Genomic DNA, 56,534 nt, shown 5'->3' on the forward strand with positions numbered 1-56,534 from the left:
GTTTACGCACCCGCCGCCGCGCACATCTCTAAAACGGCTCGCCGGTCTCTCCGGTCTCGTCTGTCTCGTCCACCTCGCTTGTCTCGTCCGTTTTGTCTGCCTCACTGGTCCTGCCACTCGCACCCGTCTCGTCCATCCCGTCCCGCAACTCCGTGACCCGCTCCAGCAGGATCGCCTCCCAGGAGCGCAGCAACTGCGAGCGAAGCAGAGGCAGTGAGCTGTTGTCGTGCTTCCGGAGGCGGGCGGCGAGGCGGGTGAGGGTGTCGCAGCGGGCCAGCCACAGGCCGCGCAGGCAGGGGCGGGCGCCGTAGCCGGCCAGGGTGGCCGCGCGGACGGCCGCCGGAGCGCCGACGGCGAGGGCGAGGCCGGCGATGTCCTCCGCCGGGTCACCGACCACCGCGTCGGTCCAGTCGAGCACGCCGCGTACGCGCCCGTCGGCGCTGACCACCAGGTGCTCGCCCCGGAGGTCGTGGTGGACGAGAACGGGGGCGCCGGACTGAGCGGCGAGCTGGACGGCGGCGGGCCCGGTGAGCTGATGGAGCCGGGCGGGGTCGAACTCGTCGGCCGCGGCGAGCCGTTCGGCGGCGCGCGCGGCGGTGGCCCGGAGCCTTTCGAGGGACCGGGGAGCGACGCGGGGCACGCCGAGCGCCTCGGCCTGGCGTGCGGGCACCTCGCGCAGTCCCGTGAGCAGTCCCGCCAGATCGGCCTCGCCGACAGCGGAGATGTCCTGCCGGTCGCCGGAGGCGCCGGGGATCAGGGTGTCCAGCGTGTACGTGAGGCCGCTCGCCCACTCGCCGTGCGCGATGCTCACCGGGACGGCGACCCCGATGTGTGGACGCACCAGGTCACGCAGCCGCAGTTCGCGCCGCTGCCGCACCGAGGCCTCGCGGTCCGGGGCGAGCCGCAGCACATGGCGTGGGCCCACGAACCAGGTGGAGTGCTCGTCGCCCTCGGCGACAGGCCGGATCTCGGACCCGCCGCCGTCCGGGAGCAGGGAGCGGACGAGGCGTCGCACGGTGTCCGCGGTGGGTGTCGCTGCCTGGGTCATGGTCGCGCCGTCTGCCGTTCGGGGTCCGGGATCCGGGATCCGGGATCCGGGATCCGGGATCCAGGGTCTTCTGAAGGTGGTCAGTGGACGACGGCCATCTCCCGGGAGGTGTTGTTCAAGCGGCGTCCGCCGTCCTCCGTGACCGTCACGATGTCCTCGATGCGTACCCCGAAGCGGCCCGGCAGATAGATGCCGGGCTCCACGGAGAAGCACATGCCGGGTACGAGCGGCTGTTCCTCGCCCTCGATCATGTAGGGCGGTTCGTGGGTGGTGACGCCGATGCCGTGCCCGGTGCGGTGGATGAAGTAGTCGCCGTAACCGGCCTCGGTGATGTGCGTGCGGGCGACCCGGTCGACGTCCTGGCAGGCGATGCCGGGCCGCACGGCCCCGAACGCCGCCTCCTGGGCCTCGCGGACGACGTCGTGCACCCGCCGCTCTTCGGCGCTGGGCTCGCCGACGTGCACCGTACGGGAGGTGTCGGAGCCGTAACCGTGCTTCAGTCCGCCGAAGTCGAGGACGACCGTGTCGCCGCGTTCGATGACGCGTTCGCCCGCCTCGTGGTGCGGGTTGGCGCCGTTCGGGCCCGAGCCGACGACCGTGAAGTCCACCTGTGAGTGCCCGGACCGCCGCAGCAGATCGGCGAGATCGCCGGCGACGTCCGTCTCGCGGCGCCCGGCGAAGGCAACTTTCAGGATCTCCTCGTACGTTTCATCCGCGGCTGCGCCGGCAGCCGCCAAGCGGTCCAGTTCGGTGGCGTCCTTGACGGCTCGAAGCATCGGCAGCCCCTCGGTGAGGGAGACGTACGAGGTGCCGGGCAGCTCCTTCTGGAGGCCCAGCAGATGCATCGCCCAGGCGTTGTCGCTGACCCCGAAGCGACCCGAGGTGTCCAGGAGCGGGGCCGTCACCGCGTACGGGCTCTTGCCGTCGGTCCAGTCGCGCAGTGTCAGCGCGGGAGCGCCCGCGGCCTTCTCGGCGTCCGGGGCCTCCAGGGTGGGCACGACCAGCACGGGGTCCTGTGCGGCGGCGAGCACCAGCAGGGTGAGCCGCTCGGTGGCCGCGGGCGGCGCGTAGCCGGTCAGCCATACGAGGTCGGGTCCCGGCGCGACCAGCACCCCGGCGAGCCCCGCGTCGGCGGCGGCCCGCGCGGCGCGTTGCATCCGCGCCTTGTAGTCGTCGGCGGTGAAGGGCGCGGGCGTGCCGGTCATCCGGGCCTCCGTGGGTCAAAAGGAGCTACGGGCAGCATCCTCCCCGGACAGCGGGGGCGGCGCGAGCCGGTCACCGCTTCTTTCGGGAGGCCGACTTCTTTTACACATCCGGTTCTTGCACATCCGGTCACGGCATCAGCTCTCCAGGGCGAGGCGGGCGCCCAGGAGAAGCAGTACCCCTCCGGAGATCTGCTCCAGCCTGCGTCGTACGCCGGCCCGGGACAGCACCGTCTTCATACGGCCGACGAACCACACGTACAGGCTGTAATAGCCGACTTCGTAGACGGCCCAGAGAGCGGCGAGCCCCACCATGGCCGGCAGGTGCGGTGCGCCTTCCGGCACGAACTGCGGGAGGAAGGACATCGCGAAGATCGCCGCTTTGGGGTTGGCGAGATTCATCAGCAGCCCGCCCCGGTAGGAGGCCCAGCCGCTCTTCTCGCGGCCCTGCCCTCCGCCGTCGTCCGCCGCGCCCTTGGCCTGGCGTGCCTGCCACAGCATCTGCGCGCCGAAGACGACGAGTACGACGGCGCCTACGACACGCATCACGTCGTACGCCACTTCGGAGGCGGCGAGCAGCGCGGTCAGGCCGAACGCGGCGACGACCCCCCAGACGAAGACGCCGGTCTCGTTGCCCAGCACCGTGAGGATGCCGGAGCGCCTGCTGTGCAGTGACTGCTTGATGATCAGCACGGTGCTGGGCCCCGGGGAGGCGGCGATCAGGGTGCAGGCGCCGAGGAAGGCGAGAAGGGTGCTCAGCATGGGCCCATCGTGGCCCGCGGGCGGTGGCGTGGCCAGTACTTTTCCCACCTCAGCCCTAACGCCTGGGGATTGCCCAGGCGTTAGATCTAATGCTTAGATGCGTGTACGCCATTAAATGGCCACCTAGGGGGGCGGAAACCGATGCTCGTACTGGCGCATATCAGCGACCTGCATCTGGACGGGACCAAGCGGGCGACGGAGCGCGCCGAGCGGGTGCGGCACCTTCTGTGGGGGCTGCCGGGGCGCGTGGACGCCCTGCTGGTCACCGGGGACATCGCGGACCACGGGACGGAGACCGAGTACGAGGAGGCCGCGCGCATTCTGGGACTGCGCGACCCGGCCACCCCCTTCCCCGTACTGACCTGTCCGGGCAACCACGACTCCCGCGCCGCCTACCGCAAGGCGCTGCTCGGCGAACCGGTGGACGTCGGCCCGGTCAACAGCGTGCAGGTCTTCGACGGCGCGGCCGTCCTGATGTGCGACTCCAGCGTGCCGGGCAGCGACGAGGGAGAGCTGGCCGAGGAGACGTACGCCTGGATCGAGGCGACGCTCGACGAACTCGACGGCGCGGTACCGGCACTGCTCGCCCTTCACCACCCGCCTGTCGCGCTGCACCATCCGCTGCCCGACGCGTACCAGCTGCGTCGGCCTCAGGCGCTGGCCGCCTTGCTGAAGCGCAGGAGCGAGATCGCCGGCATCATCACAGGACACGCGCACACGCCGGCGGCGACGACGTTCGCCGGGCGGCCGCTGGTCGTCGGGCCCGGAGTGACCTGGACGCTGCGGCTGCCCTGGGAGGGCGAGGGGGCCGCGGACCGGGACGCGCCTCCCGGGTTCGCCTTTCATGTGCTGGACGACGAGGGGCGGTTGACGAGCCACTTCAGGGTGGCCATGTGACCGGCGGACGGTACCGACCGCAGTGTCAGGTGATGACGCCGGGAGTCGCGGTCAGCCGCTGGTAGCCGCCGCTCGCGTGCCGCACCGTGAGCGTGACCGCCTTTGAGTGAGGCGGAACTCCTTTTGTGCTCCCTTTCGATACCGCGCGCGGCGGGCCCAGCATCCGTACAAACAGCATTGCGGCACTGGCGGTACATGGTGCTGGGCCCGGGCGACAGATGGCTCTGGGGCCGGGCGACCGGGTCAGAAGGCCGCGATCGAGGCCTTCTGCCAGGTGGCGGGGAGCGGCAGTCCCGGGATCTGCCCCGGCACGAAGCCATGGGCGCGGCGGGACAGGTCGGTGGCTCCGTAACGGCGGCAGTCGCGATGCCAGTTCAGAATGCCGGCCATCCAGTTCTGCAACTCGACCACATAGCCCTGCATGATCCCGCGCGCCTCGTCGGAGAGCTGGAAGTCCTCGTACAGGACGGGGAATTCATGGGCGGCCACATGCTCGAACTGCTGCATGCGCTGGGTCATGAGGTCGTGGATGACGCCGAGGGCCGTCGGATAGTCGCAGCCGAAGAAGTTCTGCACGACCAGGATCCCGTTGTGCAGCTCGCCCTCGTACTCGATCTCCTTCTGGTACGAGAAGACGTCGTTGAGGAGACACGCGTAGTCGACCGCGGCGTTCTCCAACGACCGGACGGGACCGGTGCGGTAGATCTCCGGCGGTACCTTCGGGCCGTGCCCCAGGCGGCACAGGCTCATGGTGAGGTCGGCGCCGAAGGTGGCGCGACGCATCTCCAGGTAGTCGACGGGGTCGGGGATGCGGTTCTGCATCTGGTTGGCCAGTTCCCAGACCCAGCTCTCGGTCATCACCTCGATCGAGGCCCGCAAGGTGCGGCGCGCGTCGGGGGTCATCGCGACCGTCGTGAGCTGCCACAGGTCGGCGAGGGCACGCTCCATGGCGTTGGCCGGGGGCGGGATCTCCTCGCCCTCGACGGGCATGCAGGCGGAGAGCCGCGCGGTGCACAGCTTCGCGGCGGCCAGGTCGCGGCGGTGCCCGAACACCATCGGGTAGTAGTCGTCCCCGTACGTCCCCCACACGAGCCACCGCGAGCTGAGGTCCAGGGCATCCGGTGTGCCGTCCGGATCGAGGCCCGCCGAGCACAGCGGCAGATCGTAGGCGGCGAGCTTGTCCTCGTCCCAGACGCCCTCGCTAAGGATGCCCATGCGGTGTGCCCACGGAGTGATGCGCTGCCGCGCACCGTCCAGTCCGGTGTTCAGCCGGAGCTCGAACGGCATGTAGAAATCGGGGAGTTGGGAGGGTCCCACCTTCTGGTACGGCACATGCGTATACGCGCGCAGCCGCTCGGCACCGGCGGCGGCGAGCAGCGCCCCGACGTCGGCGGCGGAGGTGCCGGGACCGGTGAGCCCGTCCAGGGGAGAGGTCGGGCGAGCACCCTCGTTCATGTAGCGGCTCGACCGCATGTGCCACTCGTGGCCGCCCGACTGCCAGTCCTGCAACCCCTGCGTGTACGCGGCGACGGCGCCGACCTCGTCCGGGGTGAGGCCCTTCTCCAGGGCGAGCGCGGGCACTTCGGTGAGTGCCGTGTGCTCGAACTGGTGCAGCCGCGAGGTGAGGATGTCGTTGACGGTGTCGGCGGCCTCCTGTGTCGTACAGCCGAAGAAGGTCTCCAGGACGAGCACGCCGTTGCTGAGCTCGCCCTCGTCCTCGACCTCCCGCTGGTACGAGAACAGGTCGTTGCGCAGGTGCACGGCGTCGGAGAAGGTCTCCATCAGCACGCGCAACGGCCGGGTGCCGGCGACCTGTTCGGGTACCTCGGCGGTCGCGTACTCCACGAGTCCGGACGACCAGGGCGCGCCGCCCACCTTGCGGCGCATCTCGATGTACTCGACGGGGTTGGAGATACGCCCCTCGTTGATGTTGGAGAGCTCCCACATCGACTCGTTGAGCAGATGCTCGGTGGCCTCGGCGAACCTTCTGCGCCACCCCAGGGACATCGACGGCACCGTGCGCGCCCACAGGTCGGCGAGTCCGGCCTCGACGGGATTCTGCGGCTCCGGCACCGGAGTTGAGAGATCCAGCGGCATGAAGAGCGGGAGTCGGTCCAGGTAGGCCTTGCCGCCGGCGCGGTCCTGGCTGCGCTTGAAGGTTTCCAGGAAGTGGTCGTCGAAGAAGAAGACCCACACGTACCAGTCGGTGATGAGCGAGAGGGCCGGCCCGTCACATTCCGGATGCGTGTACCCGCACAACAGCCCGTAGTCGTGCGCGTCGAGGTCGGCCTGCTCCCAGATGCCGGAGCCCTCCAGCATGCCCATCCCCCGCGCCCACTCGGTCGAGTGGGCGCGCGCCTCGTCGACATGCGGGTTCAGCCGCGCGGGGTACGGCATGTAGAAGTGCGGCAGTTCGAACGGCTGAGTCATGGCCGGGCCCTACCCGCGGCTTCGCGCGGGCATCCGTACGGCGGCGCATGATCGCACCATCGCGTGAACTGATGAGTAGAGGGGCGGAGTTCGGGGAAAGGGGCGTCGCCTTCCGGGTGCGTACACCCTGGTTTCCGCAGGACGTACGCCGTGACTTCCGGGGTGCGTGGACCGTGGATTCTGTAGTGAGTACACCGCGGTTTCCGGGGTGCGTGGACCGCGGATTCCAAGCTGCGTACACCCCGGCTTCCGGGTGCGTGCACTGTGGTGTCGCCCGCCCGACAGCCCCGCTTCACCGCGCCCGGGAACCTTCGCGTCGACCACGTCATTCCGTCGCGTGGACTTGTCCCGGTCGCGAACGGCATCTTCTGGCCGACGTCCGACGACCCGCTGTACCGGCTCGTCGGCAACGGCATGGCTGTTCCGACCTCGGATCATCGGCTGGTGTGGCAGGACGTGCGTTTGGGCTGAGCACGGTTTCTCGCCCCCGCCGCCCCTACCCGTCCCATCACTGGGGGCTGCGCCCCCAGACCCCCGCTTTCGGCCTGGACGGCCTCGTCCTCAAACGCCGGACGGGCTGAAAATGCCAGCCCGGGCCGCGACATTTCAGCCTCTCCGGCGTTTGAGGAGCGGGGGTTCGGGGGCCGGCCCCCGACGGGGTCTGGGGCGGAGCCCCAGGGATGGGAATGGGTAGGGGCGGCGGGGGCGAGAAACCCACCCCTCACGCCCGCACCGCCCTCCCCACCTCCGCCCGCAACGCCACGAACTCCGGCAACCCCCGCGTCCCGATCTGATCCCGCTTCCCCGGCAGATCCACCGGCAGATCGAGCACGACGCGTGACCCCGGCCCCGCCGAAAGAACGACCACCCGATCGCCCACGTAAACGCTTTCGTCGATGTCGTGCGTGACGAACACGATCGTCGTCCCCTCCGTGCGGTGGACCTCGAGCAGCAGATCCTCGAGGTCCTCGCGGGTCTGCGCGTCGAGGGAACCGAAAGGTTCGTCCATCAACAGCAGCGAGGGCCGGCACACCAACGCCCGGGCGATGGCGACGCGTTGCTGCATACCGCCGGACAACTGCCAGGGATGCCGGCGCCCGGCTCCGCCAAGGCCCACCCGTTCCAGCATCCGCTCGGCCTCGTCCCGCCTCTCGGCACGCCCCATGCCCCGCCGTCGCAGAGGCAGCGCGACATTCTCGCGGACCGACAGCCAGGGAAAGAGAGACCGCCCGTAGTCCTGGAAGACGACGGCGAGGCGATCGGGGACCCCGGTGACGGGGTGCCCGTCGAGGATGACGGCCCCCTCCCGTGTGGGCAGCAGCCCGGCGATGGTCCGCAGCAGCGTCGACTTCCCGCAGCCGGACGGCCCTACGACACACACGAGTTGGCCGTCCGGCACGGTGAGACTGATGTCGCGCAGGACGGAATGTGCGGGATGGACCGCGTGGACGGGGTGATCGCCGTACCACTGGCCCAGCGAGTCGAGGCGGAGCATCAGGGCCGTTCACCTGTCCCGGGAGTCGGGAGCGTGCTCGCTGCCCGTGACGCGGACGTGGAGCAGAAAGGGCCCGTCTTCGTCGCCGTGGCCGGTGAGGGCCCGGTCGAGGGCAACGGGGAGTTCGGCGGGCCGTTCGACGTACGCGCCGGGGCAGCCGAAGCCCTCGGCGACCCGGACGAAATCGACGTCCCCGATGTCCGTCCCGGGCACGGAAGCGATGTCGATACGGCGGCCGAGTGCGCGTACGGCGGCGTATCCGCCGTTGTCGAGGAGGACGTATGTGACCGGCGCCCGGTGACGCGCGGCGGTCCACAGGGCCTGCACGGAGTAGAGGGCCGAGCCGTCGCCGACCACGCACACCACCCTGCGCCGGTCGGCCAGCGCGCGCCCTATGGCGAGCGGCAGGCCCCAACCGAGCGCCCCACTGCCGGTGGTGAGGAATCCACCCGCCCGATCGATCCGCACGCGCGCGTGGAGCACCTCTCGATGACTGGGAGCCTCCTCCACAAGGACACGCTCGCGCGGCAGCCGCTCCTGGATCAGATCCAGAACCAGCTCAGCCGTGATCGGGCTCGGGCTCGGGCTCGGGCTCGTGTGACTATTCCTGCTCGGGCTCGGGCTCGGGCTCGTGTGACTGTTCCTGCTCGGGCTCGGGCTCGGGCTCGGGCTGTCGTCGGGAGCGCGTGCGGGCACGGGCGCCTGACGAGAGGGCGGCGGTTTCCGGTCGGACTCCCCTACCAGGGCCGCGAGTTGCGCGACGGCGGGCTTCAGGGTCGTGACGATGCTCGTCCCGGTCGGCAGCCACGCCGCCTGCCCCGGGTCGCAGTCGAGGTGGAAGAGCTCCGTTCGGGCGGGCAGCGGCGGGCTCTCCGTGTGGAAGTGGTACGTGAACAGGGGTGCCCCCAGGGCCACCACCACGTCGTACACCTCCAGGCAGGCCACCAGCCGGTCGGCGGCCGGCGGCAGGAAGCCCTGGAAGAGCGGATGTGACTCGGGGAAGCCGGAGCGCCCGGACATCGGGCTGATCCAGACGGCGGCGCGGGTGCGTTCGGCGAGGGCGCGGACCTCGGCCGACGCGTACTCGTCGTCGACTCCGGGCCCGACGACCAGCGCGGGCCGCTCACAGGCGTCCAGGTGTGCCGCGAGCGCGGACAGAGCGCTCGCGTCGGCGGTGAACGCGCTGTGCACGGCGCGCGGTTCGACGAAGGCGGCCGGCTGGTCCCAGTCGTCCTCGGGGACGGAGACGAAGGCGGGCCCTCGGGGAGGCGACATGGCGATACGGTGCGCCTCGGCGAGTACGGCCGGCACGTCGGCGGCGCGGTCCGGCTGACGGCTGAACTTCACGTAGGGGCGCGGGAACTGGACGGGGTCGTCGGCGCCGAGGAACGGCCTCAGCTGGATCAGCGAGCGCGACTGCTGGCCGGCCATGACGACGAGGGGTATGCGGTCTCGGTACGCGTTGAAGACGGCGCCCAGGGCGTGGCCGACGCCGCCCGCCGAGTGGAGGCTGACGAGGGTGGCGCGGCCCGTGCCTAAGGCATGTCCTGCGGCCATGCCGACGGCCACGGATTCCTGTAGTCCCAAGACATACGTGAAGTCATCGGGCCAGTCACGGAACATCCGTAGCTCCGTGGAACCGGGGTTGCCGAAGACGGTGGTCATGCCGGCTTCGCGGCAGAAATGGACGACGGCTTCCAGGACGGTTCCTGAGGCACGGGCCGGTCCCGTCGCCCGAGCTGATGCCGCTTCCGTCATGTGGGCCTCCCTCTGCCGAGCAGTCGCTTCTCGACCGCCACCAGGGCTGTGTTGAGTACGTATCCGAGCGCGCCGAGCAGCAGCAGCGCGGCCCACACCGTGAGCAGATCGGAGCGCGACTGGGCGTCGGTGAGCGTGAAGCCGATGCCGTTCGCCGTGCCGGGCAGCAGCTCCGAGAAGACCATGAGGATGAGGGAGAGCGAAAGGCTCAGGCGCAGTCCCGCGAAGATGCGTGGCAGGGCGGAGGGCAGGAGCAGGAACCAGAGCCGTTCGGTCGTGGTCAGGCGTAGTACGGCGGCGACTTCGAGACGTAACGGGTCGGTGTTGCGGGCGCCTTCTGCCGTGTTGATCAGTACGGGCCAGATGGCGCTGAAGACGATCGACGCGAGCTGCATGGGAGTGCCGAAGTCGAAGACCACGACGAAGACGGGGACCAGGGCCGGGGGTGGGATGGCTCGGGCGAACTGCAGGACCGGGTTGCAGAGGGCGTAAACGCGACGGGAGCGGCCGATGGCGAGGCCCAACGCCGTACCCGCTGCCGCGGCGAGTACGAAGCCGGTGGCCATGCGGGCGAGGCTGGGGAGGATGTTGTCGGTGGCGGCGGTGGTGAGGAAGGCGTGGGTGGCCGGGCCCGAGAACCACAAGTCGTAGGTGTGGCTGGCGATTTCGTCGGGTGGCGGAAAGTAGACGCTGTCGTGGGTGCGGGTGGCCAGTTGCCAGGCGGCTACGGCTGCGGCGAGTACGGTCCAGCGGAGGAGGGCGCCGCGGGCCGCGGTGGCCCGGGTCACCGTTCGGCCTCGTCGCCGGTGGACCGGTCCGGCGTTTGAGAAGCGGGAGTTCCGGGGCCGGCCCCCGGGATGGGGTCCGGGGCGGAGCCCCACGGGATGGAGGCCACTCCCCGCTCCCGATGCTCCGGCGTCCACGGAAACAACCGCCGTTCGCCCCACACCAGCACGCTGTTGATCACCAACCCGAGCACGCCGGCCCACACCACGCCCGCCAACACGTCCCGCGTACCGTCCGTCGCCAGGCCCGACTGGGCGATGAAGATACCCAGGCCTTCGCCGAAGCCGGCCAGGATTTCGGTGGCGACGGCCAGGATGAGGGCGATCGACGCCGAGATGCGGATGCCGGCGGCGATGAAGGGGGCCGTGGCCGGCAGTTCGACGCGAAGCAGGACGGAGAGGCGGCCGAAGCCGAAGGCGCGCAGGGTGTCCTTCGCGAGAGGGTCGGTCTCGCCGAGGCCGTAGACGGTGTTGAAGAGGATCGGCCAGACGGAGGCGTATGTGATGAGCGCGACCTTCGTCTCCGTTCCGGAGCCGAGCAGCAGCGACACCAGCGGGATCAGGGCGACGGACGGCAGCGGTCGCAGGAACTCGACGATCGCGCGTACGGCTTCGTCGACCACCGGCACGCTGCCGAGCAGCAGCCCGAGGGGGACGGCGAGCGCGCAGGCCGAGCCGAGTCCGAGCACCCAGGCCCGCAGGGTGGCACCGATGCCGTCCAGGAAAACGGAGTCGCCCGCCAACTCGACCGCGCGGGCGAGGACTTCGGAGGCGGGCGGCAGATAGCTGCGGCGCACGAGCCCGGCCCGGCTGACCGCCTCGCACACCGCTAAGGCGAGCAGCACACCGAGCCCGCCGAGCAGCAGCTCCTGCCGGCGTCTCACCAGAGCCACCGCCTCACATACGCCCCGCCCACATACGCTCGGCTCGCATACGCCCGGCACAACCTCACTTGACCAGCAACGTCCCCGGATCGATCGTCTTCTTCAACAACCCCTGCTCCTTCATGAGTTCGGTCAGTCGGCTCAGTTGGGCCACGTCCGTCGTCGCGGGATAGGCCGGCAGCCGGATCGACTCGGCCTGGTCCGCGGTCACCTTCGCGTACTTGGGCAACTCCTCGCGGGCGGCCTCCTGGTCCTGCGTCGCGATCTTCGCGGCCGCGGCGATGGCCCTCTGGAAGGCGGCCGCGGTCTTCGGGTTCTCGTCGGCGTACTGCCCGGTCGTCACGTACCCGCTGATCGGGATGGACTCCACGGGCGCGGAGCCGCCATCGAGGAGCACCCGTGCGTTCAACTCGTCCTGGATCGCGCTGTTGAAGGGCTCGGCCGCGTGCACGGCGTCGACCTGCCCCTTCTCCAGTGCGGGCCCCATCTGCGGGAAGGCGATCTGCCGGTACTCGGGCCGGCCGGCACCCCGCTCGTCGAGGATCGCGTTCAGGGTCAGTGACTGGATGTTGTTGAGGATGTTGACGGCGACCTTCTTGCCCTTGAGGTCGGCGACGGTCTTGATGTCCGAGTCCTGGGGCACGAGTACGTCCATCATGTGCGGCGCGACCCTGGCTGCCTCGGAGAGGATGCGAAGATCGAGGGTGTCCTTCTCGTGGGCCTGGAGGAAGGTGACGTAGTTCGCACTCGCGATGACGTCGACCTGCCCCTTCGCCAGCGCGGGCAGCGCCTGGATGCTCTGCTGGACGGGCTGGATGCGCACGTCCAGGCCTTCCTTCTTGAACAGGCCCCGGTTCCGTGCGATGTAGAGGGTCGCGTCGTCCGCCAGCGGGAGCGCGGCGACGGTGATGCTCGACCTTTCCAGCCCGCCGCCTCCCGCGCCGCCGGAACCGGCGTCGTCCGAGTCACCACCGCAGGCCACCGCGGTCATCACCAGCGCAATCGTGAAGGCGATCAACTTCCCCGTACCAAGACGGACTTGACGCGTCAGCATGCGCGCATGATGACCGTCGTCCTGGCGTGATCACCACACACTTATGCGCCGTTCCCGTCCTGTTCGCCCGTGCCACCCGAATCGCCGCCGTCGGCGCCACCGCCGCCGCGCTGACGGTCGGGCTCGCCACCTCCGCCTCCGCCGCCACCGCCACGCGGTCGGTGACGGAGAGCGGGACGACGTACAACCTGTCTCTGACGGCTCCCGACCGCCTGTCGGCCGCCGGGAAGAACGTCACCGTCTCAGGCAGCGGCTACAACACCGAGCAGGGCGTCTACGTCAGCCTGTGTGTGATCCCCGACGGCGTCGAGCCCGGGAACCCCTCGACGCACACATCCCGGCCGACCCCATGCCTGGGCGGCGCGGACCAGACGGGCACGACCGGCGCCTCGCACTGGGTGTCGAACTCCGGCGGCGGCACGGTCGCGAACAGCTCCGCCTACGGTTCCGGCGGCTCCTTCAGCGTCAGCGTGCATGTGAACCCGACGATCGCCGCGGGCCAGGTCTGCGGGACGGACGTGGAGTGCGCCATCGTGACGCGCGCCGACCACACGGCGACCGGCACCCGCTCGTACGACGTCTACATCCCGGTCGACTTCTCCTGAACCGCGCCCTCGTTGGCCCCCTTGGAGGGGCAGGGGGCCAACGAGAGTCGTATCAGCGCTGTAGATCCTCAGTGCTGTTGATCCTCAGTGCTGTTGAACCTTCTGCGGTGTCGCCTCGCTCGGCCGTACGACCACGTACCCCTCCCCCTGGAGCATCAACTGCACCGCCTCACCCGAGCCGCCGCGGATCATCGAGCCGACGGACTGCGAACGGTGCAGTGAGGTCTGGAGGTTGGCCGTCCAGCCGACGACCGCGTCCGTGTCGACGTACACCGGCCACTGGGGCGAGACCGGGATGACCAGCGGATTGCCCTCGCAGACGAGACCGAGCCGGCCCTGCCCGGTGAAGACGCTGTTGAACAGGCCGCCGCCGGTGACGCCCGCGCCCTTCACGGTCTTGATCTCGTAGGAGAGCGAGGCATCGAAGCACAGGACGTTGCGGCCGTTGACGGTGAAGACGTCGCCGGGGTCGATGTCGATGATGAAGCAGTTCTGCGCCTCGTGCGCGAACCAGGCCTCCCCCTGCCCGCGCACCGTCATGAGCGGCAGCCCCTCGCCGGTCACGGCCCTCTTGAGCATGCCGCCGACTCCCTGGCTCTTGCGCTCGAACTGCAGGTTCCCGCGGTAGGCGATCATCGCCCCCTGCCGTGCGCGCATCTCGCCGTTGACGGCGTACCTGATCGACTTGGCGTTATGCACGCTCATGCCCACCGTGGTGGCCGGCTGCACCATGTACTCGCTGGAAAACAGATCACCCTTCATCCGGGCATCCTGTCCCGGATGCGCCGGTTCCACCATCCTGCGACGGAATGAAAGGCCGAGCGGAACGAAAGGCTGGACGGAACGAAAGGCGGGGCGGCCGACGCCCGCTCGCGTCGACCGCCCCTGTGGGGCCTTGCGGCCCACCCTGTGGGGGGTGGTCAGAAGGTCAGCTTCCAGCTGTTGATGCTGCCGGTGTCCGCGGAGGCCACGTCCTGGACGCGCAGCTTCCACGTGCCGTTGGCGGTCTCGCTGGAGGCGTTGACCGTGTAGGTGGTGTTGACGTTGTCGGCCGAGTCCGAGCCGCTGGAGGCCTTCAGGCGGTAGCTCGTACCATCGGGGGCGATCAGGTCGATCACCAGGTCACCGCGGTAGGTGTGGGTGATGTCGACGCCGACCTGGAGGGCCGAGGGAGCGCTGCCGGTACGGCCGCTGACGGCGATCGACGACTCGACGGCCGAGCCCGCGTCCGGGATGGAGACCCTGGTGGTGCTGGAGAAGGTCGTACCGGTGGAGCCGCCGGAGCCGCTCACGGCCTGCACGGTCTTGGTGGCGTCCGCGAGACCGGCACCGCAGCCGCCCGAGCAAGCACCGGGCAGGGCACGGGAGTTGGTCTTGATCGCCGACTCGATCTGGGCCGGGGTCAGCGAGGTGCTCGCCGACTTGGCGAGCGCGGCGAGGCCCGCGATGTGCGGGGCGGCCATGCTGGTGCCCTGGTAGTAGTCGTACGACTCCGAAGACGGTCCCTGAGTACCGGAGTTGAGCGTCGACAGGATGCCGTTGGCGGTGCCGGTGCTGGTCTGGCCGCCCGGCGCCGCGATGTCCACGGTCGAACCGAAGTTGGAGTACGAGGCCTTGGCACCGGTGCGGCTCAGCGCGGCGACGGAGATGACGTTGTTGCAGCTCGCCGGCGAGTAGTTGGCCGCGTTGGCGTTGCTGTTGCCCGCCGCGACGACGACCGTGGTGCCGCGGTTGACGGCCGCCGTGATGGCGCTCTGGGTCGCGGAGGTGCAGGCACCGGAGCCGCCGAGGCTCATGTTGATGACCTTGGCGACGTTGGCGTTGGCCGGGACGCCGGAGACCGTACCGCCGGACGCCCAGGTGATGGCGTCGATGATGTCGGAGTCGTAGCCGCCGCACTTGCCGAGAACACGCAGCGGGGAGATCTTCGCGTTGTACGCGATACCCGCGACGCCCTTGCTGTTGTTGGTGACGGCGGCGATGGTGCCCGCGACGTGCGTGCCGTGCCAGGAGGAGTCGCTGGCGCCGGTACCCGCGCCGCACGCGTCGTTCGCGTACCAGTCGCCCGGGTCGGCCGGGTTGCTGTCGCGCCCGTTGCCGTCGACCGAGACCTCGGTGTCGGAGATGAAGTCGTAGCCGGCGACGATGTTGGCGGCCAGGTCGGAGTGGGTGACGTAGCCGGTGTCGATGACGGCGACGGTCACGCCGGTGCCGGTCGCGGTGTCCCAGGCGCCGGGCACGCGCATGCCCGCGGTGGTCTCGAACAGGTCCCACTGCTTGCTGTACTCGGTGTCGTTCGGGTCCGCCAGCGGCTTGTTGAGGCGGTCCGGCACGACGTACGCGACCTGCGGGTCGGCCTGGTACTCGGCCACGACATCGGCGACATCGGCCTTGCTGAGCTTCTCGCCCAGGTCGACGAGTGCGGCACCGGTGCCGAGGCGGCGCTGGAAGTCGAGGGTCTCGCCCGCCTCCTTGCCCTTGGCCACGGCGTCGGCGGAGGCGGCCTTGTTGGACTTGGCCTCGGTGGCACCCGACTTGTAGCCGACGATCAGTCGCTCGGCCGGAGCGGCCACGGCGGCAGCGGCGGTCTTCGCGGTGCTCTCGGTGGGGACCGTGGCGGTAGCCGGGCCGGCCAGCGCGAGGGACGTGGCGGCCCCGGCCAACAGGGTCGCGGAGATCGCGGCGGCGGATATGAGCTTCCGTCTCGCGGGTCGTGAAGTGCGCAAGGGTGTGCCTTTCATGGCCGGCCCCGGGCAGCGTGGCGGGGCGTGCGGAGCAGCGGGGGGTCGCCCCTTGGTCAGAGGGGCGCGTTCGCTTCGCTTCGTCGTCGAAGCGGCGGGGGGTGCAGTCGAGAAGGCGCGGGACGGCCGGCCATGCGCGAGCGACCCGTCGGGGGTTACCAGTGGGTCAACTGTGGCTCGAACAATAGGGGGAGCCTTTATCCCGGGGATACGGGGAAAACCCTCGATCCATGGCCGAGAACCCCCTATGGGGACAGGCCAGTTGGCGGGATAGCACCCTTTGCTTCCGTTCGCCCTGTCTCGCCTGGAAGGAGCGCCGGGGGCCGAAAGTCGGGGCCGTGACCGCGTACGGAGCCCCGGGCGGACGTCAGCCGTCGCGGTCGGGGCCGTCGTCGGTGGCCGCGAGGAACTGCGTGGCGGCGAGTTCCGCGTACAGCGGGTCGGCGCCCACGAGTTCGCGGTGGGTGCCCACCGCGCGTACCCGCCCGGCGTCCATGACGACGATCCGGTCGGCCATGGTGACCGTGGACAGCCGGTGGGCGACGACCAGGACCGTGGTCGTACGGGAGACATCGGCCACGGTGTCGCGCAGCGCGGCCTCGTTGACCGCGTCGAGCTGGCTGGTGGCCTCGTCGAGCAGCAGGAGCCGGGGCCGCCGGAGCAGCGCGCGGGCGATGGCGACGCGCTGCCGCTCACCGCCGGAGAGCTTGGTGCCGCGGTGGCCGACGAGTGTGTCAAGACCCTTCGGCAGCCGGTCCACGAGCGAGTCGAGCCGCGTGGTCTTCAGCGCGTTGAGCAGATCGCCGTCGTCGGCGTCGGGATTGCCGAGCAGAAGGTTGTCGCGGAGGCTGCCGGAGAGGACGGGCGCGTCCTGCTCCACATAGCCGATGGCGGAACGGAGCCCTGACACGCCCCAGTCGGTGAGGTCGCGGCCGTCCAGCGTGATGGTCCCCTCGCCGGGGTCGTAGAACCGCTCGATGAGCGAGAACACGGTGGTCTTTCCGGCGCCGGACGGCCCGACGAACGCGGTCATGCCGCGCGGTGGGACGGCGAAGGTCACGCCGTGATGGATGTACGGCAGGTCGTCGGCGTACCGGAAACGGACGTTCTCGAATGCGATCGCGGCCGGTTCGGCGCCGGGCAGGGGGAGCGGCGCGGGCTCGGCCGCCGGTTCGGCGGGCAGCTGCCGGGCCTCCTCGATGCGGGCCAGCGCGGCCGACCCGCTCTGGTACTGGGCTACCGCTCCGACGACCTGCTGAATCGGCGCCATCAAGTAGAAGACGTACAGCAGGAAGGCGACCAGGGTGCCGATGTCGACGGCTCCGGTCGCGACCCGTGCCCCGCCCACGGCGAGCACCGTGATGAACGCGACCTGCATCGACAGACCGGCCGTGTTCCCCGCCAGCGCCGACCACTTGGCGGCCCGCACACTCTGCCGCCAGGACTCCTCGGCCGCCGCGTGCACGGTCCGCTCCTCGCGGTGCTCGGCACCCGACGCCTTGATGGTCCGCAACGCACCGAGCGTCCGCTCCAGCGAGGCTCCCATCGCCCCGACGGCGTCCTGCGCCTGCCTGCTGGCCCGGTTGATCCGCGGCACGATCACCCCGATCACCGTGCCCGCGACCAGGACCACCGCCATGGTGACGCCCAGCAGCACCGGATCGACGAACCCCATCATCACTAGCGTCGCCACCAGCGTGAGCCCGCCCGTGCCGAGGCCGACCAGCGAATCGGTGGTGACTTCCCGCAACAGCGTGGTGTCCGACGTGATCCGGGCCATCAGATCGCCGGGCTCACTGCGGTCGACGGCGGTGATCCGCAGCCTCAGCAGATGCGAGGCCAACGCACGCCGCGCCCCGAGCACGACGGACTCGGCGGTGTACCGCAGCACATACGAACCCAGCGCCCCGAGCCCGGCGTTGAGGATCACCAGCCCCGACATGGCCAGCAACGCGCCGGTTATCGCCCGGTCGTGCCCCAGATCGTCGATCAACGAACGAGCCACCAACGGCAGCGCGAGCCCGGCGGCCCCGGTGACCAGCGAGAGCACGGCTCCTGCGAGCAGCGCCCAGCGGTGGGGGCGTACGTACGCGAGCAGAAGCCGCCACGGCGGCACGGTCGGTGAGCCGGACGGCTCGGACGGCTCGGACTGCGGCACGGTGCTCCCCCTCGAACGTTCGGCTCCCCTCCGCTCCCGACCGGAGCGTCCAGATCGGAGCATCCAGATCGGAGCGTCCGACCGAAGCGTCTCGACCGGAGCGGGAGGGAGTCCATGAAGTATCGCCGATGCCACTGACAAGGGGCGCTCACCATGGGTCCAGGCTGAGGCACTGCGGATGGGGTCCCGATGGGCGAGGTCGGCTCCGTCATCACGGTCGAGGCCGACGGCGACGTACGCATCGTCACGCTGTACCAGCGGAGTGAGCCCCGCGCGCCGGTTTCGAACTCGCCACGGTGGTGCAACGGAGATCGAGGCCGCGCAGATGCTCGACCGTGCGGTCCGCGAGCTCGTCGGCGGCGAGCCGTCCGGTCCCGCCGACGCGGCGAAGGTCGAGCTGTGCTGCACGGAGACGCAGGCGCGGGCCGTCGATCGTTGCCTCCAACTGTTCGGCGGCTACGGCTACATGCTGGAATACCCCATCGCCCGGCTGTACGCGGACGCCCGCATCACCCGTATCTACGTCGGGACGAGTGAGGTCATGAAGGACATCATCGCCAAAACCCTTGGGACTGTGAGGTGAGCTGACGCCATGTCGGATTTCTCCGGTAGGGCGGGAGGCGCGTTCGTCGCCGGTGGCACCGGCGGTATCGGCGCGGCGATCGTGCGGATCCTGGCCGAGCGGGGCAGCGATGTGGCGTTCTCGTACCGCGCAAATCAGGCCGCCGCCGACTCTCTCGCCGCCGAGACCGGCAAGCTCGGGCGTCAAGTCCGTTCGATGCGGCTCGACTTGACCGACGAGTCGGCCACGGCGACGGCCGTGTCCGAGGCCGCGTCGGCGTTCGGCGGCATCCACACGCTCGTGTACGCGGCGGGCCCGCACGTGCCGATGGTGCATCTGAGCAAGGTGACGCCGAGCCAGTACCGTGCCCAACTCGCCGCGGACGCGGGGGCGTTCTTCAACCTGGTCCATTCCGCGTTGCCGAGGCTGCGCGAGACCCGCGGGAACATCGTCGCCGTCACCACCGTGGCCACCCGCCGCTACCCGGTCCGCGACGGGCTGTCCTCGGGTACGAAAGGGGCGGTCGAGGCGGTCGCCCGGGCGCTGGCCGCCGAGGAGGGGCGGTACGGCGTCCGTGTGAACTGCGTCGGCCCGGGCATGCTGACCGACGGCATCGCGGCACGCCTGATCAGTTCCGGTGAACTCGACGAGGCGGCGCTGGAGATCACCCGGCGCAACATCCCGCTGCGCCGGTTCGGCGACGCGGCGGACATCGCCGAGGCGGTCGCGTTCCTGGCCTCGGACCGAGCCGGTTTCATCACCGGCCAGGCGCTGGGGGTCGACGGCGGGTACAGCGTCTGAAGCACTGGATGGCGCGGCTCACTCGGGCGTGACGCGGCGCCCGCCGACGAACGCGGCGCGTACGGCGTCCGGGGACAGCGCGTCGAGGGCCGCGCGCAGGGGCACGTGGAGTGCGGCGGAAACTACATTCTCACTTTTCGCAAATCAACCATCCGGACAAGAGAATATGCTCGGCTTCACCTGGTTGACGCAACGCGTGAGTCATGCGTGCGAGGCCCTGATCTGCACGGGTTTTCCTGGCGAACCAGCTGCGCGAATACTCTTCTCGCATTTGTCTGCTCGCGGACCTGATCGCCTTGCCCGGCAACCCACTTGAGGACATGTCGGTGACGGCCGATGTCCGGTTCGTGATGAAGGGAGGGAAGGTCTTCCGTCACGAACGGCGCTGAGGGCGAGGGCGTGAGTGGCAATCGAGGCGCTGAAGAGGTCACCGTAGCCGCAGGTGACATACCAGGACAAACCAATAAGTTCTACCCTCAATAAATGAAGGCGGGCGGAGGCCGACCTCCCGACCGCTGCCCGCCTCGTTGAGAGGAGGCGGACATGAAAGCGTCGAAACGACGGTCCGCGGTCTTCGTGAGCGCGGCGGCCTTGCTGCTGACTGCCGTCGGCGCGACCGGCAGCGCCCAGGCCGGGCCACCGGCAGGTGAGGAAGACGGTGAGCTCAAGCTCGGCTATGTGCTGCCGGAGACCGGGCAGCTGGCCTACCTCGGCCCACCACAGATTGAGTCCCTGAATTACGCGATCAAGACGATCAACGACGCGGGCGGTGTCCTGGGCAAGCCGATACCGGCACCGGTCTCCAGCGACGAGTCCGGCCAGGAGGCCGTCGCGGCCCAGTCTGCCGAACGGGTCCTCGCCTCCGGCGTGGACGCGATCATCGGCGCGGCTGCCTCCGGTATGTCCCTGGCGTTCATCGACCGGGTGACCGGAGCCGGCATCGTCCAGTGCTCCGCGTCGAACACGGCACCCACGTTCACCGACTACGACGACGGCGGGTTCTACTTCCGCACCGCGCCCAGTGACAAGCTGCAGGGACCCGTCCTGGCGGACCTCGTAAGCGGTGACGGCCATGACCGGGTGGCTGTGGTCGGGCGGGCCGACGACTACGGTCGCGGCCTGTTGGAGTCCACCAAGGAGAGCCTGGAGAAGGATGGTGTGACCGTACCGGTCGCGGACACCTACGACCCGGAGGCCAGCAATTTCGACCAGGTCGTGCAGCAGGTGAAGGACTCGCGTCCTGACGCGGTCGTGGTGATCGCGTTCGAGGAGGGCGTCCAGATACTCCAGGGTCTGATCGAGGCCGGGCTCGGGCCCGACCAGATCGGCGTGTACGGCGCCGACGGCCTGCGCAGCGAGGAGTTGGCCTCCCTCGTCGCTCCCGGCAACCCGGAGCGGCTGGCCGGGATGAAGGGGACGGCTCCGTCGGCGGCGGCCAATGCGCAGTACGTGAAGGACCTCAAGAAGTTCGCACCCGATCTGAAGGAGCTGCAGTTCGCACCGCAGGCCTTCGACTGTGTGACGACCATCGGGCTCGCCGCGGAGCAGGCGGGGTCGGACGATCCGGAGAAGTTCTCGAAGGAAATGGTCGGGGTCACCAAGGACGGGGAGAAGTGCAACACGTTCGCCGCGTGCAAGAAGCTGATCGCGGCCGGCCGGGACATCGACTACGACGGCGTGAGCGGTCCGCTGGAATTCAGTGACGCCGGTGAACCGAATCGGGCCACGATCGAGGTGTACGCCTACGACGACAAGGGCGTGCTGAACACCCCCGTGCGTACCGAAGTGAGCACCGGCGAGTAGTCAGGACGAACGACACGGACGAGGACGAACGAAGGGGGTTCAACGGGCGCGGGCGAGGGTGCCGAGGTAGAGCTCGATCACCTTCTCGTCGTGCAACAGCCGCGAACCCGTGCCGGTGTAGGCGTTGCGGCCCTGGTCCAGAACGTAGCCGCGGTGGCAGATCTGCAGGCATCTGCGGGCGTTCTGCTCAACCATGAGCACGGCGACTCCCGCGCCGTTGATCCCCTTCACTCGCTCGAAGACGAGATCCTGATGGGCCGGGGACAGTCCGGCGGACGGCTCGTCGAGCAGCAGCAGCCGCGGCTCCATCATGAGCGCGCGGGCCATCGCGAGCACCTGCCGCTCGCCGCCCGACATCGACCCGGCCTTCTGCCTCCGACGGGTGGCCAGTACGGGGAAGAGTTCCTCCATCGCCGCGGCCCGCCGCGCGTGGTCCTTGGGCCGCAGATAGATCCCCATCCGCAGGTTCTCCTCGACGGTCAGCGCCGGGAAGACGTTCTGCAGCTGCGGTACGTACCCCACGCCCCGGCGGACCTGCTCGTGTGCCGGCCGGTTGGTGACGTCCTCGCCGAGCAGCCGTACCGTCCCGCCGCGCACGTGCAGCAGGCCGAAGACCGCCTTGATCAGGGTCGACTTGCCGGCGCCGTTGGGGCCGATCACGCCCACCAGCTCGCCGGGCTCCACCCGGACGCTGCATCCGCGCAGCACGTCGACTCCGGGGAGGTATCCGGCGACGACGTCCTCGGCCGTCAGCACCGGTACCTGGTCGTCGGTGGACATGAGAGTCACTCCTCGTTCCGGGGCGTTCCGGGTTCGTCGTGCCGCTGGCCCAGATAGGCGTCCACGACGGCGGGGTTCTGACCGATCGTGTGCGGTGGGCCCTCCGCCACCAGACGGCCGTCGGCCATGACGACCACCCAGTCACTGATGCCCATCACCACGTCCATGTCGTGTTCGACGAAGCAGACGGTCAGTCCCTCGTCCCGCAGCTCGGTGATGTGTCCGAGCAGGGACTGGGTCAGCACGGGGTTCACACCGGCCATCGGCTCGTCGAGCAGGACCATGACGGGCCGGACCATCAGCACGCGGGCCAGTTCCAGCAGTTTGCGCTGCCCTCCGGAGAGCGTGCCGGCGTGGTCGTCGCGGACGCCGCCGAGCCTGAACCGCTCCAGCAGCTCGTCCGCCCTGCGCCCGACCTCCCGCTCCTGCCCGTGCCACAACGGCCGCAGCAGAGCGGGCAGGAACCGCTCGCCGCGCTGCCCCGCGGCGGCCAGCATCATGTTCTCCCGTACGGTCAGCCGGGAGAGCGTCCGGGGCAGCTGGAACGTACGGACCAGGCCGTGCCGCGCCACCCGGTGCGCGCGGCAGCCCGTGAGCGGATGTCCGTCGAACGACCACCGGCCGCGGCCGGCCCTGTCGAATCCGCTCACGATGTTGAACAGCGTCGTCTTGCCGGCGCCGTTGGGACCGATGAGTGCGGTGATGACCCCGCGCTGCACCTCCAGATGGTCCACCCGCACGGCGACGAGTCCGCCGAAAGTGCGGGTCACCCCGTCGAGGACGAGCAGTGGATCGGGCTTGCGCACGCCCGGCTCGGGGGCGGTCCCGGCCAGCCGACCGGCTGCCGCGGCGGCGGAGTCGGAGGTAGTGGGGGCGGTGGACGCGGTGGCGCGCACGGCGGGGGCTGGGTCAGCGTTCACTGAGCAGCATCTCCTTCCGGCTGCCGAGGATGCCCTGCGGCCGGAACACGATCAGCAGGATCAGAGCGAGGCCGACCAGCGCGAAGCGCACGGCGCCGACCTCGGACGTACTGATCAGCTCCGGTGAGATGTACCCGGCTCCGATGGCCTGCCGCAGCGCGCTGTCCAGGAAGGAGAGCACGAACCAGAACAGGATCGAACCGACGACCGGCCCCAGGATCCGCCCGGCACCGCCCAGCACGAGCAGGGTGTACAGGAAGAAGGTGACGGCGGGGTCGTAGCTGTCGGGGTTCACCGACTGCACCTGGATCGCCTGCAGCATGCCGGCGACGGCTCCGATCACGCCCCCCAGCACCAGGCTCTGCATCTTGTACGCGTAGACGTTCTTGCCCAGGCTGCGGGCGGCGGTCTCGTCCTCACGGATGGAGCGGATGACACGGCCCCACGGGCTGTGCACCAGGAGGGCCAGCAGCACCCCCACCACGACCACCAGCCCCCATCCGACGATCAGCACCCACAGGTCCTGGGAGCTGAACTCCACCAACCACACCCCGTAGGTTCCTCGCGGAATCGGGCTGAGGTCGTAGAAGTCGACCGCGAACCTCTGCAGACCGAACACGCCGCCGGTGACCGGCTCGGCCCAGCTGGACCGGTAGAACAGCCGGAGCGTCTCCCCCGCGGCGATCGTCGTGATCGCGAGATAGTCGGCGCGCAGCCGCAGCGTGGGCGCACCGAGCAGGAGGGCCAGCACGATCGCGCAGGCGAGTCCGCCCAGGACTCCGAGCCACATGGCCCCGTCGTACGTCGCCACGGTGACCGCGAGCCCGTAGCCGCCGACGAGCATGAAACCGACCTGGCCGAAGTTGAGCAGGCCGGTGTAGCCGAAGTGCAGGTTCAGCCCCATGGCGGCGAGCGCGTAGATGGCGGCGATGGGACCGATGCCGGAGCGCAGCGCGTCGGAGACGATGACCGAGAAGTCCATGGGCCCGCCTCCTCATCCCACGCGTTCCCGGCGGCCGAGGATGCCCTGCGGCCTCACGAGCAGGACGCCGATGAGGACCAGCAGCGCCCAGGCGTACTGCAGGTCGACCGGGAACCACAGGGTGGACACCTGCGCGACGATGCCGATGACCAGGCTGCCCACCATCGCGCCATAGGCGGAGCCCAGTCCGCCCAGGATGATCCCGGCGAACATGAGCAGCAGTAGCTTGAAGCCCATGTCCCAGGTGATGATCTCCACCAGGCCGAAGAAGATCCCGCCGAGGGCGGCCAGGGCGCCGCCGAGCATCCACACGAAGAGCACCACCCGTTGCACATCGATGCCCGAGGCCTCCGCGAGGTCGCGGTTGACGGAGACGGCCCGGACGGCCGTACCGATCCGGGTCCTCTGCAGCAGAGCGGCGACGCCGAGCAGCACGAGTACCGAGAGCAGGGTGACCGTGAGATCCCGCGGGGTGAAGCCGACCGGCCCGAGATCGAACGTGTCCTGGATGTCGTACTGCGCGAAGGAGGCCGGCCGGGTCCCGTACAACACGAGAATGATGTGCCGCAGCAGCAGGGACAGCCCGATCGAGACGATGAACAAATTGATCAGCCCGGTGCCCCGCGCCCGCAAGGGGCGCCACATTCCGCGCTCCACGGCCCCGCCCAGCAGCGCCCCGAAGAGGACCGCGATGATCGCGGCCGGGATCAGATGCCATCCCGGACCCGCCGGGGAGACATTGAGGAAGAACGCGAACGTCGCGCCGATGGTGACGAACTCGCCGTGTGCGAAGTTGATCAAGTGGACGGTGCCGAAGACGAGCGACAGCCCGACCGCGGTGATGGCGATGATCACGCCGAACTGGACGCCGTCGAGCAGCGCCTGAAGCAGCCGCGTGCCGAACCCCCGGCCAGCCGGGACCTCCTCGCCCTGTCCCCGGGCGGAGGATGCGGACAGCATCACCAGTGCCAGGGCGAGTGCCGGAAGCAGAATCCGCAGACCGCGCATGATGTACCCGGTATGTCCCGAACGTCCAGTGTTACTCAGTGTAAGCGCAACTCATCGAGCACTCTGCCGCCCCGGAGGGCGAGAAGCGCCGACGCGCAGCCCCCGCTTTCACCACGCCTTGATGTGGTCCTTCATCTCCTCCGGCCGCGTGAGGCTCGGATAACCGCTCACGCCGAGCGCGTTCCCGCGCCCGGTCACAGCGCGAGAATAACATTCTCATTCGAAGCAAGTAAGAGTCCGAAAGTTGCTGTGCGGGGTTCTGTAGGGAGATCCGCCTCGTTACCGCTGAAGTGGAGTATCGTTCTACGGGTGACAGCCGTCCCCGAAGAACCAGCGTGGCGCCAGCGCGCCGTCGAGCGATCCACCCGTGCCGCCAAGCTCCGCGCGGAGCAACGCGTGCAGCGGTTCCTGGACTCGGCGCAAGAGCTCATCGCCGAAAAGGGCACGACGGACTTCACCGTCCAGGAGGTCGTCGACCGCTCCAAACAGTCGCTGCGCAGCTTCTACCAGCACTTCGACGGCAAACACGAGCTGATGCTGGCCCTGTTCGAGGACGCGCTCTCCAAGTCGGCGGTCGAGATCCGGGAGGCCGCCTCCCCCATGAGCGATCCGCTGACGGCCCTTCGGCGAGCCGTCGAGATGCTCTACCAGCAGTCGCACCCCAATCCCGGCGTACAGCGCCCGCTGTTCAGCGACTTCGCGCTGCAACTGCTGGTGAAACACCCCTCCCAGGTGGCGACCGCGCATCATCCGCTGCTCATGGTCTTCACGGAGCTCATCGAGCAGGCCTCCGACGCCGGCGTCATCCCTGCCGGGAAGCCGCGTCGCCAGGCCGCGCTCGTCATGCAGACCGTGATGTTCGCCGCGCAGGCCCACGGCGTCCCCGCCGACAGTCACGCCCACCCGGTCACCTCCGAGGAGATCTGGGAGTTCTGCCTCGGCGGTATCTCCGGGGTGCCGGCTGCGGCGGGCAGGTCCGCCACGGTTTAGCTGGACGGCGAAGGGGTGCCTTGGGAGGTGCGTTCACTGCGGGCCTGTGGGGGCTGGTCGCGCAGTTCCCCGCGCCCCTGACGGGGAGGGGCCGTAGCTCCAGCCCCCACTCGTCCGCACCCGGCCTCCGGCGTGAGGGGACGTGCCGGGATGTCCGAACGCCACGCTTCCCGGCCGACCCGACTACCTCAGAGTGGCGCTCGGATGTCCCGGTACGGCCCCGCCCCACAACCAACCCAGGGGCGCGGGGAACTGCGCGCCCAGCCCCCACCGCCCCGCACCCAAAAAACAAACCCAACCGCCCAACCGCCAGAGGCACCCCGCAGACAAACAACCACGTGAACGAGCAGGTCCGGAACGACAGAGAGGCGGCACAGCCATGGCTGAGCAAGCGGGGATAGCGACAGCGAAGGACGCGGCGGACCACGCCCAGATCGTGGCTTTCGGGCGCCTCCTGGGGGCGGCAAACCGCCTGGAGTACATCCTGGGGCGGGCGATCGAGGAGGAGTGCGGAATCAGCCACCTGATGTTCGAGGTGCTGCTGATCCTGGGCCGGACAGATGGCTCCGGACTGTCGATGAAGGCCATCGGACAGGAACAGGTACTCACCACGGGCGGGGTGACACGGCTGATCGACCGTATGGAGGCGGCCGGACTGGTGGAGCGCGCCGACGACCCCACAGACCGACGCGGACGGCTGGTCCTGCTCACACCTTTGGGCGAGGAAACAGCGATCCGCGCGTCCCAGGTGCACCTGGAGAACATCCGCCGCTACTTCCTCGCCCCCTTGCCCGCCTCCCACCGGGACCGCTTCGCGGAAGACCTGCGACTGCTCAGCCACGCGGCCAGGGACGCGCTGCCGCGCCTGCGCTAACCTCCACCGCGCCAAAGTCACCCAGTCCAGCCCACCCCGCCCCAGGTCAGCGAACCGGCGAAGGCTCGGACAACCGCAACACACTCCCCTCACCGTTCGCCGAGACGACGAGCGAGCCGTCCGGGCTCACGGCGAGACCGGCGAACGGGCGTGGCGAGCAGGGCATGCCCTGGGCGAACAGCTCGGGTTCGGTGCGGGTGATCCCCGGGGGCAGGCCGACCGGGAGGTCCTCGGCGTCGATCCGGCTCTCCCCCGTGATGAGGGAGACGGCGCGCAGGCACCGCTGCTCGGTGTCAACGGTGAACAGCTCGTCCCCGCGAACGGCCAGCCCCTGCGGCGCACCGAGGCCGTCCGCGACCGGCTCCGCCTTGCCGCCCTCGATCCGCAGCACCGCCCCGAGCCGGTCGTCGCTGACGTAGCAGCGCCCTTCGGCGTCGAAGGCCACGTCGACGGGATGTGGGAGCCCTTCGGCGAGCACGATGACGGTGTCCGTCCCCTCGGCGACGGCGGCGGCGTCGCTGTGGTCGCCGTCGCCGCCGCCGATCCGTACGACGCGGCCGGCACCCGTCTCGGCGACCACCAGCGACCCGTCGGGCGCCACCGCGATTCCGGTGGGCTCCTTCAGCCCCTTGGCCCGTACCCGCGTGGTCTTCCCGACGGGATCGAACGTACGGACGTCGCCGTACTCCGAGGCGAAATGCAGGAGCCCGTCGTCCGCGGTGCCGTCCGCGGTGATGCCGTGGATGAACGGCTGCAGCTCGTGGGTGACAACGCCGCTGGAGTCGTTCTCGCCGGAGTCGCCCGGGCCCGCCAGACGGTAGTGGTCCGCCGCGTACACCGTGCCCCGGAAGTCGACGGTCACCCCGAAGGGGCCGCTGAATCCCCGGGGAACGATCTCCCTGGTCCGGCCGTCCTCGTGCATCTCCGTGACCCCGCCGCTGCCGAAGCTGGAGACATACATCCGGTTCTCCTGGTCGAACGCCGCGTTGTCCAGACCCGGGACGCCGCTGACGACGACCGACCGCGCTCCGGTGGCCAGGTCGATGCGGGTCACGATGCCGGCCGGACCCCGGGAGAGGACCACGAGGACGCCGCCCTTGTCGAACCGGACCGCGACCGGGTCGTCCACCTCCTCGGCGAACAGCTCGGGCACACCTCCGTCGGGCGGTATCCGCCAGACCTGGTTGCCGATCATGTGCGGGTAGTACAGGTAGCCGTCCGGGCCGAGCTGCATCGCGTTGCCCAGGGCCAGCCCGTCGGTCAGCACGACCGGGTCGCCGCCGCCCGGGAACAGCTCAAGCAGGCGGCCGTTCATCTTCATCTCGTTGACGAAGAGCCGGTCCCCGACGCAGGTGATCCCGTTGGGCACCTTCACCTCGTCGGAGACCAGCGTGTACGCGCCCGAGGGGCTCCGGCGCCACACCCGGCCCGGAGTCAGGTCGGCGACGTACATCGAACCGTCCGCCCCGAAGGCGAGGTCGTCCGGTGCCTGGACCGGACCGTCCATCCCTACCACCACCTCAACGTCTCCGGAGGCGGGGTCCACGGCGCTGATCTGTCCGGCGAGGAACTGCGCCACGTACAGCCGCCCGTCGGGGCCGAAGGTGACGCCGTTCGAACCCCACAGACGGCTCGGGGGGTTCAGTCTCCTCGCATCCCAACGACTGCTCGTGGCCTGCCAATTGCCGGTGTCGTCGAATCGACTGGGGTGCATCCTCGCTCCCTTTCGCACTGATTCGCACTGCTTCGCACTGCCGACGGTTCTCGGTGGGCTCGGTCGGGTCGTGGGCTCAGTGGGCTCAGTCGGCTTGGCGGGGTCACTCGACGATGACGTCGTCCATGCCGCCGTCCGTGCGCCAGCGCCTGAGCAGCTCGTGGAACGCGACCGGCCCGTCGCCGTACGACTCGCTGCGCTTCCTGGGCATGCCCTCGTTGTTGTAGTAGCCGGGGGTGCACTCGGCCTGGAACTTGTGCAGGTCCGCGGCCTTCTCCCGGATCGTGGCGATCCAGGCGGCCTCGGCCTCGGCGCTCGGCTCCACACACCGGGCCTGGCGCTTGCCGGCCTCAGCGACCACTTCGGCGACGTGAGTGGCCTGCTCGTCGAGGATGTGAACGTAGTTGACGGAGCTGGCGTTCTGCAGCGGGCCGAGCTGGAAGAGGTTGGGGAAGCCGTGGCTGTAGAAGCCGTGAAGGGTCTTCGGGCCACCCCTCCAGTCCTGCGGCAGGGTCGCGCCTTCCCGGCCGTACACCGGGAGCTTTCCGGACAGGATCCCCGAGACACCGACCTCGAAGCCGGTCGCGAAGATGATGCAGTCGACCTCGTACTCGGCCCCGCCGACCACGACGGAATCCTCGGTGATGCGCTCGACCCCGCCCTGGTCGGCCGTGTCGACCAGCGTGACGTTGGGCCTGTTGAAGGTGTCCAGATAGTGGTCACTGAACGTGGGCCGCTTGCACATGTAGCGGTACCAGGGCTTGAGGGCCTCGGCCGTCGCCGGGTCCTCGACGACGGTCTCCACCCGGGCGCGGATCTCGTTCATCTTCTGGAAGTCGGCGATCTCGTACAGGCGTTCCTGCTCATCGGGCGGGAGGTCCGCGTAACTGTTGGTCGGGATGAGCTTCTGCTGCAGCCGGGCGCTGGTGGTCCAGCCGTCGTTCACCAGATCCTCGTCCGCGCGGACGCCCGTGACGACATCGAGGAAGTTGTCCCTGCGGCGCCGCTGCCAGCCCGGTTCCAGCGACTCGGCCCACTGCGGGTCCGTAGGGCGGTTGGCGCGTACGTCGACCGAGGAGGGCGTGCGCTGGAACACGTACAGGTGCTGGGCGTCGCGTCCCAGGTGCGGCACCACCTGGATGGCGGTCGCGCCCGTGCCGATGACGGCGACGTGCTTGTCCGTGAGTTTGTCCAGGTTCCCGTTCGCGTCGCCGCCGGTGTAGTCGTAGTCCCAGCGGCTCGTGTGGAAGGTGTGGCCGTTGAAGTTCTCGATGCCGGGGATGCCGGGGAGTTTCGCCTGGCTGAGCGTTCCGCTGGAGACCACCACGTAGCGGGCCCGCATCCGGTCGCCGCGGTCGGTGCTGATCACCCACTCCAAGTCGGTTTCGTCCCAGCGGAGTTCGGTCGCCCGGGTCTGGAAGCAGGCGTCGCGGTACAGGTCGAAGTGCCGCCCGATCGCCCGTGCGTGCTCCCAGATCTCCTCGCCCGGCGCGTACTTCCACTTCGGGACGTAGCCGACCTCTTCGAGCAGCGGCATGTAGATGTACGACTCGATGTCGCAGTGGATCCCGGGGTAACGGTTCCAGTACCAAGTCCCGCCGAAATCACCGGCCTTGTCGATGATCCGGATCGTCCGCACACCCGCCTGGCGCAGGCGCGCGCCGGCGAGCAGACCGCCGAAGCCACCGCCGACGACCACCACGTCGACGCGGTCGTGCAGCGGTTCCCGGGTGGCCCCCGGGTCTTCCACGTACGGGTCGTCGGCGTAGTAGCCGAACTCGCCCGCGATGCGCTGGTACTGCGCGCCGCCGTCGGGACGGATACGGCGGTCGCGCTCGGCACGGTATTTGGCGCGCAGGGCGTCCGGGTCGAATCCGAGCTCTTCCGAATCGAGTTGGGGGGCGTTGGACGACGCGTGGGGGCTCGACATGCCTGTTCCCTTTGCTGTTGCCGTTGATGTTGCTTCCTGCTGTTGCTTCCTGCTGTTGGGGATATGTGGCTTCGAAGGGGGAAATCCCGCTATGCCGTCAGACGGGAGCGGAGCCAGGCGGCCTGGCCGCCGTCGACCAGAAGGTCGGTGCCGGTTATGTACGACGACTCCGGGCCGGTCAGGAACGCCACGGCACTGGCGATCTCCCCGGGCGTCCCGGCGCGGCCCGTGCCGCTCGCGTCGAGCATGGCCATCATGTGCTCGCCGGTCGGCGACGCCTCCTCCGCCTTGGCCATCGCGGTGGAGATGACGCCCGGGCTGATGCTGTTCACCCGGGCGCCCCGCAGGTTCCAGGCCGGCGCGGCGGCCTGGACCCGCAGATGGTTGGCCCGCTTGGTCACGAGGTACGCGGTCGGCGCGTCGTCGCCGATCGCGGTGACGACATCGAGGCCGAGGAGGTCCGGGGTGGGGGTCGTCGCGAGGGCGGCCTCCTGTTCCCTGCTCAGGGACGCGACATGACCGGCCATGCTGGAGATGACCACCAGGGAGGTGCCGCGGGTGGCCACCGTCTCGAACACGTCGATCACATGGGCCGTGCCGAGCAGGTTGACGTCGATGATCGCCTTCGCCGTTCCGGTCGCGGGCGAGACTCCCGCGGTGTGCACGACGGCGGTCACCCGGCCCTCCCCGGACGCCGCCTTCGCGAGCTTCTCCACCGCCGCGCGGTCGGACACGTCCGTCACCATGGCCCGCACGGCGTAGCCCTCGTCGCTCAGTGCGTCGACGGCCTTGTCCAGCGCCTGACTCGACGCGTCGGCCAGGAACAGGGTCCGCCCGCTGCCCAGTCGGCGCGCGATCGCCTGGCCCATCCCACCCGCCCCCGTGACGACGACCACGTCCCGAGGCTCCTCGTCCGGACGGTCCACCATGAACAACCTCCCTGATCGGCTGAACTCCCGGCGCCATGAGCGCAGTTGACTTGAAGGATCTACGACACTCCGGTGGCTTGCCCAGTAGCCCCGACGGCATCGCGCCACGTGGAACGCACCGCGATGGCCTGCCGCCAGCCGCGGATCGTCTTCGGCGGCATGCCGACGGCGAGCACTCCGGTCAGCCGGTCACCGGTGCGGTACGCGACGACGAACCGGCGCTCCCCGAGATCCCCGTCCACGACGGCGGCCTCGTCGTGCCCGCGCAGATAGCCGAACGCCTGGACCCTCATGCCGTACTGGTCGGACCAGAAGTACGGCACCGGCGCGAACGGCTTGCGCCCGTCCGGGGCGAGGAGGTTGCGGGCGGCGGCCATGCCCTGCTCGGCGGCGTTCGTACGGTGCTCGATGCGCATCGACGTACCGAACAGCGGGTTGTGCCAGCGGGCCACGTCCCCCGCGCCGTACACACCAGGCGCGGCCGCGCTGTACTCGTCGCACACCAGCCCGTCGCTCACCTTCAGGCCGCTGCCCTCCAGCCACTCGGTGTTCGGCAGCGAACCGATGGCGACCAACACGTCGTCGGCCTCGACCAGTTCACCGTCCGCGAGTCGCACGCCGCCCTCGGTCACCTCGGCCACGCTGACGCCCGTGCGCAGATCGACACCGTGCTCCCGGTGGGCCGCCGACAGCACGCGTCCGACCTCCTCGCCGACCGCGTGGCCGAGCGGGACCGGCGCCGGTTCGAGGAGAGTGACCTCGGCGCCCAGGCCCCGGGCCACCACGGCGGCCTCGGCACCGAGGAACCCGGCACCGACCACCACCAGCCGTCGCCCCTCCGCCAGCCGGTCCCGCAGCGCGAGCGCGTCGTCCAGGGTGCGCAGCACATGCGCACCGCCCTCGCCGGGCAGCCGGCGCGGCCGCACCCCGGTCGCCACGATCAGACCGTCGTAGCCCACCCGCGTGCCGTCGGCCAGCGACACCGCACGCTCGGCGAGATCGAGGCCGGTCGCGGCGGCGCCCAGCCGCAGGTCCAGGCCGAGCCCTGCCAGGTCGCCCGACGAGCGCAGGGCCAGCCGGTCCGGCTCCCACTCGGAGGACAGGACCTGCTTGGACAACGGCGGCCGGTCGTACGGAGCATGCGACTCCTCACCCACCAGGGTCAGCGTGCCCTCGTACCCCTCCCGGCGCAGCGTCTCGACGGCCGCGAGCCCGGCCGCCGAGGCACCCACGACGAGAATTCGCCTCACTGCTCGACCAGCCGGATCGCCATGGCCGGGCAGATGGCCACGGCCTCGCGCACCCCATCGAGGAGTTCATCCCCGGGCTGCTCCTCCAGCAGGATCGCCACCCCGTCGTCGTCCCGCTGGTCGAACACCTCGGGAGAGGCCATGACGCACTGCCCCGACGCCACGCATTTCGGCTCGTCCAGTTCTACACGCATGATCTTTTCCTTGTTCTTTCAGTACGTTCGCCCGGTACGTTCGCTATGTACGTTGGCTCGGTACGTTCGCAGGTGGGGGCCGGTTACCAGGCGACGGGCAGCGAGGCGACGCCGTACGTCGTGCCGCTGTGGTCGAACTCGAGCTGGTCGACCGTGGTCGCCAGGCGCAGGGTCGGCACGCGCCGGTAGAGGGTGCTGTAGACGATCTGGAGCTCCAGGCGGGCCAGGGACTGGCCCAGGCACTGGTGGGGTCCGTAGCCGAACGCGTTGTGCTGGCGTGCCGGACGGGTGACGTCCACCTGCTCGGCGCCGGGGAATGCCTCCGGGTCCCAGTTGCCGGCATGCAGATCGATGACGAGGCCGTCGCCGGCGCGGATGACCTGGCCACCGATCTCGATGTCCTCGGTGGCGACCCGGCGCAGGCCGACCTGGACGATGCTCAGGTAGCGGAGCAGTTCCTCCACCGCGCCCGCGACGGCCTTCGGGTCCTCGGAGTCGCGTACGAGGGCGAGCTGTTCGGGGTTCTCCAGCAGGACCAGGGTGCCGAGGCTGATCATCGTGGCGGTGGTCTCGTGCCCGGCGATGAGCATCGCGACGCCCATGTGGACGGCCTCCGTCCGGGTCATGTCCCCGGCCGTGACCCGCCCCGCCAGCTCGGACAGCACACCCTCGCCGGGGTTGACGAGCTTCTCACCGATCAGCCTGTCCAGATAGTCGTGGAGCGCGGTGCTCGCCGCGCGTGACTCCTCCGGCGCCGCGGAACGGTCGAGCGCGAGGCTGCTGTTCTTCTGGAAGAACTCGTGGTCCTCGTACGGCACTCCCAGCAGCTCACTGATCACCAGCGAGGGCACGGGCAGCGCCAGCGCCGTCAGCAGGTCGGCCGGGTTCGGTCCGGCCAGCATGTCGTCGATCAGACCGTCGACGATCTTCTGGATCGGGGCCCGCATGGCCTCGATCCGCTTGATGACGAACGGCCCGTTGACCGTCCGGCGCAGCCGCGTGTGCACGGGGGCGTCCGTGTTGACGATGAGTTCAGGGGTGAACTCGGCGATCTGCCGCCGGTACTCGGTCACGAACGGGAAGTTGCCGGGGCTCTTGTCGTTGGCGCTGACACGGGGATCGGCGAGAAGAGCCCTCTGCAGGGCATGACCGGTGACGAGCCACGGCATGCTGCCGTCCCAGATACGGACCTTGCGGAGCGGATTCTCCGCACGCAGCTTCTCCACGTCCGGCGGCGGGGCGAACGGGCAGCCCGCCGCCCTCGGCATCGGGAACTCGGGCATCTTCTCGGCCGCTTCGGACGCGGCGGCCAGTGTCTCGGCCATGTCACTCCTCGGTGGGGGGCTCCGCCGAAACGGAGAACAGGGAAGGACGGGAAAGGTTGGAGGCCTCTGCGATCACATGCAAGCGGAACGGACTGACACCTTCCGGTCAGTTACCTGACGCGAAGCTGACGTGATTGGGATCACACTCTTGGGCCACGCATGTGGCTGGCCAATCGGCACGCGTTCGAGCCGGCCTCGGCCTCGCTGGATGTCCGGATGTGGCGAAGGGGTTTGGCGCCGGGGGCGTTGATGAGCGCGGTGCCGTGGTGACAGGGGAGGCGAGGGAGGAGGCGTCGATGAGGCGGCCGACGCAAGAGGCGTACGGCCGCCATGGGGCGCCAGGCTGCGGCGCCTTGGGAGGTGGAAGTGTGGGGGCGTGGAAGGTGCGGGGCGCACGGGTGCGGGATGCAGGGGTGCGGGATGCAGGGGTGCGGGATGAACGTGAACGTGGAGATTGGGAGAGGTCAACGGCCGAGCCGGTAGCCGAAGCCCCGGCGCGTGTGAATCAGTGGGGGTTGTTCCTGGTCCACCTTGTGGCGGAGGCGGGAGACGAGTTTCTCGATCGCGTTGCCGGCCCGGGCGTCGCCCCAGACGTGTCGGCAGATCTGTTCCTTCGACAGCACTCGTTCCGCGTTGACCAGCAGGTGACGCAGCAGCCGGTACTCCGCGGGGGTGAGGTCGAGTGCCCGTCGGCCGCGCCAGGCCTGACAGGTGGCGTCGTCGAGTACGAGATCGCCGTAGCAAGGTCCTTGACCCACCGAGCCGCGGCCGCGAAGTAACACGTGGGCCCTGGCGAGGACTTCGGAGATCCGGAACGGCATGGTGACGTAGTCCGCCTCCCCCAGTCCGAGTTCGGGGACGAGCAGGCCGAGCCTCTCGTATGCGGTCAGGAAGAGCACCGGAGGGCGGTCGGCCGGGCGGAAGCGGCGGCCTTTGCCCAGGTCGTCGATGTCCGGCAACGCGATGTCGAGGATGACCAGGTCGAAACGGTGCTCGGCGAGCCGTGTCATCCCCTGGATGCCGGTGCGGGCGGTGGCCACTCGATAGCCCGCCAAGTCCAGTGTTGTCGAGAGCAGTTCGAGGATGGCCGGGTCTTCGACGACGACCAGGACGTACTGACCGTTGCCGCGGGCGGGCACGGACGCCGCGGCGCTGCTCCCGGACACCCCGCCGACCCCCTCCATTCCATGCACACCGTCCACCTTGTCCATCCCGTGCATCGCATGCACCTCGTTCATGAATAGGCCTCTTCGTGTCATGCGGTCACACGTCATGCGGCCATGCGTCATGCAGTCACGTGTCATGCAGTCACGTGCCACGTGCGGACGGCGCCGGTGGGGCCCCTGGGGTTCCGGAGCCCCTCTCCGCTCAAGCAGTAAGCCGGGAGGGGACGCCCGCGGGCGGCGACGCTCGCGTGCCGTCAGGCAGGACGAGAGGCATCCGTGCTCTCGATGTCGGCTTCGGCGCGGTCGAGGAAGTCGTCGACCATGCGATGGAACAGCGTGGCGAGTTGCCGCAGTTCCTCCGGCGACCAGTCCGCCAGAGCGAACTCCATGCCCTGGCAGCTCGCGATACGGACGCGGTCGACCGCCTCCTGGCCGGCCGGGGTGAGCTGGATGCGCTGGGCACGACGGTCGTCCGGGTCCGGCACGCGGGTCACGTAACCGCCCTTCTCCAACTGCTGCACCTGCCGGGTGACATGAGAGGCCTCCACGCCCAGCCGGACCGCCAACTCGCCGGGGCGCAGGGGCTCGGAGTCGGTGATCTGCCGCAGCAGGGCCACGGCGGCGCGGTCCAGCGACACGCCCGCCAGGGCCATGAGGCGCTCGTGCTGCCGCACTCGGCCGGTCAGATAGACGATGCGGTTGAGGGCGCGCTCGATCTCGATCACGTCCCCCGAGACCGGGGCGGAGTCGAGCGGAGAACCGGGAACGGGGTTGCGCGCGGGTGATGTGGACATGTGGGCCAGTTTACCATCTGCTTGCCTAACTCAAGTAAATTCAATTAGATTGCTTGACTTAAGTAAAGCGTGCGGGTTTCACTGAGAGGCGCGCGGGTCCTGGTCGCCGATCTGAACCACCAAGGCGCCGAGAGACGACTTCACAGCGTCCGAGGCGAGCCTGCGCGGCAGCGCGGCCGGGCCGCCCACACCGCCGCCAAGGATGGTGTCCGGGCCTGATCCCCAGCCCCCTCGACCCCTACATCAGCCTGTCCGGCAAGGTGGCCGCCGACGAGGAACAGGCCGCCGGAGGAATGGTGACTGGCCTGCGGGCCGGTGAGGGCTGGTTACGAGTTCCCCGCCCCTCACGGGGCGCGGTACCGCACCGGAGTCGGCCAAGGCCGGGTAGCCAAGCGGGTGGCAAATCTTGTGTACTTTACACAGACTGTGTATCATGCACAATACATGCGTGGCGCACATTTGGTGTCCTGTCTCCTGCCCCGACCTCAGGCCCAGGCCAGGGCAGGAGACAGGATTTGGGGAAGGATCGGCGGCATGGACAAGCCCACGCACTTGATCGAGTTCGAGGCGATGCTGCTCGGGCGGCACCTCTACCTGAACTCACCCCGGGCCCGGGCAGGCGGCCGCCTCGAGCGCAGTGCCTACATCCTGCTCAGCCGCATCCGCATGGAAGGCCCGATGTCCATCGGGCAGCTCAGCGACGCCTTCGGCCTGGACGCCTCCACCCTCAACCGGCAGACCGCCGCCATGCTGCGCGGTGGGCTGGTCGAGCGCATTCCGGATCCCGACGGCGGCATGGCCCGTAAGTTCCGCATCACCACCGAGGGCGAGCGGCGTCTCGACGCACATCGTACGGAGAGCGTCCAGGCCCTGGAGAATGTGATGGCCGACTGGAATCCCGAGGACGTCGCCGCCTTCGCCGAGTACCTCCAGCGTTTCAACACCGACATCGAGAAGCTCGACGAGCGTCCATGGCCTCGTCCCTGACGGACGGATCCGTGGCCCCGGCCGTGAACAAGTGACAGGCATGTGCCCTGGGCTGCCCTCCTGGAGGATGATCCTCCGGGAGAATGGCGGCCTCAGTCGTTGGCGGAGTGGCGGAGTGGCTGTCGTGGAGGGTGGGCGCGCCGTTGAGCCGGCGAAGGCACGCGGGCCGTGTGCGAAGACAGCGGCCCGGCGGGCGCAGATCGTGCGGGCGGCGCGCGACAGCTTCACCGAGCGCGGTTACGCCGGAGCTTCGTTACGTGACATCGCGGAGCGGACAGGGATCACGCAAGCCGGGCTTCTGCACCACTTCCGCAGCAAGGACGACCTGCTCTGCGCCGTGCTGGCGCAGCGCGAAGCCGAGGAGTGGGAGCAGGGCGTGGCCATGGCCGCCGAGGGCAAGTCCAACGACGAGATCACCGTGGACCTCTTCGTCAGCCCGCTGACCGTACGCACCCACGTCCACCGCGCCATGACGAAGCTCAACGCCCGCGACCGAGCCCAACTCGTGGTCATCGCCTACCAGTCCGGGCTCGTACAGGCCACGCCGCCGCAGTCCTGAACTCGTCCGACTCATGAGATCGCTACGGCCCCTGAGTTCGTACGACCTGCACGGTCGCTCGTCATCCTGCACGCCCTGTCGTAGCCGCCGCGCCCTGTCGTAGCCGCATGGGTATACGTCCATGTCCGAGGTGGTGGGGCCGTGCACGGCCGGCGGAAACGCGCCTGCGCAGCAGCGCGGAAGGGCAGGAGGGCGGAAGGGAGGAAGCCGCTCAGCCCTCTCCACTCAGCCCTCTGCGCCCAGCGACCACCGCGGGACGCTGCCGGAAAGGCGGCACGTGAGGAAGTACAAGGGAATCGGCGGGGTGTACGGCGAGTCGCCCTCGGGGCTGTGGATCAGGCGGGGGCGGTCGGAGCGGGGACCACGAAGCACGCGCGTCCAGGACGGGTCGGCCAGATGGGCGGCGACGGCGTAGCTGGTCGAGGACGGCCAGGCGACGCCTATGTCGGATCCGGAGGGGACGATCCACCACCAGCGCTCGTCGTCGGCGAAGACACACCCCACGCGGGGCAGACAGTTCATGATCCGTTCGCCGTGTTCCCGGGACGTGCCCACGGCGTCGTATCCCGGGCCGCCCAGGCCGGTGCGCAGCTGCGCGGGGACGACCAGGCGAACCGGGTGCTCGTGCGGGAGCGTTACGGACGTACGCGACCGCAGGTCAAGGGCGTGCTGTCGTTCCATGAGGCAGGGACCCTTCGGCCGAGTGGGGGATGGGCCGGGAGAGGTGCGGGGTGGCCGTGAGCCCGTTCGCGGCGGGTTCTTGTGGTTCCGACGCCGGCTCCGACGGCAGTACGGCCCAGACGATGCGCCCGGGTCTGTGCGCGGTGTCTCTTGTCCCCCAGTCGCTGCTGAGCACGCCGACCAGCAGGAGACCGCGGCCTCCCTGGTCGTCGGGGGTCGGCCGGCGAGGGGCGGGGAGCGTCAGTCCGCGGTTCTGGTCCTCGACCTCGATGTGGAGCCGCTCTCCGGCGGTGCGAAGTCTGCACACGATCCACTCACTCTGTGTGTGCGTGAGGGCGTTGGTGACGAGTTCGGAGGTCACCAGGACAGCGCTGTCACATGTCTCGCGGCTCGTGCCCCACTCGCTGAGCAGCTCGCGCACGTTCCGGCGGGCCACACCCACCGACGCGGGGGTCGGGGGCAGGCCGAACACGCATGCCTTGTGGAGGTGTTCGTCCGCCCTGCGGAGGTGTTCGTCTGCGGGCAGTCGGCCCAATGGCTGGGGGAGGGAGGGCGGAGCCATCGCCGTTCGCCTTTCGTCTGCCTTCGCACCGGGAGTCATTCCGGTGCCGGTACCGCTCGGACGCCTCCGCCGCGAGACATACGCATCTCGCCGCGCGCAGCGCGGGGTTGCGGCCTGGTCTCCCCCAACTGGGCCGCATCGCCCCTTCATTCAACGGACCGGGACGATACGACCACTGTGACACCTGCCAACAACACCTCGCAAGCAACAAGTTGAAAATTGCAGAGTGCGAGGTGCATGCTGCCCTCGTCGACGATGATCGTGACAGACTGCGACCTCGAACACCCGCTGTGAGGGGGGTAAGGCGTGACCGCGGAAACCGACTGGGGCGGCGCGCCCTCCGTTCTGCGCATGATCCTCGGCAGACAGCTGGAGGAACTGCGGATCCGGGCCGGTCTGTCGTACGAGCAGGCGGGCGCCGCGATCGGGGTCAGCCACTCCACGATCCGCCGGATGGAAGCCGCCAAGGTGGCCCGCCTCAGGCTCGCGGACGCCGAGAAGCTGCTCCAGGTCTACGGCGTGACGGATCATCAGGAGATCGACGCCTTCCTGAGGTCGGTCCGCGAGGCCAACAAGCGCGGCTGGTGGCACACGTACCGTGACGTACTGCCGGACTGGTTCGCCGCGTATCTGAGCCTGGAGCAGGCTGCGCTCCAGATCCGTGCGTACGAGGCGGAGTTCGTGCACGGGCTGCTGCAGACCGAGGAGTACGCGCGTGCCCTGTTGAGCGCCGGCAATCCGCACGCGTCGGCCGAGGCGACGGACCGCAGGGTCGCGCTGCGGATGCGGCGCCAGGAACTGCTGTCCCGGCCCTCGCCGCCGCGCGTGTGGATCGTGATGGACGAGACGGTCCTGCGGTGGCCGGTCGGCGGCCCCGAGGTGATGCGGGCCCAGATCGACCACCTGATCGCGGTCAACGAACTCCCCCAGGTGACCCTGCAGATCATGCCGTTCCGTAACGGTCCGCATCCGGCCATGCGGGCCGGTGCGTTCCATCTCTTCCGGTTCAGGGCCCCCGAGCTGCCGGACATCGTCTACCTCAGCGGTCTGGTGGGCGCCGTGTATCTCGACAAGGACGACGACGTCGTCGTCTATCGCGAGGCTCTGGACCGGCTGGGCGCGCAGTCCGCGCCCGCCAGAAAGACCGAGGCTCTCCTCGGTGCGATTCGCAAGGAGCTCTGACATGCACCACCACATCCGCAACGGCATACCGTCCCGCGAACTCGGCGGGCAGGGCTGGTACAAGCCGTGGAGCGACGACGCGGGCGGCGCCTGCGTCGAGGCGAAGAAACTCGGCGACGGCCGGGTCGCGCTGCGCCAGTCCACCGATCCCGACGGCCCGGCCCTGGTTTTCACCCCTCACGAGATGACGAGCTTCCTGGCGGGCGTGAAAGCGGGTGATGCGGACTTCTTGCTCTGAGCCGGTCCCTGCTTCTCCGAACACCGCTGCTTCTCTGATCACCGTCTGCTTTCCTGAAAACGCCTGTTGCTCTCAACACCCCTGTTGCTCTCAACACCTCTGCTGCTACCGAGACCATCTGCCGCTCTCCACACAGCCCCGCAGTTCTCAACACCTCTGTTGCTCTCAACACCCCTGTTTTTCCTGAGCGTTCGCTCTGAACCGACGACTTGATGGGAGGGGCGGCTTTGCCCGACAACGGATGGCCGGCCGACCGAATCGACACCGAGAACGCGCACTCGGCGCGCATCTACGACTACATCCTCGGCGGAAAGGACTACTACCCCGCCGACAAAGAAGCGGGCGACGCCATGTCGCGGGAGTGGCCCGCCATGCCGATCCACATGAAGGCCAACCGTGACTGGATGAACCGCGCGGTGGCCTACCTGGCGAAGGAAGCGGGGATGCGCCAGTTCCTGGACATCGGCACGGGCATCCCCACCTCCCCGAACCTCCACGAGATCGCCCAGTCGGTGGCCCCCGAGTCCCGGGTCGTCTACGTCGACAACGACCCGATCGTCCTCACACTCTCCCAGGGCCTCCTGTCCAGCACGCCCGAGGGCAGGACCTCGTACGTCGAGGCGGACATGACCGACCCGGCGACCATCCTGGACGCGCCGGAGATCCGCGAGACCCTCGACCTCAGCAAGCCGGTCGCCCTCACGGTGATCGCGATCGTCCACTTCGTCCTGGACGAGGACGACGCGGTCGGCATCGTCCGCCGCCTCCTTGAGCCCCTCCCCTCGGGCAGCTACCTGGCGATGTCCATCGGCACCGCCGAGTTCGCGCCGGAGGAGGTGGGCAGGGTCGCCCGCGAGTACGCGGCTCGCAACATGCCCATGCGGCTGCGTACGTTCCCGGAGGCCGAGGAGTTCTTCGAGGGCCTCGAACTGGTCGAGCCCGGCATCGTCCAGGTGCACAAATGGCACCCGGACGGCTCGGAGACCGAGCCGATCCGGGACGAGGACATTGCTATGTACGGGGCGGTGGCCCGTAAGCCGTAGCGCTTCGCTGGGGGCCAGGTGATTGTCTGCGGCCCGGTGGGGGCTGGTCGCGCAGTTCCCCGCGCCCCTCGTGGGGGCGCGGGTTACTCGTCGTCTGCGGCTAGTGGTTCGTTCGACGGCGCGACGAGCCGGGCCGTGAGGTCCGGGTCGGCCATCTTCGGGTCGAACGGGAACATGGGGCGGCGGATGCGATGGTGGCCGAGTCTGGCGAGGTCCTGGTCCACGCCGCCCGGAGTGAGCGCCATCTTCCAGTCGGCCGCCATGGTGAAGAGTTCGGGCTCCAGGTAGCCGATCTTGACGATGACGACGTCGGCCGTGCGGGGCGACAACTCCAGGTCGGTGAAGTCGTGTTCGTAGTGGTACGGCTTGCGCAGGGCGGTGAGGATCACGTACACGCTGCCGACCCGCAGCACCGCCTCCGCCTCCGCGTGCGGGTCTCCGTGGCGGATCGCGTGGACCACGCCGGTCATGGTGAGAGGGCCGGCATGCCGGTCGTCGACCTCCGCCCCCGCCGTGACGGTGACGGTCGCTCCCACGCCCGCGCGCACCGCATCCACCACCGCGGCCGGGCCCGGGAGTGAGGCGTAGATGACGGTCGGGCCGGCCGGGTCCTTGAACTCCGGCTGGGACAGCACCCGTTCGAGTCCCCAGGTGACGTCGCCCGCGCCGCCCGCCGTCGGGTTGTCCCCGGTGTCGCTGATGAAGTACGGGCGCCTCTCCGAGGCGGAGGCCAGCGCCTCGTCCAGGCAGCCGTCCAGCGTGTCCGTCGGTGCGACGAACTCGAAGGCGTGCCGCGCCTCCCAGAAGCCCCGCGCCAGACGTTCGGCGCCGGCCACCACCGCCTCCCGCTCGGGGCCCGTGACCACGACCGCGGCCCGGTTGCGCGGCTCGTCCGCCCACGCGTACCCGACCCAGATCGCCGCGTCCGTGACGCCCTCCGTCGCCTCCACCTCCTCGACCGCCGCGTAGACGCTCTTCGCGGGTTCGATGCGGGTCGAGGTCTGCTCGCCGGCCAGGAGTACGGGCACGGGGATCCAGGCCTTGGCCGGGCGCGGTGCGCCGGTCGTCAGGAGGTCCACGAGGTTGCGGGCCGCCCGCTCCTTCGTCTCCATGGCGTCCTCGTGCGGGGCCATGCGGTAACACGTGATCAGGTCGCTCAGGTGAGCCAGTTCGCGCGAGACGTTGCCGTGCAGGTCCATGGAGGTGGACACGATCACGTCCGGGCCGACCGTCTCGCGGACACGGGCCAGCAGGACAGCCTCCGCGTCGTCGACGCCCTCCACCGTCATGGCGCCGTGGATGTCGAACCAGAGGCCGTCAAGGGGCCCCAACTCCGCGAGACGCGCGATGAGTTCATCGGAGAGTTCCGCGTACGCGGCTGCCGTCACCGTGCCGCCGGGCAGCGCCTTGCCGACCAGTGCGCCGTGCCAATCCGCGGCGGCTCTCAGCGGCGCCCCGGGCGCGAGGAAGGGATAGCGGGTCAGTACGTCCGCTCCGCGCTGCGGATGGAAGGCGGCGGCCTCGGTCCGGGCCGGCGAGAATGTCGACGACTCGATGCCGAGCCCGGCGATGGCGATGACGGGGTGCGCTACGGGGGTACGGGGTTGTGGATGTCGTTGGGCCATGACTCCTCGCCTCCTCCTGAGAGCTCGAGAACTATTGGGGCGTGACCGACTGAACCGACTGAAGGGCGTGTGCCAGAGCCCGCTGCAGCGCGAACTGCCCCGCGCCGACGAGCCCCGCGTCGGCGCCGAGGCTCGCCCGCTCGATCACGAGATGCTCGGTGACCAGCGGATGGCAGCCCTCGTACAGCTGGCTGCGGACGGCGGCGACGAACGGTTCGAGCGTGGACAGGAGGCCGCCGAGGTAGACGGCGTCGGGGTTGAAGAAGTTGACGTTCGCGGAGAGGACCATGCCGAGGTACCGGCCGGCCTGGCGCACGGCGCGCGTGGCCTCCGGGTCGGCGTCGGAGGCGAGGCGTACGACGTCCTCGATGGACGCGACGTCGAGGCCGCGCTCGCGCAGGATCCGTACCAGCGCGGCGCCCGAGGCGACCGTCTCCAGGCAGCCGGTGTTGCCGCAGGAGCACGGGATGTCGTGGCCGGCCTCGACGCGTGCGTGGGTGATCTCGCCCGCGGCGCCGGTCGCGCCCCGGTAGAGCCTCCCGTCGGCGATGACCCCGGCGCCGATCGCGGAGCCCATCTTCACCATGATCGACTGGCGGCGCTCGGCGGACTGGACGCTGTGCTCGCCCACGGCCATGCAGTTGGCGTCGTTCTCGATCGCGGCCGGCACACCGAACCGCTCCTCCAGCCAGTCCCTGACGGGGAACCTGTTCCAGCCGGGCATACGGGAGGGGAGCGTCACGACGCCGGGTCCGACGTCCACCGGGCCGGGGAGGCAGAGGCCGACGCCGCGCAGCAACTCCCGGCCGCGTCGCTCGGCAAGGGCCTCCAGGGTCTCGGCGAGCGAGGGCAGCGCCGCCTCGGGTCCCTCCGCCGTCGCGAACGGCACCGTCGAGACCTCGGTGAACCCTCCCCCGGGCAGCACGACACCCACGCGCGCGTGCCGTCCGCCGAGGTCGGCCGCGACGGCGAACCCGTCGCTCCCGCCGAGCCGAAGAACCTTGCGCGGGCGCCCGCCGGTGGAGGACCGGGTGCCCTGCTCGGCGACCAGCCCGTGCGCCACGAGCTGGCTGACCGTGAGCGAGATCGTCGAGGGGGCGGCACCGAGCAGGCCGGCGAGTTCGGTACGCGTGGTCGCCTGCCCGGAGGCGAGGAGTTCGAGGACACGCTCGGCCAGCGCGGAGACGCCGGTGGCACCCCTCCGGTGCGCCGCACTTTTTTCAGACATGGACGAAGTAACTTCCAAGATCGAGGAAAGACCGGGGACTTGAGGCAGGTCGAAAGGGTCGAGGCGACGAGCGTACGTCCGTGGACGCCTCTCTGTACTTTTTCCAGAACAGCAGAAACAGACTTTTTACAGCGACCCGACTGTTTCTTCGAACAGTCGGGTCGTTGACTGGCTCCGCCACGCGCCGTTGTCCATCAGAAGCCCCGTGGCCCTTGTTCACCCTTGAGGAGAGCCATGTCCCCTGCTCGTACGACGCTCGTCGCCGGTGCCGTCGTCTCGGTGGGCACACTGCTGCTCGCGGGCTGCTCCGGGACGAGCGACTCGTCGTCCGCGTCCCCCGACTCCATCAACTACGCACTGCCCGCGAACTTCACCCCGAACTGGATCCTGCCGATCGGCACCGCGGCGCACCTCAACACCAACAACAGGTCCATCGCCGACAGCCTTTGGGAACGGCTCGTCGCGTACGACGGCTCGACCGGCAAGATCGCCTGGAACAAGCAGGCGTCTCTCGCCACCGCCGCCGACTTCGCGTCCGACAGCAAGAGCGTCAACATCACGCTCGGCGACCGGACTTGGAGCGACGGCAAGCCGGTCACCTCACGGGACGTCGAGTTCTGGTTCAACCTCATCAAGGGGAACAAGGCGGAGTGGGCGGGCTACAACCCCGGCAAGGCGCCGGACAACTGGACCTCGTTCAAGACCGTCGACGAGCGCCACTTCACGATCACCTTCGACCAGGCCTACAACTCCGAGTGGATGCTGGCCAACCAGCTGAGCGAGATCACCCCACTGCCGCAGCACGTGTGGGACAAGACCGGCGCGTCCGCGAAGGTGTCCGACGCCGACCGGACCGCCGCCGGCGCCAAGCAGGTGTGGACCTACCTCAACACCGCCGCGAAGAACATCTCCGGCTACGACAAGGACGAGCTGTGGAAGACCATCAACGGCCCGTACTCGGTCACGTCGTTCTCGACGTCCGGCAAGGTCGTGCTCGCCGCCAACAAGAAGTACGACGGCGGTGAGAAGCCGGACATCGCGACCGTGAACCTCCTCCCCTTCACGACGGCGGACGCCCAGAAGAACGCCCTGCGCTCCGGGAGCGTCGACTACGGCTACATCGAGGCGACCGACCTCGACCAGAAGGACAGCTTCACCGCCCAGGGCTACACGGTGAAGCCGTGGTCCGGCTGGGCGATCACGTACATGCCGTACAACTTCAACAACCCCGCCATGGGTGCTGTGTTCAAGCAGCTGTACGCGCGTCAGGCGGTCCAGCGGTCGATCGACCAGACGAGCCTGGCGAAGGTCATCTTCAACGGCACGGCCGTGCCCGGCTACGGTCCCGTCCCGCAGGCGCAGGTCTCGGACTTCGTCTCGCCGACGCAGAAGGACAACCCGTATCCGTTCTCGACCACCGCCGCACGAGAGTTGCTGACCGGCCACGGCTGGACCGAGCAGGGCGGTGTCATGGTCTGCACCGAGCCGGGCAGCGGCGAATCGCAGTGCGGTGAAGGCGTCGCCAAGGGAACGAAGTTCCAGATGCAGGTGCTGTCGCAGTCCGGCTCGACCGTGACCGACAACATGATGAGCGCGATCCAGTCCTCGCTCGAGAAGACCGGCATCAAGTTCTCGATCAAGACCGCACCCGTCAACTCGGTCCTGTCGCAGACCCCGCAGTGCACGTCGGGACAGTCGATCTGCAAGTGGCAGCTCTCGTTCTTCGGAACCGCGGGCAGCTGGTACTTCAACGCCTTCCCGACCGGCGACTCGCTCTTCCAGACCAAGGGCGGCTCGAACTTCGGCAACTACTCCAACCCCGAGGTCGACAAGCTGATCACGGCGTCCACGACATCGACCTCCTCGCAGGCCGTCCAGGACTACAGCGCGGCCGTGGCGAAGGACCTGCCGGTCATCTGGCTCCCGGCACCCGACTACCAGATCTCGGTCGTCAAGAACGGCCTCGGCGGCTTCCCGCAGGACTCGCTCGCCAACTTCCACCCGGCGCAGTGGAAGTGGACCAAGTGAGGACCGGCTGAGACCCAACTCATGGACACCATCCTCTACTTGACCCGACGGGTCCTCCAGGCCCTCGTGGTGATCCTCATCGTCACGGTCGTGGTCTTCTGCCTGCTGCACGCGCTGCCCGGGGGTCCCGCACGCGGGATCCTCGGCCCGCAGGCGACGGCCGAGCAGATCGCGGCGTTCAACCACGAGCAGGGCCTGGACCGTTCGCTCCCCGTCCAGTACGTCTACTACCTGAACACCCTGCTGCACGGCGACCTCGGTACGTCGTACACGCTCAATGCCGCGGTCTCCGAGCTCATCGAGCAACGCCTGCCGAAGACGCTCGTCCTGACCGTGCTGTCCGCGCTCGTCGGGCTCCTGCTCGCGGTCCCGCTCGGCATGTGGCAGGCGGTCCGGCGCAACAAGCCGGTGGACTACGTCATCACGACGCTGAGCTTCGTCGCGTACTCGACTCCCGTGTACTTCCTCGGACTTGTCCTGGTTCTCGTGTTCACCCAGGTCCTGCGCTGGTTCCCCTCCCAGGCACCGCAGGGCGACACGCTCGGGGACGTGTTCGCGCAGCCCAACGCGCTGGTCCTGCCGGTCGTCGCGGGGGCCGCGTCGATGGTCGCCGTGTTCAGCCGGTACATGCGCGCGGCGACGCTGGAGAACCTCTCGGAGGACTACGTACGGACCGCGCGGGCCGGTGGCTCGCGGCAGAGCGCGATCCTGCGGCGGCACGTCTTCCGCAACTCCCTCACCCCCGTCGTCGCGATGCTCGGCTACTACGTGCCCGTGCTCTTCGGCGGCGCCCTCGTGGTCGAGCAGCTCTTCAACTACCCGGGAATGGGGCTGCTGTTCTGGAGCGCCGCGCAGTCCTCCGACTACCCGGTGCTGCTCGGCTGCGTGCTCGTCATCTCGGTCGCGACCGTCGTCGGCACGCTGCTGGCCGACGTCGTCCAGCGGCTCATCGACCCTCGTGTGAAGGCGGGCCGGACATGAGTGCCGTACTCCAGACCCAGGCGGTCAACGGGGAGTTGGTCACCGGCTACCGCCTCTCCGTGCGGCGGTTCGCGCGGAACCGGCTCGCGGTGGCCGGGCTGGCGGTCGTCGTCCTCTTCCTGCTCTTCTGCTTCGTGGGACCGCTGCTGTACTCGACCGACCAGACTCACACGGACCTCACCCAGGTGAACCTCGCGCCGAACGGAGCGCACTGGCTCGGCACCGACGCGGTCGGGCACGACGAGCTGGGGCGGCTGATGTTCGGCGGGAAGGTGTCGCTGCTCGTCGGTCTCGCGGCCGGGCTCCTCGCGACCGTCATCGGGACGCTGTGGGGCGCGGTCGCCGGGTACGCGGGCGGCTGGGTGGACGCGGTCATGATGCGCGTCGTGGACGCCGGGATCGCCATCCCCGCGCTGTTCATCCTGCTCGTCGTCTCGGCGATCACGTCCCCGGACGCGCTCGGGCTGATCGTCATCCTGGGCCTGGTGTCGTGGCTGGTGCCGTCGCGTCTCGTACGGGCGGAGACGCTCACCCTGAAGAGCCGCGACTACGTGCTGACGCTGCGCGCGATCGGCGGTACGCACAGCCGGGCGATCGGGCGGCACATCCTGCCGAACTCGGTCTCGACCATCGTCGTCGCGGCGACGTTCCAGGTGGCCGACGCGATCCTGCTGGTGGCGTACGTGTCCTATCTCGGCCTTGGTGTCCAGCCGCCCTCGACCGACTGGGGCGGGATGCTGTCGGCCGGGCTCACGGCCGCGTACTCGGGGCGCTGGTGGCTGATCGTTCCGCCGGGTCTCGCGATCATCCTCGTCGTGTGCGCGTTCAACGCGATCGGGGACGGGTTGCGGGACGCGTTCGATGTGAGGGGGCGCGGATGAGCACGAGCATCCTGGAGATCGAGGACCTGGGAGTGACCTTCTCCACGGAGACGGGCGACGTGCCCGCCGTACGCGGGGTCTCGCTCCACGTACGGCCCGGTGAGACGCTGGCGCTGGTCGGCGAGTCCGGGTCCGGGAAGTCGACCGTGGCGCTCGCCGCGATGGGGCTGCTGCCGGGGAACGCGCGTGCGTCCGGCCGTGCCTCGGTCGACGGCACGGACGTCATCGGCACCGCCGAGGCCGAGTTGGCGGGTTTGCGAGGGCGTACGGTCTCGATGGTGTTCCAGGAGCCCGCGACCGCGCTCGATCCGCTGACCCGGATCGGGGCGCAGATCGCGGAGGTCATACGCAACCACCGACCGGTCTCCGCGCGCGATGCCGCAAGGGAAGCGGTCGAACTGCTGGGCCGGGTCGGCATCCCCGAACCGGCGGCACGGGCGTCCGCGTATCCCTTCCAGCTGTCCGGCGGACAGCGGCAGCGTGTCGTCATCGCCATGGCGATCGCGAACGCCCCGAGCCTGCTCATCGCGGACGAGCCGACCACCGCACTCGATGTCACCGTGCAGGCCGAGATCCTCGACCTGCTGCGGGCACTCGCGGCCGATTCCGGGACAGGGGTTCTGCTGGTCACGCACAACATGGGCGTCGTGGCGGACTTCGCCGACCGGGTCGCGGTGATGCTGGAGGGGGAGATCGTGGAGACCGGGTCGGTGGAGGAGGTACTGCTGCGGCCGACGCACGAGTACACCAAGCGGCTGTTGGGGGCGGTGCCTCGGTTGGCTGTCGCGGGGGCGGGGGCGGGGCCGGCTGGAGGGTGCGGGCCGTCCGTGGCTGGTCGCGCAGTTCCCCGCGCCCCTAAGAGGGGCGCCCAGCCGCCCGGTGCCGGGGCCGTGCCGGAACCGGCCGACGCCAAGCCAGTCGGGAGCGGTGACGTCCCGGTCGTCGACCTGCGCGACGTCTCCGTGCGCTTCGGTCGCGGTCGCCGTGCCGTACGGGCCCTTCAGGACGTCTCGCTCACCGTCCGGCCCGGTGAAACCCTCGGCCTCGTGGGCGAGTCCGGGTCCGGCAAGTCGACCGCGGCCCGGGTCGCCCTCGGGCTCGTACCGCCCGCCTCCGGGTCGGTCTCACTGTTCGGCACCGACCTCGGGCGGGCCCGGGGGCACAGGCGTCGAGCCCTGCTGTCCGGCGTCGGCGTGGTCCTGCAGGACCCGGTGGCCTCCCTGGACGCCCGTATGAGCGTGGCGGAGTGCGTCGCCGAACCCCTGCGTGTCCACCGGCGGAGGATGACGGCGGCCGAGCGCCGGGCCCGCGTCGCGGAGGTCCTCGAACTGGTCCGGCTGCCAAGGGAGTTGGCGAACCGCGGGCCGCGTGAGCTGTCCGGCGGTCAGCGGCAGCGGGTGAGCCTCGCCCGGGCTCTGGTGCTGGAACCCCGGCTGCTGGTGGCCGACGAGCCGACCAGCGCCCTCGACGTCAGCGTGCAGCAGACGGTCCTGGAAGTGATCGCCGAGCTCCAGGACGAACTCGGTTTCGCGTGCCTGTTCGTCTCCCACGATCTCGCGGTCGTCCAGCGGTTCGCGGAACGTGTCGTGGTCATGCGGGCCGGACGCGTCGAGGAGGAGGGCACCACCGCGACGACACTCCTGCACCCCGAATCGGAGTACACCCGTCGGCTCATCGCCGCCGTGCCCGTACCCGACCCGGTCCTCCAACGCCTGCGCCGTACGGAACGCCTGGCCGCGCTCGCCGTCGCCGGAACGGAGGCCCGGTCGTGACCGCGACCGAGCCCGGCCCGCCCGCCCCCGAGGTGTTCGCCGGTGTCGACATCGGCGGCACGACCACACAGGCAGTGCTCTGCACGCCCGGACTCACCGTCCTGGACAGCCTGGAGGTGCCCACGCCGGCGGCGGAGGGCGGCGGGGCGATGGTCCGCGCCGCGGTCGACGCACTGGGTGTGCTGCTGGCGCGCGTATCCGTTCGCGGCCGCCCTCCCCGGCTGCTCGCGGCCGGAGTCGGCGCGGCGGGCGTCGTCGACTCCCGCGCCGGACGCATCCTCGTGGCGAGCGACTCCTTCACCGGCTGGGCCGGTTTCGAGGTGACGGCGACGATGGAGGCGGCCCTGGGCGTACCGGTCTTCCTCGACAACGACGTCAACGCGTTCCTCCGCGGCGAGGTGGCCAAAGGTGCCGTCGCGGACGAGCCGCACGTACTCGGGATGACCCTCGGCACCGGAGTCGGCGGCGCGCTGTGGCTGGACGGCGCGCTGTACGACGGCCCGCACGGCGCGGCGGGCGAGATCGGCCACGTCCCGGGCTTCGGGGACCTCCCGTGCACCTGCGGCGGCCGCGGCCATCTGGAGACGCTGGCCTCCGGCCGTTCGATCGGCGCGCGGTACGGCGAGCGGAGCACGGCTGAGCGGAACAGGGCTGAGCGGAGTGGGACGGCGCGAAGCCGTACCGCCGCTACCGCCCGAACCACCCATACCGCCGGCGCCGTCGCCGAGGCGGCCGAGGGGGGCGATCCGGACGCGCTCGCCGTGTTCGAGGCAGCCGGTGCGGCGGTGGCCCGCGCGATCCTGATCACCGCAGGCATGCTGGACGTCACCACCTGCGTGATCGGCGGCGGCGTCAGCCGTGCCTGGGCCCTCCTCGAACCCCCGATCCTGGCCGCGCTCGCCGCCGAGCCCCCCGTGAGCGGGCGCCCGGTCCGGGTCGTACCGACGCGGCTCGGCGGCGCCGCCGTCGCGATCGGCGCCGCGTCCCGCGCACGCACGGAGATCCGGGAGTCCCGGAAGCGCTTCGAGCAGCCCCGCCGACCGCTTCCGGATGGCAGCAACTCGGCCACGGCCAGGAGTGGTTGACCACCCGATCGTCACCTTTCGGCCCAGCCGCAAGATCAAATACGCAATTCCGGCTAAGCGGGTGCTCACTTGACTACCGGGTGTCACACACGATTGGCTCCGGCCAGCGATAGTCAGACAGTCGGTCCGCATCCTGCCGGCCGTCGCGCCGACTTGACGCTGCCCATCCGCTTGCCCGGCCGCACAGCGAGGTGCCGCTCCATCATGAACATTCGTTCCGCACGTCACCTTTCCGTCAGTTCCGCGCGCGGTACGGCCCTGGCCTCCGCCCTCGCCGCCGTCTGTCTGCTCGCGGCCGGCTGCTCCTCCTCGGGCGGGTCGGATTCCGGCAGCGACGCCGCCCCGGCCGGCCAGGCGGACACTCCCCGGCTCAAGGTCGCCCTGATCACCCACAGCGCCCCCGGTGACGCGTTCTGGGAGCTGGTGCAGAAGGGCGCGCAGGCAGCGGCCGCCAAGGACAACATCGAGCTGACGTACACGAACGACCCGACCGCCACGGGCCAGGCGGGCCTGGTGCGGGACGCGGTCGCCGACGGGGTCGACGGCATCGCGGTGACCCTGGCCAAGCCGGACGCGATGAAGAGCGCGATCGCCCAGGCGAGAACCGCGGGCATTCCCGTCGTCGGCCTAAACTCCGGTATCGACGCCTGGCAGTCGGCGGGCCTGCTGGAGTACTTCGGCCAGGACGAAAGCGTCGCGGGCCGGGCCGTCGGCGACAAACTGGACGACTACGACGCCAAGCACGCCCTGTGTGTCATCCACGAGCAGGGCAACGTCGGCCTGGAGGCGCGCTGCGCCGGCGTGAAGAAGACGTTCGGCGGCGACACCGAGAACCTCTACGTGAACGGCGCCGACATCGACGCGGCGACCAAGGCCATCACGGCCAAGGTGCGGCAGGACCCCACCATCGACGAAGTCGTCACGAACGGGGCGACGTTCGCGCTCGCGGCGGTGAAGTCGGTGAAGGAGGCGGGCGGCAAGGCCGAAGTAGCCACCTTCGACCTCAACAAGGACCTGGTCAAGGCCGTGCAGGGCGGAGACGTGCAGTTCGCGGTGGACCAACAGCCCTATCTGCAGGGCTACCTCGCAGTGGACTCGCTCTGGCTCTACAAGACCAACGGCAACCTCAGCGGCGGCGGAGAGGCTCCGGTGCTCACCGGTCCGGCGTTCGTCACCAAGGAGAACGTCGCCGCAGTCGCGAAGTTCGCGGCCAACGGGACGCGCTGATTCGCCGCCCCCAGGTAACGGCGTGACCAAGGTTTCGGGTACTCACTGTGTGTGCGGTCACTTGTACGGATAGCATCCTGCACACTCCTTTGTGCTGTACGGGACACACGGTCACCCGCCGCGCTCGTCCCGAAAACCCCGCCCTCCCCCGCTGACCATCCCCACTCCCTCCCCCTCCCCCCGCTGCCCACTTCCGCTCGCTGATCGCCCTAGGACGACCATGTCTCCATGGAGAGGTTCCCGGCGCCGTCTCGGTTCCATACGACTCTCGCTGATCCTGCTGGCTCTGGTTCCCAGCATCACCCTCGCCGCCATGTGGGGTGTGACGACGATCCAGATGTTCTCCGAGGGGCTGCGGCTGCGGGACCAGACCGAGCTGAGCAAGTCGACCGGAGCCATGGGCACCGACGCGACGCTCGAGCTGCAGCGGGAACGCAGCCTGTCGGCCGTGCTGATGGCCTCCCCCGGCAGCTCCCGGACCGCCCTGGACGAGCAGCGGAAACGTACCGACGAGGAGGTCGCCAAGCTGGTCGGTCAGTCCGACACGATCGAGAAGGCCCCCGAGCGGATCGGCGACCGGATGTACTCGGTCATCGCCGCGATGGGGAGCCTGGAGTACTACCGGGGCCAGGTGGACCACCGCACCAACATGACCGCCGACCAGGCACTGGCCCAGTACACCTCGATCATCGACAACCAGATCCAGGCCTTCCAGGAGCTCTCCCAGGTCGACGACGGGGACCTCACCTCGCAAGCGGGGCCGCTCGTCTTCCTTGAGCGCTCGGCGGAGCTGGTCTCCCAGGAGGACGCCCAGCTGCATCTGTCCTGGCCGTCGGGGCGGGTCGACGAGAAGTCGTGGGACCACTTCACGCAGCTGGTCAACGTACGGCGCTGGCTGGTCCAGGACCAGCTCCAGCCCTCGCTGCGCGGCACGTTGAAGACACAGACCGAGCGGATCCTCGAGGGCCCGGAGTGGAAGGCCGTGGAGACGGTCGAGGACCAGGTGCTCGCGGCCCGGGCCAAGGGCCTCACCGATGACCGGGAGATCGCTCTGCCGAACGCGGGGAAACGTTGGGGCACCGCGCTGGACAAGCTCTCGGACCAGTACACGACCCTGATCCGCCAGGAGACGGCGGCACTGCTCGAACGCACCGACGACAAGGCGCAGGGACTGCTGATCAAGGCGGCCTCGCTGAGCGCCGGCGGACTCGTCGCCCTGTTGGTGTGCGTCATCATGTCGTGGCGCATCACCCGCTCGCTCTCCCGGCGGCTGCGCGGACTGCGCCTCGCCACCCTCAGCCTCGCGGAGGAGCGGCTGCCCGATGTCGTGGCACGGCTCGACCGCGGCGAGACGGTCGACGTGGAGTCCGCCACACCCCCGCTGGACTACGGCCGGGACGAACTCGGCCAGGTGGCCCAGGCGTTCAACACCGCACAGCGCACGGCGGTCCACACGGCGGTGGAGCTCGCCGACACGAGACGCGGCTTCCAGAAGGTGATCCTGGGCATCGCCCGGCAGAGCCAGAACCTGGTCAACCTGCAGCTCAGCAAGCTCGACGCACTGGAACGCGAGCACCAGGACCCGCAGATCCTCAAGGGCCTGTACGAACTGGACTCCAACGCGAGCCAGTTGCGCCGGTACGAGGAGAACCTCGTCATCATCAGCGGCGAGCGGCCCGGGCGCAGCTGGACCAAACCGGTCGCGCTGATCGACATCCTGCGCAGTGCCATCGGCGAGATCGCCGAGTACCAGCGGGTGGAGGTGCAGACCGACGAGGAGGTGTTCCTCACCCCGCCCGCGGTGGCGGACGTCATCCATCTGCTGGCCGAACTCATAGACAACGCGACCGCGTACTCCCCCGCGCCCAGCCCGGTCGGGGTGCGGGCCGGGATGGTGGCCAAGGGTCTGGCCGTCGAGATCGAGGACCGCGGCCTGGGTATGTCCGAGGAGGACTACGCGGCGTTCAACGCCCAGTTGGCGGTGCCCCCGCAGTTCGACGTGGTGGCGCTCGCCGACGACCTGCGGCTCGGCATGTTCGTGATCGCCCGGCTCGCCACCCGGCACGGCATCGCGGTCACGCTGCGCCCCTCGCCGTACGGAGGGACCACCGCGATCGTGCTGCTCCCGCACGAGATCGTGGTGCGGGAGCCCCTCGAAATGCCTTCCGCCGAAACGGAGACGGCGGGTTCGGCGGACTCCGCGGACCAGGAGTCGGCCGGGTCCGCGAAGAACTCCGCCGCCGGTGCCCCCGACCCGGACCGGGGGACCCACGAGCGCTCGCGGGAGGCACAACCCGTCGCCCGGGCGCGGACGGCCGACGCCCTCTCGGCCGCTGTCGCGTCCCGGTCGGCCGCCGCCTCCGGCAAGCCCCACCCGGACCCGGGTGTGCGCGGAGGACTTACTCCGCTGCCCCGCCGCGTGCCGCAGACCAGCCTGGCCGCCGAGCTGCGGGAGGACTCCGAGCCCGCCGAGGCCGACGGCTCCCTGGAGGACTTCACCGCGGAGCGCGCGGCCTCCTCCCTCTCCGGTTTCCAGCGCGGAACGCTCCAGGCGCGTGATGACGCCACGGACGCGGCGGTCACGGACACGACGGTCACGGATACGACGGCCATGGATACGACGTACGACCAAGGGGAAGAAGCCGCACCGGAAGGCGCATCCATCACCTCGACTCCGCCCGCGGACCGCTCATGAAGGACAGAGAAATGACACGCCCCATCCCCGCCACGCACAGCCAGCTCGACCAGCTGCTCACCGGACTGGTGGAACGGGTCGCCGAGGTGAACCACGCCGTCGTGCTCTCCGAGGACGGACTGGTCGTCAGCAGGTCCACGGGCTTCCTGCGCGACGACGCCGAGCGGCTGGCGGCGACCGCGTCCGGCCTGATGAGCCTCAGCAAGGGCGTCAGCATGGACTTCCGCGGCGGCCCCGTGCGCCAGGCGCTCATCGAGATGGCCAACAGCTATCTGATACTCAGCACGGCAGGCCCTGGCGCCCACCTCGCCGTACTCACCAACCAGGGCGCGGACGTCGGCGTGGTCGCGTACCAGATGAACATGCTGGTGAAGAAGATCGGCGAGCACCTCAGCGCGGCACCCCGGGCCGGCATCGCCACCACGGACAACGGCGAGTGAGGTGAACGGAGGCGACGCGGCCGGCCGTCTCGTACGGCCGTTCACGCTGACCGGCGGCCGGACCCGGCCCAGCCGCGCCGACTTCACCCTCATCACGTCGGTCACCGCGGTGGACCCGCCGCCCGACCGGATCGGCCGGCCGCAGCCCGAACACGCGCGGATCCTGCGGTTGTGCGCGAAGCCGGTCGTGGTGGCGGAACTCGCCGCCCAGCTCGATCTGCCGGTGAGCGTGGTCTGCATCATGCTGTGCGACCTGCTGGAAGCGGGCTTGATCACCGCCCACGCCCCGCGCCAGATCTCCCGAACCTCGGACATGGACCTGCTGCAGAAAGTGAGGGACGGCCTTGGTCGGCTCTGACCCCGTCACCCAGGGGATTTCGGCACCCGACACGGTCAAGATCCTGATCGCCGGAGGGTTCGGCGTCGGCAAGACGACCATGGTCGGGTCGGTCAGTGAAATCGTTCCGCTGCGCACCGAGGAATCGCTGACCTCGGCCGGTCTGGGCGTCGACGACCTCCACGGCATACCGGAGAAGCACGCCACGACCGTGGCCCTGGACTTCGGCCGGATCACGCTCAGCCAGGAACTGATCCTCTACCTCTTCGGCACGCCCGGACAGCAGCGGTTCTGGTTCATGTGGAACGACCTCGCCATCGGCGCCCTGGGTGCCGTGGTCCTCATCGACGTACGCAGGCCTGAGTCCAGCTTCGCCGCCATCGACTTCTTCGAGCGGCGGGACATCCCGTTCGTCGTCGGCGTCAACGGCTTCCACGGCCAGCATCCGTACGACCCCGAGGAGATCCGCGACTCCCTGGCCCTGCCGGAAGGGACCCCCGTCCTCCTCTGCGACGCCCGGGACCGCGAGTCGTGCCGGGACGTACTGATCGCCCTGATCGACCAGTTGATCGCCACCTCCGCCCAGAGCAACGGAAGCGGCGGATCCAACGGGAGCCTGTGACGCTCACAACCGTTCGGGATCAGCGGCGAGTTCGGTAGGCCATTGGCTCGGGTCCGCGCTGTCAGTGCCGAGTGCTTGTATGCGCACCATGACTTCATCGACATCGTCGGTATTTCCCGCTCCGCCCAGGCGAGTTCAGCGGCCGGACGTCACCGTCATGCAGCGCACCACCGCCGATGAGCTGGCCGGCATCCAACGGCTCTGGCCGTCGTTCGAGCAGCTGGTCGGGGTACGCGGACGCAAGATTTACGCGCGGATCGACGAGCAGCGGAACACCTACACGGTCTGCACACCGATCAAGGAGAACGACAGCCCGGACAGCCTCGGCCTGAGCGTGGGCACCTTGGCCGGCGGCTGGTACCTGCGCGGGCTGCTCGTCGGCGAGCCTCCCCAGGTCTACGGGCTCATCGCCGACGGGATGGCCGAGCTGCAGTCGATGTCGCCGGCCGACGAGCTCCGCCCCCTGGTCGAGTTCTACCGCCGGCACGACCGGATCGAGCTGTGGCTGCCGATCCGGCCG

At 69.6% G+C, this 56,534-nt stretch carries 50 protein-coding genes and 1 pseudogene (1 of these 51 running past the window's edge); 23 read left to right on the forward strand and 28 right to left on the reverse strand.

Annotation, left to right across the window (positions count from 1 at the left end):
• Window positions 1-28: 28 nt before the first annotated feature.
• The 3 genes from ACTWQR_RS37775 to ACTWQR_RS37785 all read right to left on the reverse strand — a co-directional run bounded on the left by ACTWQR_RS37775 (window position 29) and on the right by ACTWQR_RS37785 (window position 3,012).
• Window positions 29-1,048, reverse strand: a complete 1,020-nt coding sequence (locus ACTWQR_RS37775; RefSeq protein ID WP_443231762.1) for an aminoglycoside phosphotransferase family protein — start codon at window positions 1,046-1,048, stop codon at window positions 29-31.
• Between the two features lie 80 nt (window positions 1,049-1,128).
• The gene (locus ACTWQR_RS37780; RefSeq protein ID WP_443231763.1) at window positions 1,129-2,253 is read right to left on the reverse strand and encodes an aminopeptidase P family protein; all 1,125 of its coding nucleotides are present in this window, start codon (window positions 2,251-2,253) and stop codon (window positions 1,129-1,131) included.
• A 135-nt stretch (window positions 2,254-2,388) separates the two neighbouring features.
• Complete coding sequence (locus tag ACTWQR_RS37785) at window positions 2,389-3,012, reverse strand: LysE family translocator (protein WP_443231764.1); 624 nt, start codon at window positions 3,010-3,012, stop codon at window positions 2,389-2,391.
• 141 nt (window positions 3,013-3,153) lie between these two features.
• Here ACTWQR_RS37785 and ACTWQR_RS37790 point away from each other — a divergent pair, with 141 nt between their 5' ends.
• The gene (locus ACTWQR_RS37790; RefSeq protein WP_443231765.1) at window positions 3,154-3,909 is read left to right on the forward strand and encodes a phosphodiesterase; all 756 of its coding nucleotides are present in this window, start codon (window positions 3,154-3,156) and stop codon (window positions 3,907-3,909) included.
• 243 nt (window positions 3,910-4,152) lie between these two features.
• On the opposite strand, the gene cyc2 is transcribed toward ACTWQR_RS37790, so the two are convergent.
• The 6 genes from cyc2 to ACTWQR_RS37820 all read right to left on the reverse strand — a co-directional run bounded on the left by cyc2 (window position 4,153) and on the right by ACTWQR_RS37820 (window position 12,315).
• Window positions 4,153-6,339, reverse strand: a complete 2,187-nt coding sequence (gene cyc2 / locus ACTWQR_RS37795) for a germacradienol/geosmin synthase Cyc2 (RefSeq protein ID WP_443231766.1) — start codon at window positions 6,337-6,339, stop codon at window positions 4,153-4,155.
• Between the two features lie 721 nt (window positions 6,340-7,060).
• Window positions 7,061-7,834: an ABC transporter ATP-binding protein gene (locus ACTWQR_RS37800; RefSeq protein WP_443231767.1), complete on the reverse strand. Its 774-nt coding sequence runs from the start codon at window positions 7,832-7,834 to the stop codon at window positions 7,061-7,063.
• A 9-nt stretch (window positions 7,835-7,843) separates the two neighbouring features.
• Complete coding sequence (gene mdlC / locus ACTWQR_RS37805) at window positions 7,844-9,592, reverse strand: benzoylformate decarboxylase (protein ID WP_443231768.1); 1,749 nt, start codon at window positions 9,590-9,592, stop codon at window positions 7,844-7,846.
• A complete protein-coding gene (locus ACTWQR_RS37810; RefSeq protein ID WP_443231769.1) occupies window positions 9,589-10,380 on the reverse strand; it encodes an ABC transporter permease in 792 nt (263 codons plus the stop codon). Before ACTWQR_RS37810 ends, mdlC begins: the two co-directional genes overlap by 4 nt.
• Window positions 10,377-11,261, reverse strand: coding sequence for an ABC transporter permease (locus ACTWQR_RS37815; protein WP_443231770.1), 885 nt, complete (start codon window positions 11,259-11,261; stop codon window positions 10,377-10,379). The genes ACTWQR_RS37810 and ACTWQR_RS37815 overlap by 4 nt, the downstream gene beginning before the upstream one ends.
• A gap of 64 nt (window positions 11,262-11,325) precedes the next feature.
• Entirely contained in the window at window positions 11,326-12,315 is a 990-nt protein-coding gene (locus ACTWQR_RS37820) for an ABC transporter substrate-binding protein (protein ID WP_443231771.1), read from the reverse strand.
• Between the two features lie 26 nt (window positions 12,316-12,341).
• On the opposite strand from ACTWQR_RS37820, the gene ACTWQR_RS37825 reads away from it, so the two are divergent.
• Complete coding sequence (locus ACTWQR_RS37825; RefSeq protein ID WP_443231772.1) at window positions 12,342-12,920, forward strand: hypothetical protein; 579 nt, start codon at window positions 12,342-12,344, stop codon at window positions 12,918-12,920.
• 84 nt (window positions 12,921-13,004) lie between these two features.
• Here ACTWQR_RS37825 and ACTWQR_RS37830 read toward each other — a convergent pair whose 3' ends face one another.
• The 3 genes from ACTWQR_RS37830 to ACTWQR_RS37840 all read right to left on the reverse strand — a co-directional run bounded on the left by ACTWQR_RS37830 (window position 13,005) and on the right by ACTWQR_RS37840 (window position 17,882).
• Window positions 13,005-13,682: an AIM24 family protein gene (locus ACTWQR_RS37830; RefSeq protein WP_443231773.1), complete on the reverse strand. Its 678-nt coding sequence runs from the start codon at window positions 13,680-13,682 to the stop codon at window positions 13,005-13,007.
• A gap of 158 nt (window positions 13,683-13,840) precedes the next feature.
• The gene (locus ACTWQR_RS37835; RefSeq protein ID WP_443231774.1) at window positions 13,841-15,646 is read right to left on the reverse strand and encodes a S8 family peptidase; all 1,806 of its coding nucleotides are present in this window, start codon (window positions 15,644-15,646) and stop codon (window positions 13,841-13,843) included.
• A 382-nt stretch (window positions 15,647-16,028) separates the two neighbouring features.
• Window positions 16,029-17,882 (reverse strand): ABC transporter ATP-binding protein, encoded by a 1,854-nt coding sequence (locus ACTWQR_RS37840; RefSeq protein WP_443231775.1) that lies wholly within the window; start codon window positions 17,880-17,882, stop codon window positions 16,029-16,031.
• 244 nt (window positions 17,883-18,126) lie between these two features.
• Here ACTWQR_RS37840 and ACTWQR_RS37845 point away from each other — a divergent pair.
• From ACTWQR_RS37845 to ACTWQR_RS37855, 3 genes and pseudogenes are all read left to right on the forward strand, one after another.
• Window positions 18,127-18,402: pseudogene (locus tag ACTWQR_RS37845) on the forward strand (acyl-CoA dehydrogenase family protein); the annotation flags it as partial.
• A gap of 9 nt (window positions 18,403-18,411) precedes the next feature.
• Window positions 18,412-19,182 (forward strand): SDR family NAD(P)-dependent oxidoreductase, encoded by a 771-nt coding sequence (locus ACTWQR_RS37850; protein ID WP_443231776.1) that lies wholly within the window; start codon window positions 18,412-18,414, stop codon window positions 19,180-19,182.
• Window positions 19,183-19,725: 543 nt separating this feature from the next.
• Window positions 19,726-20,985 carry an ABC transporter substrate-binding protein gene (locus ACTWQR_RS37855; RefSeq protein WP_443231777.1) on the forward strand — a complete coding sequence of 420 codons (1,260 nt, stop codon included), beginning with the start codon at window positions 19,726-19,728 and terminating at the stop codon, window positions 20,983-20,985.
• A gap of 39 nt (window positions 20,986-21,024) precedes the next feature.
• Here ACTWQR_RS37855 and ACTWQR_RS37860 read toward each other — a convergent pair whose 3' ends face one another.
• From ACTWQR_RS37860 to ACTWQR_RS37875, 4 genes are read right to left on the reverse strand one after another with little or no spacing between them, the layout of a single operon-like run.
• The gene (locus tag ACTWQR_RS37860) at window positions 21,025-21,765 is read right to left on the reverse strand and encodes an ABC transporter ATP-binding protein (RefSeq protein ID WP_443231778.1); all 741 of its coding nucleotides are present in this window, start codon (window positions 21,763-21,765) and stop codon (window positions 21,025-21,027) included.
• A gap of 5 nt (window positions 21,766-21,770) precedes the next feature.
• Entirely contained in the window at window positions 21,771-22,685 is a 915-nt protein-coding gene (locus ACTWQR_RS37865; RefSeq protein WP_443231779.1) for an ABC transporter ATP-binding protein, read from the reverse strand.
• On the reverse strand, window positions 22,675-23,667 hold the full coding sequence (locus ACTWQR_RS37870; RefSeq protein ID WP_443231780.1) for a branched-chain amino acid ABC transporter permease: 993 nt from the start codon (window positions 23,665-23,667) through the stop codon (window positions 22,675-22,677). The genes ACTWQR_RS37865 and ACTWQR_RS37870 overlap by 11 nt, the downstream gene beginning before the upstream one ends.
• A gap of 12 nt (window positions 23,668-23,679) precedes the next feature.
• Window positions 23,680-24,675, reverse strand: coding sequence for a branched-chain amino acid ABC transporter permease (locus ACTWQR_RS37875; protein ID WP_443231781.1), 996 nt, complete (start codon window positions 24,673-24,675; stop codon window positions 23,680-23,682).
• Between the two features lie 309 nt (window positions 24,676-24,984).
• On the opposite strand from ACTWQR_RS37875, the gene ACTWQR_RS37880 reads away from it, so the two are divergent.
• Together ACTWQR_RS37880 and ACTWQR_RS37885 are read left to right on the forward strand one after the other, a co-directional pair.
• Window positions 24,985-25,665, forward strand: a complete 681-nt coding sequence (locus ACTWQR_RS37880) for a TetR/AcrR family transcriptional regulator (protein WP_443231782.1) — start codon at window positions 24,985-24,987, stop codon at window positions 25,663-25,665.
• Between the two features lie 379 nt (window positions 25,666-26,044).
• The gene (locus ACTWQR_RS37885; RefSeq protein ID WP_443231783.1) at window positions 26,045-26,539 is read left to right on the forward strand and encodes a MarR family winged helix-turn-helix transcriptional regulator; all 495 of its coding nucleotides are present in this window, start codon (window positions 26,045-26,047) and stop codon (window positions 26,537-26,539) included.
• A gap of 46 nt (window positions 26,540-26,585) precedes the next feature.
• On the opposite strand, the gene ACTWQR_RS37890 is transcribed toward ACTWQR_RS37885, so the two are convergent.
• From ACTWQR_RS37890 to ACTWQR_RS37925, 8 genes are all read right to left on the reverse strand, one after another.
• The gene (locus ACTWQR_RS37890; protein ID WP_443231784.1) at window positions 26,586-28,253 is read right to left on the reverse strand and encodes a hypothetical protein; all 1,668 of its coding nucleotides are present in this window, start codon (window positions 28,251-28,253) and stop codon (window positions 26,586-26,588) included.
• Between the two features lie 103 nt (window positions 28,254-28,356).
• A complete protein-coding gene (locus ACTWQR_RS37895; protein ID WP_443231785.1) occupies window positions 28,357-30,183 on the reverse strand; it encodes a flavin-containing monooxygenase in 1,827 nt (608 codons plus the stop codon).
• An 89-nt stretch (window positions 30,184-30,272) separates the two neighbouring features.
• Window positions 30,273-31,112, reverse strand: coding sequence for an SDR family oxidoreductase (locus ACTWQR_RS37900; RefSeq protein ID WP_443231786.1), 840 nt, complete (start codon window positions 31,110-31,112; stop codon window positions 30,273-30,275).
• Between the two features lie 59 nt (window positions 31,113-31,171).
• On the reverse strand, window positions 31,172-32,362 hold the full coding sequence (locus ACTWQR_RS37905) for an NAD(P)/FAD-dependent oxidoreductase (RefSeq protein ID WP_443231787.1): 1,191 nt from the start codon (window positions 32,360-32,362) through the stop codon (window positions 31,172-31,174).
• Window positions 32,359-32,556, reverse strand: coding sequence for a ferredoxin (locus ACTWQR_RS37910; RefSeq protein WP_443231788.1), 198 nt, complete (start codon window positions 32,554-32,556; stop codon window positions 32,359-32,361). The genes ACTWQR_RS37905 and ACTWQR_RS37910 overlap by 4 nt, the downstream gene beginning before the upstream one ends.
• Window positions 32,557-32,639: 83 nt before the next feature.
• The gene (locus tag ACTWQR_RS37915; protein WP_443231789.1) at window positions 32,640-33,881 is read right to left on the reverse strand and encodes a cytochrome P450; all 1,242 of its coding nucleotides are present in this window, start codon (window positions 33,879-33,881) and stop codon (window positions 32,640-32,642) included.
• Between the two features lie 464 nt (window positions 33,882-34,345).
• Window positions 34,346-35,047 (reverse strand): response regulator transcription factor, encoded by a 702-nt coding sequence (locus ACTWQR_RS37920; RefSeq protein ID WP_443231824.1) that lies wholly within the window; start codon window positions 35,045-35,047, stop codon window positions 34,346-34,348.
• A gap of 254 nt (window positions 35,048-35,301) precedes the next feature.
• On the reverse strand, window positions 35,302-35,841 hold the full coding sequence (locus tag ACTWQR_RS37925; protein WP_443231790.1) for a MarR family winged helix-turn-helix transcriptional regulator: 540 nt from the start codon (window positions 35,839-35,841) through the stop codon (window positions 35,302-35,304).
• Window positions 35,842-36,375: 534 nt separating this feature from the next.
• On the opposite strand from ACTWQR_RS37925, the gene ACTWQR_RS37930 reads away from it, so the two are divergent.
• Together ACTWQR_RS37930 and ACTWQR_RS37935 are read left to right on the forward strand one after the other, a co-directional pair.
• The gene (locus tag ACTWQR_RS37930) at window positions 36,376-36,828 is read left to right on the forward strand and encodes a MarR family winged helix-turn-helix transcriptional regulator (protein ID WP_443231791.1); all 453 of its coding nucleotides are present in this window, start codon (window positions 36,376-36,378) and stop codon (window positions 36,826-36,828) included.
• Window positions 36,829-36,895: 67 nt separating this feature from the next.
• Complete coding sequence (locus ACTWQR_RS37935; protein ID WP_443231792.1) at window positions 36,896-37,387, forward strand: TetR family transcriptional regulator; 492 nt, start codon at window positions 36,896-36,898, stop codon at window positions 37,385-37,387.
• Window positions 37,388-37,612: 225 nt separating this feature from the next.
• Here ACTWQR_RS37935 and ACTWQR_RS37940 read toward each other — a convergent pair whose 3' ends face one another.
• Together ACTWQR_RS37940 and ACTWQR_RS37945 are read right to left on the reverse strand one after the other, a co-directional pair.
• The gene (locus tag ACTWQR_RS37940) at window positions 37,613-38,068 is read right to left on the reverse strand and encodes a hypothetical protein (protein ID WP_443231793.1); all 456 of its coding nucleotides are present in this window, start codon (window positions 38,066-38,068) and stop codon (window positions 37,613-37,615) included.
• A complete protein-coding gene (locus ACTWQR_RS37945; protein ID WP_443231794.1) occupies window positions 38,046-38,630 on the reverse strand; it encodes an ATP-binding protein in 585 nt (194 codons plus the stop codon). The genes ACTWQR_RS37940 and ACTWQR_RS37945 overlap by 23 nt, the downstream gene beginning before the upstream one ends.
• Before the next feature lie 306 nt (window positions 38,631-38,936).
• On the opposite strand from ACTWQR_RS37945, the gene ACTWQR_RS37950 reads away from it, so the two are divergent.
• From ACTWQR_RS37950 to ACTWQR_RS37960, 3 genes are all read left to right on the forward strand, one after another.
• Window positions 38,937-39,812 carry a helix-turn-helix domain-containing protein gene (locus tag ACTWQR_RS37950; RefSeq protein WP_443231795.1) on the forward strand — a complete coding sequence of 292 codons (876 nt, stop codon included), beginning with the start codon at window positions 38,937-38,939 and terminating at the stop codon, window positions 39,810-39,812.
• 1 nt (window position 39,813) lies between these two features.
• On the forward strand, window positions 39,814-40,050 hold the full coding sequence (locus ACTWQR_RS37955) for a DUF397 domain-containing protein (protein WP_443231796.1): 237 nt from the start codon (window positions 39,814-39,816) through the stop codon (window positions 40,048-40,050).
• Between the two features lie 227 nt (window positions 40,051-40,277).
• A complete protein-coding gene (locus ACTWQR_RS37960) occupies window positions 40,278-41,093 on the forward strand; it encodes an SAM-dependent methyltransferase (RefSeq protein ID WP_443231797.1) in 816 nt (271 codons plus the stop codon).
• Window positions 41,094-41,176: 83 nt separating this feature from the next.
• Here ACTWQR_RS37960 and ACTWQR_RS37965 read toward each other — a convergent pair whose 3' ends face one another.
• Window positions 41,177-42,718 (reverse strand): M81 family metallopeptidase, encoded by a 1,542-nt coding sequence (locus tag ACTWQR_RS37965; protein WP_443231798.1) that lies wholly within the window; start codon window positions 42,716-42,718, stop codon window positions 41,177-41,179.
• 31 nt (window positions 42,719-42,749) lie between these two features.
• A complete protein-coding gene (locus tag ACTWQR_RS37970) occupies window positions 42,750-43,946 on the reverse strand; it encodes an ROK family protein (protein WP_443231799.1) in 1,197 nt (398 codons plus the stop codon).
• A gap of 234 nt (window positions 43,947-44,180) precedes the next feature.
• Between ACTWQR_RS37970 and ACTWQR_RS37975 the strand changes: the two genes are divergently transcribed.
• The 11 genes from ACTWQR_RS37975 to ACTWQR_RS38025 form a co-directional block, all read left to right on the forward strand.
• Window positions 44,181-45,974, forward strand: coding sequence for a peptide ABC transporter substrate-binding protein (locus ACTWQR_RS37975; RefSeq protein WP_443231800.1), 1,794 nt, complete (start codon window positions 44,181-44,183; stop codon window positions 45,972-45,974).
• A 21-nt stretch (window positions 45,975-45,995) separates the two neighbouring features.
• Window positions 45,996-46,955: an ABC transporter permease gene (locus ACTWQR_RS37980; RefSeq protein WP_443231801.1), complete on the forward strand. Its 960-nt coding sequence runs from the start codon at window positions 45,996-45,998 to the stop codon at window positions 46,953-46,955.
• A complete protein-coding gene (locus ACTWQR_RS37985; RefSeq protein WP_443231802.1) occupies window positions 46,952-47,836 on the forward strand; it encodes an ABC transporter permease in 885 nt (294 codons plus the stop codon). Before ACTWQR_RS37980 ends, ACTWQR_RS37985 begins: the two co-directional genes overlap by 4 nt.
• A complete protein-coding gene (locus ACTWQR_RS37990) occupies window positions 47,833-49,608 on the forward strand; it encodes a dipeptide ABC transporter ATP-binding protein (RefSeq protein WP_443231803.1) in 1,776 nt (591 codons plus the stop codon). Before ACTWQR_RS37985 ends, ACTWQR_RS37990 begins: the two co-directional genes overlap by 4 nt.
• A 32-nt stretch (window positions 49,609-49,640) precedes the next feature.
• Complete coding sequence (locus tag ACTWQR_RS37995) at window positions 49,641-50,693, forward strand: ROK family protein (protein ID WP_443231825.1); 1,053 nt, start codon at window positions 49,641-49,643, stop codon at window positions 50,691-50,693.
• Between the two features lie 204 nt (window positions 50,694-50,897).
• The gene (locus ACTWQR_RS38000; protein WP_443231804.1) at window positions 50,898-51,920 is read left to right on the forward strand and encodes a substrate-binding domain-containing protein; all 1,023 of its coding nucleotides are present in this window, start codon (window positions 50,898-50,900) and stop codon (window positions 51,918-51,920) included.
• 220 nt (window positions 51,921-52,140) lie between these two features.
• A complete protein-coding gene (locus tag ACTWQR_RS38005; RefSeq protein ID WP_443231805.1) occupies window positions 52,141-54,615 on the forward strand; it encodes a sensor histidine kinase in 2,475 nt (824 codons plus the stop codon).
• Between the two features lie 11 nt (window positions 54,616-54,626).
• Window positions 54,627-55,055, forward strand: a complete 429-nt coding sequence (locus ACTWQR_RS38010; RefSeq protein WP_443231806.1) for a roadblock/LC7 domain-containing protein — start codon at window positions 54,627-54,629, stop codon at window positions 55,053-55,055.
• Window position 55,056: 1 nt separating this feature from the next.
• Window positions 55,057-55,413 carry a DUF742 domain-containing protein gene (locus ACTWQR_RS38015; protein WP_443231807.1) on the forward strand — a complete coding sequence of 119 codons (357 nt, stop codon included), beginning with the start codon at window positions 55,057-55,059 and terminating at the stop codon, window positions 55,411-55,413.
• A complete protein-coding gene (locus tag ACTWQR_RS38020; RefSeq protein WP_443231808.1) occupies window positions 55,400-56,014 on the forward strand; it encodes a GTP-binding protein in 615 nt (204 codons plus the stop codon). Before ACTWQR_RS38015 ends, ACTWQR_RS38020 begins: the two co-directional genes overlap by 14 nt.
• A 157-nt stretch (window positions 56,015-56,171) precedes the next feature.
• Window positions 56,172-56,534 carry the 5' portion of a hypothetical protein gene (locus tag ACTWQR_RS38025; protein WP_443231809.1) on the forward strand. 3 nt of this gene lie beyond the right edge of the window, so the window shows 363 of its 366 coding nt (coding positions 1-363); the start codon lies at window positions 56,172-56,174; its stop codon lies off the right edge, out of view.

The sequence above is a fragment of the Streptomyces sp. 2A115 genome (assembly GCF_052245575.1).
GTDB lineage: Bacteria > Actinomycetota > Actinomycetes > Streptomycetales > Streptomycetaceae > Streptomyces.

Coding starts and splice junctions, on each gene's coding strand:
- ACTWQR_RS37775 (WP_443231762.1), bottom strand. CDS start 1,048: ATGACCCAGGCAGCGACACCCACCGCGGACACCGTGCGACGCCTCGTC.
- ACTWQR_RS37780 (WP_443231763.1), bottom strand. CDS start 2,253: ATGACCGGCACGCCCGCGCCCTTCACCGCCGACGACTACAAGGCGCGG.
- ACTWQR_RS37785 (WP_443231764.1), bottom strand. CDS start 3,012: ATGCTGAGCACCCTTCTCGCCTTCCTCGGCGCCTGCACCCTGATCGCC.
- ACTWQR_RS37790 (WP_443231765.1), top strand. CDS start 3,154: ATGCTCGTACTGGCGCATATCAGCGACCTGCATCTGGACGGGACCAAG.
- cyc2 (WP_443231766.1), bottom strand. CDS start 6,339: ATGACTCAGCCGTTCGAACTGCCGCACTTCTACATGCCGTACCCCGCG.
- ACTWQR_RS37800 (WP_443231767.1), bottom strand. CDS start 7,834: ATGCTCCGCCTCGACTCGCTGGGCCAGTGGTACGGCGATCACCCCGTC.
- mdlC (WP_443231768.1), bottom strand. CDS start 9,592: ATGACGGAAGCGGCATCAGCTCGGGCGACGGGACCGGCCCGTGCCTCA.
- ACTWQR_RS37820 (WP_443231771.1), bottom strand. CDS start 12,315: ATGCTGACGCGTCAAGTCCGTCTTGGTACGGGGAAGTTGATCGCCTTC.
- ACTWQR_RS37830 (WP_443231773.1), bottom strand. CDS start 13,682: ATGAAGGGTGATCTGTTTTCCAGCGAGTACATGGTGCAGCCGGCCACC.
- ACTWQR_RS37840 (WP_443231775.1), bottom strand. CDS start 17,882: ATGCTCCGATCTGGACGCTCCGGTCGGGAGCGGAGGGGAGCCGAACGT.
- ACTWQR_RS37850 (WP_443231776.1), top strand. CDS start 18,412: ATGTCGGATTTCTCCGGTAGGGCGGGAGGCGCGTTCGTCGCCGGTGGC.
- ACTWQR_RS37855 (WP_443231777.1), top strand. CDS start 19,726: ATGAAAGCGTCGAAACGACGGTCCGCGGTCTTCGTGAGCGCGGCGGCC.
- ACTWQR_RS37860 (WP_443231778.1), bottom strand. CDS start 21,765: ATGTCCACCGACGACCAGGTACCGGTGCTGACGGCCGAGGACGTCGTC.
- ACTWQR_RS37870 (WP_443231780.1), bottom strand. CDS start 23,667: ATGGACTTCTCGGTCATCGTCTCCGACGCGCTGCGCTCCGGCATCGGT.
- ACTWQR_RS37875 (WP_443231781.1), bottom strand. CDS start 24,675: ATGCGCGGTCTGCGGATTCTGCTTCCGGCACTCGCCCTGGCACTGGTG.
- ACTWQR_RS37885 (WP_443231783.1), top strand. CDS start 26,045: ATGGCTGAGCAAGCGGGGATAGCGACAGCGAAGGACGCGGCGGACCAC.
- ACTWQR_RS37890 (WP_443231784.1), bottom strand. CDS start 28,253: ATGCACCCCAGTCGATTCGACGACACCGGCAATTGGCAGGCCACGAGC.
- ACTWQR_RS37895 (WP_443231785.1), bottom strand. CDS start 30,183: ATGTCGAGCCCCCACGCGTCGTCCAACGCCCCCCAACTCGATTCGGAA.
- ACTWQR_RS37900 (WP_443231786.1), bottom strand. CDS start 31,112: ATGGTGGACCGTCCGGACGAGGAGCCTCGGGACGTGGTCGTCGTCACG.
- ACTWQR_RS37910 (WP_443231788.1), bottom strand. CDS start 32,556: ATGCGTGTAGAACTGGACGAGCCGAAATGCGTGGCGTCGGGGCAGTGC.
- ACTWQR_RS37915 (WP_443231789.1), bottom strand. CDS start 33,881: ATGGCCGAGACACTGGCCGCCGCGTCCGAAGCGGCCGAGAAGATGCCC.
- ACTWQR_RS37925 (WP_443231790.1), bottom strand. CDS start 35,841: ATGTCCACATCACCCGCGCGCAACCCCGTTCCCGGTTCTCCGCTCGAC.
- ACTWQR_RS37930 (WP_443231791.1), top strand. CDS start 36,376: ATGGACAAGCCCACGCACTTGATCGAGTTCGAGGCGATGCTGCTCGGG.
- ACTWQR_RS37935 (WP_443231792.1), top strand. CDS start 36,896: ATGATCCTCCGGGAGAATGGCGGCCTCAGTCGTTGGCGGAGTGGCGGA.
- ACTWQR_RS37940 (WP_443231793.1), bottom strand. CDS start 38,068: ATGGAACGACAGCACGCCCTTGACCTGCGGTCGCGTACGTCCGTAACG.
- ACTWQR_RS37945 (WP_443231794.1), bottom strand. CDS start 38,630: ATGGCTCCGCCCTCCCTCCCCCAGCCATTGGGCCGACTGCCCGCAGAC.
- ACTWQR_RS37955 (WP_443231796.1), top strand. CDS start 39,814: ATGCACCACCACATCCGCAACGGCATACCGTCCCGCGAACTCGGCGGG.
- ACTWQR_RS37965 (WP_443231798.1), bottom strand. CDS start 42,718: ATGGCCCAACGACATCCACAACCCCGTACCCCCGTAGCGCACCCCGTC.
- ACTWQR_RS37970 (WP_443231799.1), bottom strand. CDS start 43,946: ATGTCTGAAAAAAGTGCGGCGCACCGGAGGGGTGCCACCGGCGTCTCC.
- ACTWQR_RS37975 (WP_443231800.1), top strand. CDS start 44,181: ATGTCCCCTGCTCGTACGACGCTCGTCGCCGGTGCCGTCGTCTCGGTG.
- ACTWQR_RS37980 (WP_443231801.1), top strand. CDS start 45,996: ATGGACACCATCCTCTACTTGACCCGACGGGTCCTCCAGGCCCTCGTG.
- ACTWQR_RS37985 (WP_443231802.1), top strand. CDS start 46,952: ATGAGTGCCGTACTCCAGACCCAGGCGGTCAACGGGGAGTTGGTCACC.
- ACTWQR_RS37990 (WP_443231803.1), top strand. CDS start 47,833: ATGAGCACGAGCATCCTGGAGATCGAGGACCTGGGAGTGACCTTCTCC.
- ACTWQR_RS38000 (WP_443231804.1), top strand. CDS start 50,898: ATGAACATTCGTTCCGCACGTCACCTTTCCGTCAGTTCCGCGCGCGGT.
- ACTWQR_RS38005 (WP_443231805.1), top strand. CDS start 52,141: ATGTCTCCATGGAGAGGTTCCCGGCGCCGTCTCGGTTCCATACGACTC.
- ACTWQR_RS38010 (WP_443231806.1), top strand. CDS start 54,627: ATGACACGCCCCATCCCCGCCACGCACAGCCAGCTCGACCAGCTGCTC.